Origin of the sequence: Curtobacterium sp. MCPF17_003 (genome assembly GCF_003224385.1) — a bacterium.
Taxonomy (GTDB): domain Bacteria; phylum Actinomycetota; class Actinomycetes; order Actinomycetales; family Microbacteriaceae; genus Curtobacterium; species Curtobacterium flaccumfaciens.
Genome location: NZ_QKLC01000007.1, coordinates 1 through 57,671 on the forward strand (window position 1 = coordinate 1; position 57,671 = coordinate 57,671).

General features: G+C 71.5%; 48 protein-coding genes and 1 tRNA gene (1 of these 49 running past the window's edge). 20 read left to right on the forward strand and 29 right to left on the reverse strand.

Annotated features, from left to right (window positions below; translation table 11 throughout):
- On the forward strand, positions 1 to 322 hold a 322-nt coding region (locus DEJ30_RS08670; RefSeq protein ID WP_220032944.1), incomplete at its 5' end, for a hypothetical protein.
- Between the two features lie 47 nt (positions 323 to 369).
- Here the strand turns inward: DEJ30_RS08670 and DEJ30_RS08675 are convergent.
- The 5 genes from DEJ30_RS08675 to DEJ30_RS18515 all read right to left on the reverse strand — a co-directional run bounded on the left by DEJ30_RS08675 (position 370) and on the right by DEJ30_RS18515 (position 6,573).
- Positions 370 to 1,602 carry a CDP-glycerol glycerophosphotransferase family protein gene (locus tag DEJ30_RS08675; protein ID WP_110860503.1) on the reverse strand — a complete coding sequence of 411 codons (1,233 nt, stop codon included), beginning with the start codon at positions 1,600 to 1,602 and terminating at the stop codon, positions 370 to 372.
- Positions 1,603 to 1,644: 42 nt separating this feature from the next.
- Positions 1,645 to 2,520: a glycosyltransferase family 2 protein gene (locus DEJ30_RS08680; RefSeq protein ID WP_110860780.1), complete on the reverse strand. Its 876-nt coding sequence runs from the start codon at positions 2,518 to 2,520 to the stop codon at positions 1,645 to 1,647.
- 44 nt (positions 2,521 to 2,564) lie between these two features.
- Entirely contained in the window at positions 2,565 to 3,386 is an 822-nt protein-coding gene (locus DEJ30_RS08685) for a CDP-alcohol phosphatidyltransferase family protein (RefSeq protein WP_110860505.1), read from the reverse strand.
- A gap of 4 nt (positions 3,387 to 3,390) precedes the next feature.
- Complete coding sequence (locus tag DEJ30_RS08690; protein WP_110860507.1) at positions 3,391 to 4,434, reverse strand: glycosyltransferase family 2 protein; 1,044 nt, start codon at positions 4,432 to 4,434, stop codon at positions 3,391 to 3,393.
- Positions 4,435 to 4,617: 183 nt separating this feature from the next.
- Entirely contained in the window at positions 4,618 to 6,573 is a 1,956-nt protein-coding gene (locus tag DEJ30_RS18515) for a S1C family serine protease (RefSeq protein WP_258369880.1), read from the reverse strand.
- A 191-nt stretch (positions 6,574 to 6,764) separates the two neighbouring features.
- Between DEJ30_RS18515 and DEJ30_RS08700 the strand changes: the two genes are divergently transcribed.
- Positions 6,765 to 7,973 (forward strand): aminotransferase class I/II-fold pyridoxal phosphate-dependent enzyme, encoded by a 1,209-nt coding sequence (locus DEJ30_RS08700; protein ID WP_110860509.1) that lies wholly within the window; start codon positions 6,765 to 6,767, stop codon positions 7,971 to 7,973.
- A gap of 32 nt (positions 7,974 to 8,005) precedes the next feature.
- Here the strand turns inward: DEJ30_RS08700 and DEJ30_RS08705 are convergent, their stop codons facing one another.
- The 4 genes from DEJ30_RS08705 to DEJ30_RS08720 all read right to left on the reverse strand — a co-directional run bounded on the left by DEJ30_RS08705 (position 8,006) and on the right by DEJ30_RS08720 (position 13,435).
- On the reverse strand, positions 8,006 to 8,845 hold the full coding sequence (locus DEJ30_RS08705; RefSeq protein ID WP_110860511.1) for a carbon-nitrogen hydrolase family protein: 840 nt from the start codon (positions 8,843 to 8,845) through the stop codon (positions 8,006 to 8,008).
- Positions 8,846 to 9,032: 187 nt separating this feature from the next.
- A tRNA-Met gene (locus DEJ30_RS08710) sits at positions 9,033 to 9,109 on the reverse strand.
- Positions 9,110 to 9,172: 63 nt separating this feature from the next.
- Positions 9,173 to 12,160 carry a UPF0182 family protein gene (locus DEJ30_RS08715; RefSeq protein WP_181420063.1) on the reverse strand — a complete coding sequence of 996 codons (2,988 nt, stop codon included), beginning with the start codon at positions 12,158 to 12,160 and terminating at the stop codon, positions 9,173 to 9,175.
- Positions 12,161 to 12,325: 165 nt separating this feature from the next.
- A complete protein-coding gene (locus DEJ30_RS08720) occupies positions 12,326 to 13,435 on the reverse strand; it encodes a PDZ domain-containing protein (protein ID WP_110860513.1) in 1,110 nt (369 codons plus the stop codon).
- A 152-nt stretch (positions 13,436 to 13,587) separates the two neighbouring features.
- Between DEJ30_RS08720 and DEJ30_RS08725 the strand changes: the two genes are divergently transcribed.
- Both DEJ30_RS08725 and DEJ30_RS08730 read left to right on the forward strand, forming a co-directional pair.
- Complete coding sequence (locus DEJ30_RS08725; RefSeq protein WP_110860515.1) at positions 13,588 to 15,006, forward strand: zinc-dependent metalloprotease; 1,419 nt, start codon at positions 13,588 to 13,590, stop codon at positions 15,004 to 15,006.
- A gap of 60 nt (positions 15,007 to 15,066) precedes the next feature.
- Positions 15,067 to 15,924 carry a TOMM precursor leader peptide-binding protein gene (locus DEJ30_RS08730; RefSeq protein WP_110860517.1) on the forward strand — a complete coding sequence of 286 codons (858 nt, stop codon included), beginning with the start codon at positions 15,067 to 15,069 and terminating at the stop codon, positions 15,922 to 15,924.
- Here DEJ30_RS08730 and DEJ30_RS08735 read toward each other — a convergent pair.
- Entirely contained in the window at positions 15,815 to 17,581 is a 1,767-nt protein-coding gene (locus DEJ30_RS08735) for an ATP-dependent helicase (protein WP_181420064.1), read from the reverse strand. The two genes, DEJ30_RS08730 and DEJ30_RS08735, sit on opposite strands and share 110 nt — an antisense overlap.
- Entirely contained in the window at positions 17,578 to 18,513 is a 936-nt protein-coding gene (gene nudC, locus DEJ30_RS08740; protein ID WP_110860519.1) for an NAD(+) diphosphatase, read from the reverse strand. The genes DEJ30_RS08735 and nudC overlap by 4 nt, the downstream gene beginning before the upstream one ends.
- 116 nt (positions 18,514 to 18,629) lie before the next feature.
- Here nudC and DEJ30_RS08745 point away from each other — a divergent pair, with 116 nt between their 5' ends.
- A complete protein-coding gene (locus DEJ30_RS08745) occupies positions 18,630 to 19,628 on the forward strand; it encodes a phosphotransferase (RefSeq protein ID WP_110860521.1) in 999 nt (332 codons plus the stop codon).
- A gap of 317 nt (positions 19,629 to 19,945) precedes the next feature.
- Here the strand turns inward: DEJ30_RS08745 and DEJ30_RS08750 are convergent, their stop codons facing one another.
- Both DEJ30_RS08750 and DEJ30_RS08755 read right to left on the reverse strand, forming a co-directional pair.
- The gene (locus tag DEJ30_RS08750) at positions 19,946 to 23,248 is read right to left on the reverse strand and encodes an ATP-dependent DNA helicase (protein WP_258369881.1); all 3,303 of its coding nucleotides are present in this window, start codon (positions 23,246 to 23,248) and stop codon (positions 19,946 to 19,948) included.
- Entirely contained in the window at positions 23,245 to 26,400 is a 3,156-nt protein-coding gene (locus tag DEJ30_RS08755) for a UrvD/REP family ATP-dependent DNA helicase (RefSeq protein WP_181420065.1), read from the reverse strand. Before DEJ30_RS08755 ends, DEJ30_RS08750 begins: the two co-directional genes overlap by 4 nt.
- A gap of 127 nt (positions 26,401 to 26,527) precedes the next feature.
- Between DEJ30_RS08755 and DEJ30_RS08760 the strand changes: the two genes are divergently transcribed.
- On the forward strand, positions 26,528 to 26,752 hold the full coding sequence (locus tag DEJ30_RS08760) for a DUF3107 domain-containing protein (RefSeq protein WP_110860791.1): 225 nt from the start codon (positions 26,528 to 26,530) through the stop codon (positions 26,750 to 26,752).
- A gap of 4 nt (positions 26,753 to 26,756) precedes the next feature.
- Positions 26,757 to 27,053, forward strand: coding sequence for a hypothetical protein (locus DEJ30_RS08765; RefSeq protein WP_110860525.1), 297 nt, complete (start codon positions 26,757 to 26,759; stop codon positions 27,051 to 27,053).
- A gap of 37 nt (positions 27,054 to 27,090) precedes the next feature.
- Here DEJ30_RS08765 and DEJ30_RS08770 read toward each other — a convergent pair whose 3' ends face one another.
- Complete coding sequence (locus tag DEJ30_RS08770) at positions 27,091 to 27,807, reverse strand: ferritin-like domain-containing protein (protein WP_258369882.1); 717 nt, start codon at positions 27,805 to 27,807, stop codon at positions 27,091 to 27,093.
- 135 nt (positions 27,808 to 27,942) lie between these two features.
- Between DEJ30_RS08770 and DEJ30_RS08775 the strand changes: the two genes are divergently transcribed.
- A complete protein-coding gene (locus DEJ30_RS08775; RefSeq protein WP_110860527.1) occupies positions 27,943 to 29,451 on the forward strand; it encodes a DEAD/DEAH box helicase in 1,509 nt (502 codons plus the stop codon).
- 144 nt (positions 29,452 to 29,595) lie between these two features.
- Here the strand turns inward: DEJ30_RS08775 and DEJ30_RS08780 are convergent, their stop codons facing one another.
- Positions 29,596 to 30,468, reverse strand: a complete 873-nt coding sequence (locus DEJ30_RS08780) for a PHP domain-containing protein (protein ID WP_110860529.1) — start codon at positions 30,466 to 30,468, stop codon at positions 29,596 to 29,598.
- 70 nt (positions 30,469 to 30,538) lie between these two features.
- Between DEJ30_RS08780 and DEJ30_RS08785 the strand changes: the two genes are divergently transcribed.
- Both DEJ30_RS08785 and DEJ30_RS08790 read left to right on the forward strand, forming a co-directional pair.
- Positions 30,539 to 32,023 (forward strand): aminopeptidase P family protein, encoded by a 1,485-nt coding sequence (locus DEJ30_RS08785; protein WP_110860531.1) that lies wholly within the window; start codon positions 30,539 to 30,541, stop codon positions 32,021 to 32,023.
- 15 nt (positions 32,024 to 32,038) lie between these two features.
- Entirely contained in the window at positions 32,039 to 32,509 is a 471-nt protein-coding gene (locus tag DEJ30_RS08790) for a GNAT family N-acetyltransferase (RefSeq protein WP_181420080.1), read from the forward strand.
- Positions 32,510 to 33,049: 540 nt separating this feature from the next.
- Here DEJ30_RS08790 and DEJ30_RS08800 read toward each other — a convergent pair.
- Positions 33,050 to 33,943 carry a general stress protein gene (locus DEJ30_RS08800; protein WP_110860535.1) on the reverse strand — a complete coding sequence of 298 codons (894 nt, stop codon included), beginning with the start codon at positions 33,941 to 33,943 and terminating at the stop codon, positions 33,050 to 33,052.
- A 129-nt stretch (positions 33,944 to 34,072) separates the two neighbouring features.
- Here DEJ30_RS08800 and DEJ30_RS08805 point away from each other — a divergent pair, with 129 nt between their 5' ends.
- The 5 genes from DEJ30_RS08805 (at position 34,073) to DEJ30_RS18610 (ending at position 39,415) form a co-directional block, all read left to right on the forward strand.
- On the forward strand, positions 34,073 to 35,392 hold the full coding sequence (locus DEJ30_RS08805; protein WP_027464574.1) for a magnesium transporter MgtE N-terminal domain-containing protein: 1,320 nt from the start codon (positions 34,073 to 34,075) through the stop codon (positions 35,390 to 35,392).
- A 52-nt stretch (positions 35,393 to 35,444) separates the two neighbouring features.
- Positions 35,445 to 35,942, forward strand: a complete 498-nt coding sequence (locus DEJ30_RS08810) for a DUF1003 domain-containing protein (protein WP_042539423.1) — start codon at positions 35,445 to 35,447, stop codon at positions 35,940 to 35,942.
- Positions 35,935 to 37,095, forward strand: coding sequence for a P-loop NTPase (locus DEJ30_RS08815; RefSeq protein WP_110860537.1), 1,161 nt, complete (start codon positions 35,935 to 35,937; stop codon positions 37,093 to 37,095). Before DEJ30_RS08810 ends, DEJ30_RS08815 begins: the two co-directional genes overlap by 8 nt.
- Before the next feature lie 10 nt (positions 37,096 to 37,105).
- Positions 37,106 to 37,954 carry a bifunctional 2-polyprenyl-6-hydroxyphenol methylase/3-demethylubiquinol 3-O-methyltransferase UbiG gene (locus DEJ30_RS08820; protein WP_110860539.1) on the forward strand — a complete coding sequence of 283 codons (849 nt, stop codon included), beginning with the start codon at positions 37,106 to 37,108 and terminating at the stop codon, positions 37,952 to 37,954.
- A gap of 162 nt (positions 37,955 to 38,116) precedes the next feature.
- Complete coding sequence (locus DEJ30_RS18610; protein WP_220032945.1) at positions 38,117 to 39,415, forward strand: carbohydrate-binding protein; 1,299 nt, start codon at positions 38,117 to 38,119, stop codon at positions 39,413 to 39,415.
- A gap of 110 nt (positions 39,416 to 39,525) precedes the next feature.
- Here DEJ30_RS18610 and DEJ30_RS08830 read toward each other — a convergent pair whose 3' ends face one another.
- Positions 39,526 to 39,894 carry a twin-arginine translocase TatA/TatE family subunit gene (locus DEJ30_RS08830; RefSeq protein WP_027464570.1) on the reverse strand — a complete coding sequence of 123 codons (369 nt, stop codon included), beginning with the start codon at positions 39,892 to 39,894 and terminating at the stop codon, positions 39,526 to 39,528.
- Positions 39,895 to 39,958: 64 nt separating this feature from the next.
- On the opposite strand from DEJ30_RS08830, the gene DEJ30_RS08835 reads away from it, so the two are divergent.
- Positions 39,959 to 40,591, forward strand: coding sequence for an O-methyltransferase (locus tag DEJ30_RS08835; RefSeq protein WP_027464569.1), 633 nt, complete (start codon positions 39,959 to 39,961; stop codon positions 40,589 to 40,591).
- A 27-nt stretch (positions 40,592 to 40,618) separates the two neighbouring features.
- Here DEJ30_RS08835 and DEJ30_RS08840 read toward each other — a convergent pair whose 3' ends face one another.
- The 4 genes from DEJ30_RS08840 to dapE form a co-directional block, all read right to left on the reverse strand.
- The gene (locus tag DEJ30_RS08840) at positions 40,619 to 41,338 is read right to left on the reverse strand and encodes an AAA family ATPase (protein ID WP_258369883.1); all 720 of its coding nucleotides are present in this window, start codon (positions 41,336 to 41,338) and stop codon (positions 40,619 to 40,621) included.
- 122 nt (positions 41,339 to 41,460) lie between these two features.
- Positions 41,461 to 41,631 carry a DUF3117 domain-containing protein gene (locus DEJ30_RS08845; RefSeq protein WP_017887054.1) on the reverse strand — a complete coding sequence of 57 codons (171 nt, stop codon included), beginning with the start codon at positions 41,629 to 41,631 and terminating at the stop codon, positions 41,461 to 41,463.
- A gap of 147 nt (positions 41,632 to 41,778) precedes the next feature.
- Positions 41,779 to 43,023 carry a hypothetical protein gene (locus tag DEJ30_RS08850; protein WP_110860541.1) on the reverse strand — a complete coding sequence of 415 codons (1,245 nt, stop codon included), beginning with the start codon at positions 43,021 to 43,023 and terminating at the stop codon, positions 41,779 to 41,781.
- On the reverse strand, positions 43,008 to 44,090 hold the full coding sequence (gene dapE, locus DEJ30_RS08855) for a succinyl-diaminopimelate desuccinylase (protein ID WP_110860543.1): 1,083 nt from the start codon (positions 44,088 to 44,090) through the stop codon (positions 43,008 to 43,010). Before dapE ends, DEJ30_RS08850 begins: the two co-directional genes overlap by 16 nt.
- A gap of 152 nt (positions 44,091 to 44,242) precedes the next feature.
- On the opposite strand from dapE, the gene dapD reads away from it, so the two are divergent.
- Positions 44,243 to 45,208 carry a 2,3,4,5-tetrahydropyridine-2,6-dicarboxylate N-succinyltransferase gene (dapD, locus tag DEJ30_RS08860; RefSeq protein WP_110860545.1) on the forward strand — a complete coding sequence of 322 codons (966 nt, stop codon included), beginning with the start codon at positions 44,243 to 44,245 and terminating at the stop codon, positions 45,206 to 45,208.
- A gap of 715 nt (positions 45,209 to 45,923) precedes the next feature.
- On the opposite strand, the gene DEJ30_RS08865 is transcribed toward dapD, so the two are convergent.
- The 7 genes from DEJ30_RS08865 to typA all read right to left on the reverse strand — a co-directional run bounded on the left by DEJ30_RS08865 (position 45,924) and on the right by typA (position 53,956).
- Positions 45,924 to 47,222 (reverse strand): citrate synthase, encoded by a 1,299-nt coding sequence (locus DEJ30_RS08865; protein ID WP_110860547.1) that lies wholly within the window; start codon positions 47,220 to 47,222, stop codon positions 45,924 to 45,926.
- A gap of 164 nt (positions 47,223 to 47,386) precedes the next feature.
- Positions 47,387 to 48,505, reverse strand: coding sequence for a succinyldiaminopimelate transaminase (gene dapC / locus DEJ30_RS08870; protein ID WP_181420066.1), 1,119 nt, complete (start codon positions 48,503 to 48,505; stop codon positions 47,387 to 47,389).
- An 11-nt stretch (positions 48,506 to 48,516) separates the two neighbouring features.
- On the reverse strand, positions 48,517 to 48,834 hold the full coding sequence (gene fdxA / locus DEJ30_RS08875; protein WP_017887060.1) for a ferredoxin: 318 nt from the start codon (positions 48,832 to 48,834) through the stop codon (positions 48,517 to 48,519).
- A gap of 35 nt (positions 48,835 to 48,869) precedes the next feature.
- Positions 48,870 to 50,054: a PIG-L family deacetylase gene (locus DEJ30_RS08880; RefSeq protein ID WP_110860549.1), complete on the reverse strand. Its 1,185-nt coding sequence runs from the start codon at positions 50,052 to 50,054 to the stop codon at positions 48,870 to 48,872.
- Between the two features lie 19 nt (positions 50,055 to 50,073).
- The gene (locus DEJ30_RS08885) at positions 50,074 to 50,622 is read right to left on the reverse strand and encodes a hypothetical protein (protein ID WP_110860551.1); all 549 of its coding nucleotides are present in this window, start codon (positions 50,620 to 50,622) and stop codon (positions 50,074 to 50,076) included.
- 117 nt (positions 50,623 to 50,739) lie between these two features.
- Entirely contained in the window at positions 50,740 to 51,933 is a 1,194-nt protein-coding gene (locus tag DEJ30_RS08890; protein ID WP_220032946.1) for an amidohydrolase, read from the reverse strand.
- A 100-nt stretch (positions 51,934 to 52,033) separates the two neighbouring features.
- Positions 52,034 to 53,956: a translational GTPase TypA gene (typA, locus tag DEJ30_RS08895; protein WP_110860555.1), complete on the reverse strand. Its 1,923-nt coding sequence runs from the start codon at positions 53,954 to 53,956 to the stop codon at positions 52,034 to 52,036.
- 121 nt (positions 53,957 to 54,077) lie between these two features.
- Between typA and DEJ30_RS08900 the strand changes: the two genes are divergently transcribed.
- The 3 genes from DEJ30_RS08900 to DEJ30_RS08910 all read left to right on the forward strand — a co-directional run bounded on the left by DEJ30_RS08900 (position 54,078) and on the right by DEJ30_RS08910 (position 56,171).
- Positions 54,078 to 54,827 (forward strand): CPBP family intramembrane glutamic endopeptidase, encoded by a 750-nt coding sequence (locus tag DEJ30_RS08900; RefSeq protein ID WP_110860558.1) that lies wholly within the window; start codon positions 54,078 to 54,080, stop codon positions 54,825 to 54,827.
- 119 nt (positions 54,828 to 54,946) lie between these two features.
- Positions 54,947 to 55,426 (forward strand): peroxiredoxin, encoded by a 480-nt coding sequence (locus DEJ30_RS08905; protein WP_110860560.1) that lies wholly within the window; start codon positions 54,947 to 54,949, stop codon positions 55,424 to 55,426.
- A gap of 193 nt (positions 55,427 to 55,619) precedes the next feature.
- Positions 55,620 to 56,171 carry a PH domain-containing protein gene (locus DEJ30_RS08910; RefSeq protein ID WP_181420067.1) on the forward strand — a complete coding sequence of 184 codons (552 nt, stop codon included), beginning with the start codon at positions 55,620 to 55,622 and terminating at the stop codon, positions 56,169 to 56,171.
- 139 nt (positions 56,172 to 56,310) lie between these two features.
- Here DEJ30_RS08910 and DEJ30_RS08915 read toward each other — a convergent pair whose 3' ends face one another.
- Positions 56,311 to 57,671, reverse strand: the 3' portion of a protein-coding gene (locus tag DEJ30_RS08915) for an ABC transporter family substrate-binding protein (protein ID WP_110860564.1). 358 nt of this gene lie beyond the right edge of the window; the window shows 1,361 of its 1,719 coding nt (coding positions 359–1,719); the start codon falls outside the window, past its right edge; it ends in the stop codon at positions 56,311 to 56,313.

Genomic DNA, 57,671 nt, shown 5'->3' on the forward strand with positions numbered 1-57,671 from the left:
AGATGTGTATAAGAGACAGATGCACCACCCACCAACCGCGTACGCCGTCCCGTTCGCCGTCGACCGATCGCACGCACCGCGTCGGTACGACCTCGTCAACACCGGCCCCGAGCCGGTCGACGGGCTCTCCCTCACCCACCTGGGCAACGGCTACTGCCCGCCGCTCGCGGTGCGCCGCCTCGACCCGGGTCGATCGTTGTCCCTGGCGGTCTTCGGCGCCGACCCCGAGGACACGGGGGTCGTCATCGTCCGGTGGCGTCGACCCGACCGGTCCGAGTACCTCTGGCGGATGTCACTCGTCGGGCCGGGGATGCAGCCGTGACGCCGCACCGGCCTCCGGCACGGAGCACCCGGGGTGACGATCGACCGTCAGCGCCCGTCGCGTTCGGCGGCGACGGTCCGCCACCGCTCCAGCAGCCACTCCACGGCCGCGTGGAACCGCTCCGTGGCGGCGCCCGGCGTCGTGTCGCCGAAGTACCGGGCGACCCAGTGCTGCAGGCGCGCGAGCTCCTCGGCGTCGCTCGCGGCCGCGTCGACACGGGCCAGCACCGACGGGGCGTCGGCCGCGGTCAGCCAGTTCGCGGCGCTCAGGTAGCCCCGCTCGTCGACGTCGGCCTCGGGCGACACCGGCCGCGTGACGATGAGCGGCTTGCCCACCGCCAGCCGGTCGTAGATCATCGCGCTGATGTCGGTGATCGCCACGTCCGCGTCCGCCAGCTGCCAGCCGAGGTCACCGCCGTCGTCGTACAGGTGGTGCGCGGCCGGGTCGGCGGCGTTGGCCGTGCTGATCGCCGCGACGATCCGCTCGTGCGCCGCGCGGTAGGCGGGGTCGAGCACACCGCTGCGCGGGTGAGGGCGGTACACCAGACGGTGGCGGGGCGATGCGAGCACCTGCTCGGCGATGACCGTGCCGTGCGACGCGATCGACCCGTACGCCGCGGCACCGCGGTCGCCCTCCCACGTCGGGGCGTAGAGCACGACGGTCCGGTCGTCGTCGGGGTACGGGGCCGCTCCGGCGAAGTGGTCGGCCTGCGGGCGTCCGATCGCGATGGTCCGGACGTCCAGGTCGTAGTCCCACAGCGCCTCGGCCAGACGGTCACGTGCGGCGTCCCCCGCGATCAGGGCGTAGTCGTACGCCTTGAACTGGTTCGTCGTCATGTACATCTTGTCGCTCTCGCCGTGGTTGACGAAGACGTGCCACATCCGCCCGTACCGCATCATCTGGAAGTTGCGGGCGTTCTGGTTGACGTACAGCACCACCTTCGGCGCCTGTGTGTCGACGAAGTGTTCGAGGTCGACCACCTGCCGGGCGTAGACCGCGGGCACGGGCGACTCGTCGAGCAGGGTCAGCATGGTGCCCGGGCTCCGCGAGATGATCGCCACCGGGTGCGTCTTCGCGAGTTCGGCCAGCGGCGCGTACCACTGGCGCACCTGGTACATGTTGACCGGACCGTCGGCGAAGTACACGGCGATCTCGACCGAACCGGGCGCCGGCTTCGGCGCGGACGGCAGTCGCTGTGCGAGCTGCCGTCGGCTCCGGCGGGACGTCAGGAGTCGGTCGACGAGCCGCAGCGCGGTTCGCAGGTCGCTGATGATCGACATGGTCCTTCTCCGGGTCTGCTCTGGTGGGACGAGGCGTGCGGGTCAGACGACCGGCGGCCGCCCTGCGATGGTCATCCGTGCGACTGTGAGCCAGCCCATCGGGCGGACCGGACCGCAGTCGGTCGTCCATCCTTCACGGATCCCACCGAACCAGGTGGCCAGTCGGCGGGGGTGACGCCACCAACGCGCGATCTGGATCGCGGCCCACGACCCCACGTACACCGGGCGCAGCACCGGGGGCAGGTTGCGCCGAGCCAGCCACACCCGGTTCCGGGCGTTCAACCGGTAGTACTCGGTGTGCCGCGCCGGGTCGATCGCGGGGTGGTGCGCGACGAGGTCGCCGGCGTACCAGGTCCGACGGCCGGCGTCCCACACGCGCCAGGCGAGCTCGATGCCCTCGTGGGCGTAGAAGTACTCGGCCCCCCAGCCGCCGACGGCCCGGTAGACGTCCATCGGCAGCACGACGGCGCCTTCCCAGACCGAGAAGACCGGCGACGAGTGGTCCGGCTCGCCCTTCCGGATCCGCGGCACCCATCGGCGGGGGTTCGCGGCACCCGTGGGGTCGACGACCCGGGGCTGCACGAGGCCGAGCGACGGATCGTGCTCGAACATCGCGATCGCGTCGCGCAGGAACGTCGGCGACGGCACCGACGCATCATCGTCGAGGAAGAACACGTAGTCGCCGTCGACGACCTCGGCCCCGGCGTTCCGACCGGCCGGGATCCCGATGTTCTCGGGCAGGGCCAGGGCTCGCACGCCGTCCGGCAGGCCCGTGGGTTCCCAGCCGTTGCCGACGCAGGCGACGTCGAGCTCGACGTCCTGCTGGGCGAGCACGCTGTCCAGACCGCGGCGCAGGTCGTCCGGCCGGGTGCCCTGCGACAGGCTCACCACGGCGACGCGTGGTCGTCCGTGGTGCACCACCGCGTGACGGCGCAGGGTTCCGGGCACGGTCGTGTCGTCGGTCACGCCTTGACTCGCTTCGAGGCGATGATCGCCAGGAAGTGCCCGATCGTCGCGAGCACGGCGAGCGGCAACAGCGCACCGACCAGGATCCGGCTGGCGAGCGGGTCGCCGATCACCAGGGCGAGCAGGGCGAAGACGAACGCGAGCATGCTCAGCTCGACCGAGTGGTACAGGCGGTGGAACGGCAGGAACCGTGCCACGCGGCGGAGCGAGGCGAGCTTCCGACCGGACGGGGCGGTGGAGGCATCCCGCCGGTCGACCAGCTTGTCGAGCCCGGCGTTCGCGCGGGCCACGTGCACCATGTCGTTCAGGGCCTTGTTCAGCACGATGACCAGGCCGAGCGCGCACCCGATCGTGGTCCACATCCAGTCGGCGCCGTGGATCGGCCAGGTGGCTGCGCGGACGCCGAGCGCGACCGGGATCAGCCCCTCGGTCGTGTAGTGCCCCACCTTGTCCAGGAACACCCCGGCGGGCGACTTGGTGCCGCGCCACCGGGCGACCTCGCCGTCGGAGCAGTCGACGAGCATCTGCAGCTGGCCGAGGACCAGCGCCAGCGCGGCGCCCCAGATGCCGGGGATGAGCAGGGCGGCGGCGACGCTCCAGCCGACCAGGATCATCAGGCCGGTGACCTGGTTCGCGCTGACGCGGGTCTTCAGGAGCACCCACGTCAGGTACGGCGAGACGTCGCGCAGGTACAGCGAGGCCGTCCAGTGCTCGGCGTTGGCGCGCGCACGGACCTCGTCCGGCTGGGCGACGGCCCGGAGTTCGGCGATCGAGGTCGGCCGTGCGGATCCGCGGCCGGTCGTGGGGTGGTCGGTCATTCGGTCACCGTCCCGTGTGGGTGGTCAGCTCGGACGTGCGGGTCAGGAACCCGATGATGAACCCGAGCCCCCAGCCCACGTGGATGCAGGGCAGCACGACGAGCAGCCAGAGGAGCGTCGGCAGCCCGGAGCGGCGCGCCACTGCGATCGACCCCAGGACGACGAAGAGCAGGTAGACGACGGGCACCACGAACCCGAGCAGCGCCCAGGCGAGCGGGGTGCCGAGCGCGGCGCCGACGATGCCGACGAGTCCGGCGACGATGCCCAGCGCCATCGCCGCGACCATCGCTGGCGGCACGAAGTAGCGCAGGCCGTTGTTCGCCGGGAACCGACGCGCGAGCTCACCGCGCCAGAGCCCGGTGGCGACGAACTGCCGCACCAGGCGCTTCAGGCTCGGTCGCGGGCGGTAGGTGACGACGAGTTCCGGCGTGAACCAGACGGTCCCACCGGTCTGGCGCAGCCGCCGGTTGAGTTCCCAGTCCTGGCCGCGCTTGATGCCCTCGTCGAAGAGTCCGACGTCGAACAGCCGCTCGCGTCGGAACACGCCGAGGTAGGCGGTCTCGGCCGGGCCGGCGGTGCCGCCCACGTGGTGCGGCGTGCCGCCGAGGCCGACACGGCTGCCGTAGGCCAGGGCAACGGCACGCTCGAAGGGGGTCCGGCCCTCGGCGCGCATGATGCCGCCGACGTTGTCCGCCCCGGATTCCAGGAGCGTGCGCACCGCGATGCGCGTGTAGTCGGTGGGCAGGACCGAGTGCGCGTCGACGCGGATGACGACGGGGTGCACGGACGCACGGATCGCGACGTTCAGCCCGGCGGGCGTCGAGCCGACGGGGTTGTCGATCGCGCGGATCCGGGGGTCGGCAGCGCTCATCTCGGCGACGAGTTCGTTCGTGCCGTCGATCGACGGCCCGAGCGCGAGGATGACCTCGAACGGGCCCGTGTAGTCCTGGTCGAGCAGACTGCCGACGGCGGCCCGGACCTCGGTGACCTCGTTCAGCACGGGCATCACGTACGAGACGCCCGGCAGGGGCTGTCCGTCTGACTGCATGCGTACCTCGGGGTGCTGGCTGGCGGCACGGGACGCACCGGGGCGGTGCCGCCCCGCAGAGCGACCATGAGCCTATCAAGAGGCCGAACCGCCCACCTGCGACGGCGCGGGACGCGCCCCCGGGACGGACTGGAGGCCCGGCGCACGTCGTGCCCCGGGCCTCCTGTCCGTCCTGTGGTGGCGTCAGCCCTTGCTGTCGTACGTTCCGAGCTTCACGTCGGCCTGACGGGTCTGGCCGTCGCGCAGGTAGCTGATCGTCGTGGACGCGCCGCCCGCGAAGTAGCGCACCTGCGCGGTGAGGTCGGTGGCGTCGGAGACCGTCGCCGAACCGATCTTCGTGACGACGTCACCCTTCTGCAGACCGGCCTTCGCCGCGGCTCCGCCGGACGAGACCGACTTGATGAGCGCGCCCATCTGGGTGGCGTTGGCGTCCTCGGAGGCATCGCCGACGGTCGCGCCGAGCAGCCCGTGCGTGGCCGACCCCTTCTCCTTGATCTCGTTCGCGACCCGCTTCACCAGGTTCGACGGGATCGAGAAGCCGACGCCGATGCTGCCGGCGGCCGACTCGGACGACGAGGAGCTGCCGGCGGACGCGATCGCCACGTTGATGCCGATGAGCTTGCCGTCGGAGTCGAGCAGCGCACCGCCGGAGTTGCCGGGGTTGATCGATGCGTCGGTCTGGATGACCGGGAGCGACACGGTGGTGTTCGCGGACGAGCTGCTGCCGTTGTCCCCGTTGCCCCAGAAGTCGAAGGGACCCGAGCCGCCGTTGCCGCCCTCGTTCGAGTCGCCACCCTCGCTGGGGGCGCTCGAGGTGACCTGGATGCTGCGGTTCAGGGTCGAGACGATGCCGTCGGTGACGGTGTTCGACAGGCCCAGCGGCGCACCGATCGCTACCGCGGTGTCCCCGACGTTGAGCTTGGACGAGTCCGCGAACTCCATCGGCTTGAGGTCGGTCGCATCGATCTTGATGACCGCGAGGTCGACCGTCGGGTCGGTGCCGATGAGCTTGCCCGCGTAGATCTTGCCGTTCGAGGTCGTCACCGTGATCCGGCCGTTCGAGCTGTCGCCGTCGAGGGTGACCACGTGGGTGTTCGTGACGATGTAGCCGTCCTTGCTCATCACGACACCGGAACCGGTGCCGGCCTCGTTGCTCGCCGACACGTTGATGGTGACGACGGACGGGGTCGCCTGTGCCGCGACCGCGGTGACGACGGTGGCGGAGTCGTAGTCGTTGACGGTCAGGTTGCCGCCCTGCGACGAACCTGAGGACACCACGCTGCCACCGTCGTTCGCCGCCGACGATGCGAGCCATCCAGCACCGCCACCCACGAGCCCGGCCACGACGAGACCGGCGATGATCGGCAGGAGCAGCCTGTTGCGGCCCGAGCGCTCCTTGGTCGTCGTGGTCGCCGCGGCACCCGAGGCGTCGTCGCTGAAGTAGTGCCCGTTGCGCTGGTTCGCGCCGTCGACGTCGCCGAAGGCGCTCGTGGCGGACTGCGGGGCCTGCGCGGATGCGTTCGCGTACTCGGAGGACGAGCTCGGAGCGGACGAGGACGTCGGCTGGGCGTACTCGCCGTAGCGGGGGCGTTCGGCGCCCGGCTGGCCGTACTGGGACTGCTGGCCGTACGGGTTCTGGGACTGCTGGCCGTACGGGTTCTGGGCCTGCGGCGCCTGCTGGCCGTACTGCGACTGCTGGCCGTACGGGTTCTGGCTCGGCTGGGACTGCTGGCCGTACGGGTTCTGGCTCGGCTGGGACTGCTGGCCGTACGGGTTGTGGCTCTGCTGGGACTGCTGGCCGGACGGGTTCTGCGCCTGCGGCGCCTGCTGGCCGTACGGCGACGTCTGCTGGCCGTAGCCGCCCTGCTGCACGCCCGAGGACTCGCCGGAGACGGCGGGGTACGGCGCGGTGTAGCGGTCGGTCGGGTGGTCCGTCGACGACGGGATCACATCCGTGTGGTCCGGGGTCGTCTCGTCGTTCTGGTTCGGGCGAGGGGTCTCGTCCGGCTGGTCGGAGTCGTTCGGCATCGACGTGTTCCCTCTCGTGGCCGCTGCTGCGGCGTCCTCACTGGCGGCAGGCGGAGCCGCATCGTCCGGACGGCGGTCGTCGCCCTGCCCGTCGGGCGTGGTGTCGGTCATGCTGGACGTGCTCCTTTCAAGCTCGTGCAGTCTGTCGCAAGCACCTGAGCGGTCCTTCTGGCGAGGCTGCGAGCCACCCCTGGCGATCTTATGCGTGCGCTGTACACGGCGACCCGGCCCGCCGCGGGACGGACAGCTAGGTTGGGGTCCGTTCAGCGCGACACCTCGTCGCCCGCACGGGAGGGAACCACATGCGCCAGGCAGGACCGTGGCTGCGAGCCGCCGACGGAGCGATGCTGCTCGGAGCCGACGGGGTCCCCGCACCGACGGTGTTCGCCGAGATGAGCGCCCTCGCCGCCAGCACCGGCGCGGTCAACCTGGGGCAGGGGTTCCCCGACGAGGACGGGCCGGCCGAGGTGCTCGAGGCCGCCGTGCAGGCGATCCGCGACGGCGTGAACCAGTACCCGCCGGGCCGCGGCACCCCCGACCTGCGGGCGGCGATCGCCGAGCACCAGCAACGGTGGTACGGGCTCGACGTCGACCCCGACCGCGAGGTCCTCGTCACCGCCGGCGCCACCGAGGGGTTGGCCGCGACGATCCTCGCGCTGGTCGAACCCGGCGACGAGGTGATCACCTTCGAGCCGTTCTACGACGCCTACGGGGCGCTCATCCGGCTGGCCGGCGGCGTGCACGTCACGGTCCCGCTCACCGCGCCCGACTTCCTGCCCGACGAGCGAACGCTCCGTGCCGCCTTCACCGACCGAACCCGCGCCGTGCTCGTGAACACCCCGCACAACCCGACGGGCCGGGTCCTGCCCACCGAGGTCCTGCAGGCGATCGTCGACCTGGCCACCGAGCGCGACGCGGTGATCATCACGGACGAGGTCTACGAGCACCTGACGTTCGACGTCCCGCACACGCCCATCGCGACCCTGCCGGGTGCCGCGGAGCGGACGGTGTCGGTGTCGAGCGCCGGCAAGACCTTCAACACTACCGGGTGGAAGGTCGGCTGGCTCACCGCTCCCCCGGCGCTCGTCGACGCGATCACGACGGTCAAGCAGTACCTGACGTTCGTGAACGGCGCGCCCTTCCAACCGGCCGTCGCCGTGGGACTCCGCCTGCCCGACGCGGTGTTCACCGGCATCGCCGCCGACCTGCGCGCGAAGCACGAGCTGCTCGCGAACGGACTGACGGCAGCGGGCTTCGACGTGATGCGACCCGACGGCGGGTACTTCGTGCTCGCCGACGCCGCGCCGCTCGGGTACGACGACGCCCGCGCGTTCTGCCTCGAACTCCCGGCGCTGGCCGGAGTTGCCGGCGTGCCCGTCTCGGCGTTCGTCCGACCGGACCGTGTCGCCGGCTACCGGTCCCTGGTGCGCTTCGCGTTCTGCAAGCGCCGGAGTGTCCTGGAGGACGCCGCCGCGCGCCTGGCGACCCTCGGAGCGCGTCCCCGCGCCTGAGACGCGACCGCATCGGGGACGCGACGGACGCGTCAGCGCTGCCCCGGGCCTCCAGGCGGGGTGCGCAGTGCGACGTCGTACCGCCGCAACGACAACGACGGGTTCACCCGACGGACGGCGTCCGTGACGGTGGTGTCGATCGTGGCTGTGAGCGTGCCCGGCGAGGCACCCGCCGAGGCGACCGCGACGCCGGACGGGTCGAGGACGACCGAGCCGCCGATCCCGACGGGCGGCGTCTGGCCGACCCCGACGACCCAGACGGTGTTCTCGATCGCGCGGGCGGTGAGGAGCGTGCGCCAGTGGTGCTCCTTGCCGGGCCCGCGCACCCACTCCGCGGGGAGGACGACGACGTCGGCCGCGCCGGTCTCAGGAGCGGCGAGGCGCCGGGTGACCTCGGGGAAGCGCAGGTCGTAGCAGGTCTCGAGCCCGATGCGGACTCCGCCGAGCTCGAAGACCGGCAGCTGCTCCGGGTCGCCGGACTCGATGCGGTCCGACTCCCGCGAGCCGAAGGCGTCGTAGAGGTGGACCTTCCGGTACGTCGCCGCCACGTCGCCCGACGGGAGCACTGCGACCAGGGTGTTCCGGAAGCGCTCCGGCGTGTCCGCCGACTCGGCGACCCCGACGACCAGGGCGATGCCGGACACGCGGGCGACGTCGCGGAGGCCCGAGACGAACGGACCGTCCAGGGGCTGCGCCGCGGCGACGAACCGATCGTCGATGTCGGCGGTGAAGTACGAGGTGTACTCCGGCGTGACGAGGAGGTCCGCGCCCCGGGCCGCCGCGTCGACGGCGGCGGTGCGCACGGTGTCGAGGTTGGCGACGGGGTCGTCCACGGGGGCGAACTGCGCCGCCGCGATCGTGAGGGTGGCCATGCGGTGAGCGTACCCGGGGGTCCGCGGCGGGCGGGCCTGCGTTCGGTCGTCCTGCGGACGGTCGTCCTGCGACCGGCCGTCCTGCGACCGGACGTCCTGCGACCGGACGTCCTGCGACCGGACGTCCTGCGACCGGGGACACGAAGAAGGCCCCGGTCCTGATGGACCGGGGCCTTCATGTGACGCTTGGTTGCGGGGGCAGGATTTGAACCTACGACCTCTGGGTTATGAGCCCAGCGAGCTACCGAACTGCTCCACCCCGCGGCACGTTTAGAAGCCTACACGGGGCCGTGGCGGGACACAAATCGAGTGCCCCACCACGGTGTGTCAGTTGCCGTTCTCGGCTGCCGTGGCGGCCTCGATCGCGTCCTGGAGGCGCTGGTCGGCTTCCGCCGCAGCGACCAGGTCGTTGTCGGCGTAGGCCTCCTGGCGGTCCTGCAGGGCTGCCTTGGCGTCGGCCAGGGCCGCCTGCAGGGCGTCGTTGTCGGCCGAGCCGGAACCCGTCGAGCCGGTCGAGCCGGAGCCCGTGTCGGAGTCGGAACCCGTGTCCGAGCCAGACCCGCTGTCGGGAGCGGAACCGGAACCGCTGTCGCTGTCGCCGCTGCCGTCGCCGCTCGCGCCGGAATCGCCGGCCGCTGCACCGGAGTCGCCGCCGAACAGCGAGTTCAGGGCCTCGTCGAGGGTGTCCTCGAACGCGATCTTGTCCCCGAAGGCCACGAGGACCTTCTGCAGCAGCGGGTACGAACCACTCGAGGTCGACTGGACGTAGACGGGCTGCACGTAGAGGAACCCGCCGCCGACCGGGAGCGTGAGCAGGTTGCCCTGCTTCACGGTCGAGTTGCCCCGCTTCAGGATGTTCAGCTCCTGCGACACGGTCGAGTCACCGTTGAAGAGGCTCTGCACCTGTCCGGGGCCCGGGATGTTGTCGGTCTTCGGCATCGTCAACAGCGTGAGTTTGCCGTAGCCCGACGCCTTCTCGCCCTTGCCGGCACCACCCGCGTCGGAGTTCACCGCAAGGTAGCCGGTCAGCACGTTGCGGTTGTTCGCCCCGGCCGACTGCTGCGGGATGTAGGTCGTGTACAGCGAGTACGCGGTCCCCTGGCCCGGCACCTTCATCGTCAGGTAGTAGGGGTCCTGCAGGTTCGCCCTGTTGGCCGTCGTCGTCGTCTGCGCACCGAGCGCGTTCGTCGACGTCGCCGCGGTGTCGGCGTCGCTGTCCGACGTCGCCGTGCTCGTCGGTTCCTGCGGGGTGTTCCACGCGTCGTCACCCGAGTAGAACGAGTTGGCGTTGGTCACGTGGTACGTGCCGAGGATCGAGCGCTGCACCTTGAACAGGTCGGTGGGGTACCGCACGTGGTCGAGGAGCTCGGCGCTCATGCTCGAAACCGGCTTCATCGACGTCGGGAAGATCTTCTGCCACGTCTTCAGGACCGGGTCCTTCGTGTCCCACGTGTACAGCGTCACCTTGCCCGTGTACGCATCGACCGTGGCCTTCACCGAGTTCCGGATGTAGTTCACCTGGTCGGTACGGTACGTCGAGGACTCGGCGCCGGCGATGCTGTCCGACAGGCTCTGGCTCTGCGAGTACGGGTACGCGTCGCTCGTGGTGTAGCCGTCCACCACCCACTGGATGCGGTGGTCGACGATCGCCGGGTACGCGTCGCTGTCGACGGTCAGGTACGGCGCGGCCTTCTGCACGCGGGTGATCGGGTCGCGGTCGTAGAGGATCTGCGAGTCCTTGTTCACCGCGTTCGAGAGCAGGATCTGCTCCGACTGGAACTTCGCGGCGTAGACGAGCCGGTTGAAGAAGTTGCCGAGGCTCGGACCGCCGTCGCCGGCGTACGTGGTGGTCGCGTTGCCACCGTTGTCGTCGTCGGAGCCGGACGGGTAGTCGAGCTCGACGTCCTTCGTGCCCTTCGGGGCACCCACGATCGAGTAGGGCGGCGAGGTCTCACCGAAGTACACGCGCTGCTGGAAGTCGCCCAGGGCACCGTTCGACGGGATCCCGGACTCGAGGAACACCGGCTTGCCGTCGCTCGCGCGCTGGTTGCCGTAGGCCGCGGTGACGCCGTAGCCGTGGGTGTAGACGAACGCCCGGTTGTACTGCGTGTTCGCGGCCGAGCTGAGCCCGGCGAGGTCGATGTCGCGGACCGCGATCACGGTGTCCTCGGTCTCGCCCTTGACGTCGTAGCGGTCGACGTCCAGCTCCTTCGGGAACTGGTAGTACTGCCGGTACTGCTGCAGCTGGCTGAACGTGTCGGAGACGATCTTCGGGTCGATGAGACGGATGTTGGCCGTGGTCTGCGCGTCCTTCGCGAGCGCACCCGAGCTCGTCTCGGTCGTGGCGTCGTAGTTCTGCTCCTCGACGCCGGCGACACCGTAGGCGTCACGCGTGGCCTTGATGTTCCGCTCGATGTAGGCGGACTCGAAGGTGCGCTCCGAGGGCTTCACCTGCAGTCGCTGGACGACCCACGGGTAGATGCCGCCGACGACGATCGCGGCGACGAGCAGCAGGCCCGTGCCGACGATCGAGATGCGCCAGCGGCCGATGACCGCCGTGACGATGAAGAGCAACGCGACGATCGCCGCGATGCCGGCCATGATCTCGCGGCCCGGGATCACCGCGTTGACGTCGGTGTACTGGGCACCGGTGATGAGCGAGTTCGACTTCGTCAGGGCCGCGTACTGGTCGAGCCAGAGGCTGACAGCCTGCAGCGCGATGTAGAGCGCCGCCGTGACCGCGAGCTGGATGCGCGCGGCGCGGGAGATCCGGACCTCACGACCACCGAAGCGGAGCGCGCCGTAGAGGTAGCTCGCCGCGAGTGCGGCGAGACCGGCGATGAGGACGACGGCCGACGAGTAGGCCACGATCGAGCGCCAGAACGGCAGCTCGAACACGTAGAACCCGATGTCCAGTCCGAACTGCGGGTCGGTCTTGCCGAACGGCGTGCGGTTGAAGTACTCGAGGACCATGCTCCAGCGCCCCGCCGTCGAGAGCCCGGCGAAGATGCCGAGGACCACGGGGATGCCGATCATCACGGCGCGCCGCAGGGGCTCGATGACCTGCTGGTAGCGGTCGAGCTGCGAGTTGAGCTTCGCGTAGACCGGCCGGAACCGGAACGCGAGCGCGATGCTCACGAAGACCGGGACCGCCATGCCGAGGAAGCCCGCCAGGAACATCAGGGTCCCGGCGATCCACCGGGTCGTGAGGACCTGCTGGAACCCGAGCTGCGCGAACCACGCGTAGTCGGTGTACAGGCTGGCGAAGATGAAGAAGGCGATCACCAGTGCGGCCAGCACGATGATCGTGACCACGATCGGGACCCGCGGCGAACGCCGCCCCGAGGTGGACGAGGTTGTCGTCACTTGATGTGCTCCAGACGTGTCGGACCGGCGGGCCCGGCTCGCGGCGGGCCGTCAGTGACACTGATCCTATGGGACCGGACCGGACGTGAAGCTGTACGGGGGCTCAGGACCGGGTCAGGAACCGCAGCGGGCGAGCTTCGCGGTACTCGTGCCGTCGGCGATCGTCTGCAGGTCGGTGACGGCCTGGTCGAGCGTGGAGACGCTGTAGACGTCGAGTCCGTCCGGCACGTGCCCGACGACCTCGTCGCAGTTGTCCGCGGGGGCGAGGAACACCGTGGCACCCGCGTCCGCGGCCCCGTAGAGCTTCTGCCGGATCCCGCCGATGGGGCCGACCTCGCCGTCTGCCGTGATCGTGCCGGTGCCGGCGACGTGCTTGCCGCCGTTGAGCTCGCCCGGCGTGATCTCGTCGATGATCCCGAGCGCGAACATCATGCCGGCCGACGGACCGCCGACGTCCTGCAGTCGGATCGACACCTTGAAGGGGAACTCGTAGCGCTCGGTGACCCCGACCCCGAGCAGCGCCGTGCCCTGCTCGCTGCGCGGTGTCACACGGACGTCCTTGGTCGTGCCGTCCCGTTCGACGGTGACGGTCGCGGGGCGCGAGGTGCCGTGCTGCGCGACGGCTTCGCGCAGGCTCACTGCATCGGCGTTGGTCGTGAGCGACTTGCCGTCGAACGCCGTGATGACGTCGCCCTTCTCGATCGCGCCGTCGGCCGCCGAGCCCTCCTGCACGGCGCTGACCTCGAGTTCCGTCGGCAGGTCGTTCCCCTGTTGGATGAGCGCGGCGGCGACGGCCGACTGCTGCGATGCCTGCATGTCGGCGGAGTCCCGCTCGTTCACCTGCTCCGTCGTGGTGCCGCTCGGGTAGATCGCCTCGACCGGGATGACCGCCTGCGACCTGGTGAAGATCGCGCGGATCACGCTGGTCCAGGACGGACGGTTCGTGGCGTCGCCCTGGATCCCGACCGTGAGCATGTCGAGGGCACCGGCCGTCGGGTACGTCTCGTGGCCGGACACCTGGATGAGCTTGACGTCCTTCGCGCCCTTGCCCGTCCCCTGCTTCTGCGTGCCGATGGTGTTGTAGACCGGCCCGGGGACCTCGATGAGGTACGGGCTGGGCAGCAGGCTCGCCAACAGGCCCAGGACGACCGCGCCGATCAGGAACGCCCACCCGACGGTCCGGGCACGCGAGCGACGACGGGGCGCGGGGGCGAAGAGGGTCACGCGGGGTCCTTCCGAGGTGGGCACCCGCGCCTGGCGGCAGGGTGGTCGCCCACGTCTTGCGACGGGGCTGTTCGCCCTGGGCGCAGCGCTTCGGGCGTTCCCACGGGGGCGTCCCAGGTGCGGCCCCGTGAGCAGCGATTAGCGTAGTCGGCATGCCTGATGAACCACAGCCGGGGCCGGACGACGACTTCCAGGAGATGCTGCGCAAGCTGCTCTCGGGCGAGGGGCAGATCGACCCGTCGCAGCTCGCCGGTGCCGCCGGTCTGCCGAACGACCCGGCCTCCGTGGCGAACCTGATGAGCCAGCTCCAGCGCGCCGCCCAGTCCGGCGGTGACGGCATCGACTTCTCGGCCACCGCCGAACGCGCCACCGCGATCGCTCGCGACGGCGGCCACCCCGTCGACCCGGCCACCTCGCAGGCGGCCGACCAGGCGTTCCAGGTCGCCGCACTGTGGCTCGACGAGGTCACGACGGTCGCCGAACTGACCGCGACCCCGAGCCTCTACACACGTGAGCAGTGGGCCCGGGCGACCGTCCCGGTGTGGACGCAGATCGCCGAGCCGGTGGCCTTCAGCATCGCCGATGCCCTGACCGAGGCGATCGACCAGCGTGCTCCCGAGCAGCTCAAGGCGATGCTCGGCGACGTCTCGAAGGCGATGCGCGGCATCGGCGGTGCGCTGTTCGCGATCCAGCTCGGCCAGGTCGTCGGGCAGCTGTCGAAGGAGGTCGTGTCCGGCGGTGACGTCGGCGTGCCGCTCCTCGACGAGCAGGTCGCAGCGCTCCTGCCCCAGAACGTCGCCGAGTTCGCCGAGGGCCTCGACGTCTCCGAGGACGAGGTCCGCATCTACCTCGCGGTCCGCGAACTCGCCCACGCCCGGCTCTTCCGGTCGGCACGGTGGCTCCGGCTGCACATCATCTCGTCGATCACGGACTACGCACGGGGCATCCACATCCCCTTCGACCGCGTCGAGGAACTCGCGGCCGACATCGACCCGACCAACCAGGAGCAGCTGCGCGACGCACTCGCGTCGGGTGCCCTCATCCCGCCGCGCACCGCCGAGCAGGACGCCGCACTCGCCCGGCTCGAGACGATGCTCGCGCTGGTCGAGGGCTGGGTGGACACGGTCACCGCTGCTGCCACCGTCCGTCTCCCCAAGGCCGGGGCGATCGCCGAGATGGTGCGCCGTCGCCGTGCCGCCGGTGGCCCCGCCGAGTCAGCCTTCGCCACACTCGTCGGCCTCGAGCTGCGGCCGCGTCGTCTGCGTGAGGCCGCGGCGATGTGGCAGCGGGTGACCGACGAGCTCGGTGCCGAGCAGCGCGACGCCCTCTGGTCGCACTTCGACCTCGTGCCGACCTCGGACGACGTCGACGCGCCCGATGCCCTCGTCGCACGGCTGCGGAACCCCTCCCAGACCGACGAGGACGACGCGTTCGACAAGGCGCTCGAGGACCTGCTGAACGACTCGACCGGTGCGCGCCCGCACGAGGACGAGTCCGGCCGCGTGGCCGACGACCCCGAGGGTGGAGCGGGCGACGAGCACGGGAACGACACGGGCGACCAGCCCCGCTGAGTTCTCCACAGATCTCCCTGGTGACCCCACGCGTGCCGCGCACTCCGGCACCGTGGTGTCATGGGCATCCGCATCGATCCGACGCTCGAGTTCGTCTGGCGTGACCCCGCCACCGTCCAGCTCGGGGTCGATCCCCCGCGCGCGGTCGTCGCGGTACCCACCACGGGGGAAGAACGGTTCCTCAACGGCCTCCGACGAGAGACCGGGCACGACGTGCTGTCCGGCCTCGCGGCCGCGTCGGGGTGTTCCCCGGAACGTGCTGCCGGGGTGCTCGGTGCCGCGTCGCCCGCGGTGGTCGAGGTCCTGCCCGAGCCGCTCGAACGCATCGAGGTGCACGGCGCCGGTGCCGTCGCCGACACCGTCGCGACGTTCCTGTCCGGCGAGGGCGTGACGGTCAGCCGCACCACCGCGCCCGCCGGAGGGCCGATCGTGCTGCCCGAGCCCGAACCACGCCTCGCCGTGGTGGTGGCCGACCACGTCGTCGACCCGGCGCTCCGCGCCGCGTGGACCCGCCGGGGCGTGCCGCACCTGGCGGTCGTCGTCGGGGACGGACGTGTCCGTCTCGGTCCGTTCGTCGTGCCGGGAGCCGGGCCGTGCCTCCAGTGCGCTGAGTACGCACGCGTCGACGACGACCCTGCGTGGCCGGCCATCGCTGCCCAGCTGTGGGGGCGGCATCCGTCACCGCTGTCGCCGTGGCGGGCGGCGGCGGTGGCCGCCGCCACGACGCGGATGCTGCTGGAACGGCTCCCGCTCCGGACGCAACGGGCCGAGCCCGACCAGCTCGTCTTCGAGCGCGACGACCTGTCGGTCAGCCGTTCGCCGGTCCGACCCCATCCGCGGTGCGCGTGCCGAGCGCTGCCAGGAACCGACTCGGAGCCCGGGCTCCCCCACGCGTGGAGCCCTGTTGCGACCACGTGATCGTGACGGATCGGCGGGCTCGGGTCAGCCCGACGTAGAACAGGCGTCGTTCCTCGTCCACCTCGGTGTCGGTCGACGCGTGCGAGATCGGCAGGAGACCCTCGGCAGCGCCGGCGATGACCACGTGCGGCCACTCCAGACCCTTCGACGAGTGCAGCGTCGCGAGCGTGACGGCGTCGACCTCGGGCTCGTGGTGCGTCGCCGCACGGTCCACCAGGTCCTGGGTGAACTGCTGCATCGTCGTGCCGGCCGGGGCGTCCTCGGCCAGGCCCATGATCGCCTGCAGCGCTTCCCACTGCTCGCGCACTGCACCGGTGCCCTCCGGCGGCGTCTCCGTCCAGCCGCTGACCTGCAGCACCAGCCGGACCCGTCGGGTCAGCTCGTCGTCGGTCTGCCGGATCGCCTCGCCGCGCATGTGGTGGACGGCGAGCTTGACCTCCGGGCGGTTGAAGAACCGGGTGCCTCCCTGCACGCGGTACGGGATCCCGTTCCGGCCGAGTGCGGACTCGAGCGCGGCGGACTGCGCCCCGACGCGGAAGAGCACGGCGCAATCCCCGTAAGACGCTCCGGCCCCGACGAGCTCGGCGATCCGACGGGCGATGGTCTGCGCCTCGTCGCCGTCGTGGACGCAGGCCAGCACGACCGGTTCCGGGCCCGGTTCCTGGCTCTGGGCCACCAGGTCGAGTGCCCCGGGCTGGCCGCGCATCAGCGTGTTGGCCGCGGACACGACCTCGCGGGTGGAGCGGTAGTTTCGCTCGAGGCGCAGGACCGACCCGCGCGGGAACTCCGACCCGAACCCGAGCAGGTAGTCGCTCGAGGCGCCGGCGAACGAGTAGATGGTCTGACTGGCGTCGCCGACGACGCACAGGTCGTCACGGCCACCCAGCCAGGCCCGCAGCAGGTCGTGCTGCACCGGCGAGACGTCCTGGTACTCGTCGACCACGAAGAACCGGTACTGCTGCCGCACGTACGACGCCACGCGGGGCTCGGACTCGACCATGCCGAGGGTCGCCAGCAGGACGTCCTCGAAGTCGAGTTGCCGCCGGTCGTCCTTCAGCCGCTCGTACGCCTTCATCAGGTCGATGACCCGGCGCGGTGTGGTGTCGCGCGGCATCACCCGGTCCGCGGCGGCGGCCTCGTACTCGTCGAGCGAGAGCATCTGCACCTTGCGCCACTCGACCTCGGCGGCCAGGTCGCGGAGCACCGGGGTGTCGACGTGCATGCCGACCGTGTCCGCAGCGTGGGCGATCATCCGCCCCTTGGACTCGACGATCTTGGGGGCGTGCCCGCCGACGGTGTCCGGCCAGAAGTAGCTGAGCTGCGCCATCGCGGCGGCGTGGAAGGTGCGCGCCTGGACCGTCCCGGCACCGAGCGCGCGCAGGCGCGACCGCAGTTCGCCGGCGGCACGGGTCGTGAAGGTCAGCGCGAGGACGTGGTTCGGGGCGTAGGTCCCGGTGGCGACCCCGTAGGCGATCCGGTGCGTGATCGCACGGGTCTTGCCCGTCCCGGCACCGGCCAGCACCGCGACCGGACCGAGCAGGGTACGGGCGACCGTCCGCTGCTCCGCGTCGAGCGCGGCGAGCAGTTCGTCGGGCGACGGTGGCCGGGGCTCGACTGCCCCTGTGCCCGTTGCGCCGCGCGGACCGGTGACGCTCACGGCAGGTCCAGCGGCCCGCCGTACCACTCCTCGATGATGGCGCGGGCGATCGAGGTGCGTCCCGGCAGCAGCAGGGTGTCGCCGGCGCGCTCACGGATCTCGTCGCGCGAGAACCACCGGACGTCCAGGATCTCCACGCCGTCGGGGCGGGCGGTCGTCGGGTCACCGCCGGCTGCACGGGCACGGAAGCCCACCATCAGCGACGCGGGGAACGGCCACGGCTGCGAGCCGAGGTACTCGGGCTCCTCGACGCGGACGCCGGACTCCTCCCAGACCTCGCGGCGGACGGCGTCCTCCAGCGACTCCCCCGGCTCGACGAACCCGGCCAGCAGCGAGTACCGGTCGGCGTCCCACGCGGCGTTGGAACCGAGCAGGATCCGGTCGTCGGCGTCGACGACCCCGACGATGATCGCCGCGTCGGTGCGCGGGAAGAGGTCGTGTCCCTCGGGGTCGCGGCGGACCCATCCGCCGCTCACGACGGCCGTGGGTGACCCGGTCCGCGGCGAGAAGCCGTGCACGGCGTGCCAGTTGGCCATCGCGACGGCTTCGACCGCCAGGCCCTGGTCGCGTGGCGAGAGCTCGGTGCCGAACATCCGGAGGCTCTGCCAGGCATCGTCGTCGGGTTCGATGGCGGTGGCCGTCACGCTGTCGATCAGGGCGGCGACGAAGCGGGTACCCGCCGGGGCGTCCGCGGCGTCCGACACTGCACGGCCGAGGTACAGGGTCACGGTCTCGACCGGGATCTCCGTCGCGGCCACGAAACGCAAGGTGCCGTCGGCGTTCCGGAGCATCTCAGCACCCCGCACCGGCAGGTACCGGGTGTGCTCGTCCTCGCGCAGGACGCGCTCGACGTCGTCGGTCGTGCGGAACTCGGCGTCGCGGTCGAGTTCGTTGCGGGAGAGCGGGAGCCGGGCGGCGAACTCGACGGTCACGGCGGGAGAGCTCCTCGGATCGGGTGCGGACGTGCAGGAGACGTGCGGTGGGCGTGCGGGCCGCCCAACAGCGTGGCGTGCAGCCGTGCACGCTTCACGCGCCTACCCTGAGGGGCATGGCGGGATCCCAGTTCACTCTAGCCGCGTTGGCGACGACGGCCGTTCCAGGTCTCCTCGTCACGGGCACGCGCACGCTCGGCTCGGCCGCGGCCGGCGACTACGAGTCGGCGCTCCTCCGCGACGCCGACGGCACCGAGATCGTCATCCGCCGCCCCCGGAACCAGCGCGCCGAGGCCCGGCAGTCAGCCGACCTCGTCGCCATCCGTGCGCTGAGCGCCGGCATCCGCACGCGGCTGCCGTTCGGCGTCGCCGAGTACCGCGGCCAGGCGCCGATCGGGTCGACGCGCGCCATCGTCACGACCCGACTGGCCGGGACCCACCCGACCCTCGCGTCGCTCGTCGAGCGCCCCGACCTCGCCACGAGTGTCGGCCGTGCCGTCGCCTCGATCCACCAGCTGCCGACGAGCTTCGTCTCCGACGCCGGTCTGCCCTCGCTCACGCCGTTCGAGGTGCTCCGGTCCGCAGTCTCGGTGATGGACCGCGCCGTGGCGACCAAGCTCGTCCCCGCCGCGCTCGTCGAACGCTGGGAGGGTGCCGCTCGCGACCAGCAGTTGTGGCAGTTCACACCGACCGTCGTGCACGGCTCGCTCGGCACCGGCGCCCTGCTCGTCGACGGCGATGCGGTGACCGGGGTCCTCGACTGGGGCGAACTGCGGCTCGGCGACCCGGCGAAGGACCTCGCCTGGGTGCTCGCCGGCCGCCGAGACGCCTTCGACACCGTCCTCAGCGCCTACGAGGCGAACGGCGGCGGACGCGACCGCCAGCTCGCACAGCGTGCACGCGTGCACCACGAACTCGAGACGGCGCACTGGCTGCTGCACGGCGTGCTGGCGAAGAGCACCGAGGTCGTCGACGACGCCGTCTCGATGATGCACCGCCTGGTCGACGCGGTGCACGCCCCGAGCGCGGAACCGCTGCAGTCCGTGTCACCCGAGACGATGGAGATCGGCGAGGTGGAGCAGCTGCTGTCCTCCACCGAACGCCGCCACGGCTGACGCCGCCGCGTTCCGCAGCGCCGCACGGCGGTCACAACTCCCCGCTCAGTTCCGCCGAGCGGTCACGACCTGTCGGTCGCAGCGCGGCCGCCCGACGGTCTGTGACCACTCGTAGTGCGTCCTGCGGGGTGTGGTGACCGGTCCCGGCCACTGACCAGGCAGCTGACGCGACCGTCTGGAGGCCCGGTGCCGGCCCGACGGACCGGCACCGCGCCTCCAGGGCGGAGCACGACACGGGCGCAGCGTGACACGGGCGTGGTGCGCGACGGGCGCAATGCGCGACGGGCGCGGCGCGCCTTCCGCACGACCGCGGGACGTCAGCTGCCGATGGCCTCGGACCACGCACGCTCGAGTCCGGCGCGGTCGAGCAGCTCGGTCGGACGGACCTCGAGGTCGTCGGCGACGAAGTAGAACACCGCGTCGACCTGGTCGAGCGGCCGCCCGGTGAACTCGGCGTAGGCGACGCGGTACAGCGCGAGCTGCAGGGTGCGGCGGGCCAGGTCGTCCGCCCCCGACGGCGCCTTGCCCGTCTTCCAGTCGACCACCTCGGCGCGCCCGTCGATCTCGTACACGGCGTCGAGCTTGCAGACCACGCTGTGCCCGAGGAACGGGATGTGGATCTCGCGCTCGACCTCGATCGGCGTCAGACCGGCCCACCTGGAGCGGGCGAACGTCGTCTGGAAGTCCGCCAGTCGACGGGCGTCGTCGTCGGTGACCACGGCGTCCGGCGACGCGTCGGCGAGGTCGTCGGCATCGAGGTCGAGCTCCCCGTCCCACACGTCGAGCGTCTCGAGCGCGCCACCGCTCCGCGCACGCTGTTCCACCCACTGGTGGAAGAGCGTGCCGAGCCGGGTGGCGCGGTACGGTCGCTCCGGCATCGGCCGGCGGAGCCGCTCGGCCACGGAGTCGGGTTCGGTCAGGTAGTCCTTGAAGCCCGACGCCGGCACCCGGTGCGGGACGGCGACCGCGTGCTTCGCGTTCCGGGTGGCGTGCCGCTCGGCGAGCAGCAGGTCGATGTCGGCGGCGAAGCGCCCCGCAGCGCCGGGGTTCGCGTTCCGCACCCGCTCCGCGGCGGCCAGGACCCGCGGCGCACGCTGTCCGAACGGCACGTGCGGCCAGGTCTGGGTCGCGCCGCTCTCGCCCATGGGGTTCTCGTCGTGCACCGTCGTCTCCGGGATCGCAGCACCGTCGATGACGCCGGCGTCCACCAGGTCGCGCAGGTAGCGGCTCGGCTCGGTGGGTCGGACCCCGCCGGCCCAGAACGAGCCGGACACCAGCAGGTCGTGCTTGGCACGGGTCAGGGCGACGTAGGTGAGACGGCGTTCCTCGTCCTCGTTGCGGGCCTTCACCTGTTCCTTGAAGGCGTCGATCGCCGTGGTGACGTCCTTCTGGGTCTCCTGCCCGCGCCATGCGAGTCGTGGCAGCTCGGCGGCGTCCCCGCGGAACTCGTACGGCAGCCGGCCGAACCCGAGCCAGCCGGACGAGCCCTCCTGCGGGCGTGCCGGCAGGCCGCCCTCGACCATCCGGGGCACCGCGACGGCGTCCCACTCCAGCCCCTTGGACCCGTGGATCGTCAGGATCTGCACGGTGCCGGCCTCGGGCTCCTCGGAACGCGGTCCCATGTCGTCACGCCGGGCTGCGGCGTCGATCCACCCGAGGAACGAACCGAGGTCAGCGCGGTCGTCGGTCGAGACGAAGCCGGCGAGTTCGTCGATGAAGGCGTCGAGGTAGGCGCCGCTCCCCTGTTCGTGCGCGGCGACCTCGATGTCGAGCCGCATCTCCTGCACGACGAGCGTCACGAAGTCGACCAGGTCGCTCCCCGCGCGTGACCGGAGCATCGCGAGTTGCCCGCCGAGCGCACGCATCCGGCTGCGACCCGCGGCGGTGATGCCCTCGAGCGCGCCGTGCTCGTCGGGCGCGGTCGCGACGAAGTCGAGCGCGTCGACGATCGACCCGTGCTCCCCGGCGGCCACGGAGGCCCGGAACGCCGCGGTCAGGTCGTCGTCGAGCCGCTGCTGGGTGTGGTCGCGCTGGAACAGCCACCGGGCGAGCTGGTGCAGGGCGACGATGTCCGCCGCCCCGACCCGCCACCGGGCACCCGCGAGCAGCCGGATCAGGTCGTTGCCGGCCGCCGGGTCGTGCAGCACCCGCAGGCACGCCACCAGGTCGACGATCTCCGGGCGCTGGAGCAGTCCGCCGGTGCCGAGCACGTGGTACGGCACCCCGCGGGCACCGAGCGCCGCCGTGAACGCCGCGAGGTCCTTCCGCGCGCGCAGCAGCAGCGCCATCGAGCGCGTCGGGTCCTGACGGCGGTGGTCCTGGAACCACGCCGCGACCTCGTCGGCCTCTTCCGGCAGGGTCTCGGGGAACACCACCCGCACGGTGCCGGCGTCGGCGCCCGGCCGCGGCGAGAGCCGTTCGACGTCGGCCTCGGACGCCGCGGACAGCGGCGACACGATCGCGTTCGCCCCCGCGAGCACGTCCACCGGGTTCCGCCAGCTGGTCGACAGCGCGAAGGTGACGGGTTCGGCCACGCCGGGTTCGTCGCCGCCGAAGTCGTGCGGGAACCGGGCGAGGTTCGCGGCACTCGCACCGCGGAACCCGTAGATCGACTGGTGCGGGTCGCCGACCGCCATCACCGAGTGCCCGCGGAACAGCCGGGCGAGGAACCGGGTCTGCACCACCGAGGTGTCCTGGTACTCGTCGAGGAGCACCACGCCGTACCGGCTCCGCAGGTCCGTGACGACGCGTGGGGCCGACTCGGCGGCGGCGAGCGCGAGGGCGATCTGGTCGGAGAACTCCACGAACCCGCGGTCCACCTTCTGCCGCCGGAACTCGGCGACCAGGTCGGCCAGGGGTTCGAGGGCGCCGATCGCGGCGACCGCGTCGGTGATCGACTTGTACGGCTTGCCGCGGTTGCCCGGGAGTTCGAGCAGCTCGGAGAACTCGATCGCGAACCGGCGGAGGTCCTCCGGCTCGACGAGGTGTTCGGAGGTGGCTCCGGCGAGCGCGACCACGGCGGCGGTCAGGGTGTCGACGTCGCGGTCGAGTCCGGCGAGCCGGTCGTCGCGGGCGGCCACCACGACCCGACGGGCGAGCTGCCAGGCCGAGGGTTCGGTCAGCACCTGGGACTCGCCGTCACGGCCGACGAGCAGGGCGTTCTCGCGGAAGACCGCGTTGGCGAAGGCGTTGTACGTCGAGACGGTGGGCGCTTCGAAGGCGTCCCCGGGGGCGATCAGCCCGACGTCCTCGAGCGCCCGGATGCGGTCGTTGATGCGGACGGAGAGTTCACCGGCGGCCTTGCGGGTGAAGGTCAGTCCGAGGACCTCGTCGGGTCGGACGAGTCCGTTGGCCAGCAGCCAGACGACGCGTGACGCCATCGTCTCGGTCTTCCCGCTGCCTGCACCGGCGACGACCAGCGCCGGCACGAGCGGCGACTCGATGACGGCGCGCTGCTGGGCGGTGGGACGGGGGCGGCCGAGGGCGTCGGCGATGGCGTCGGCGCCGTGCCGGATGACGGGCGGAGCAGCGGCAGCCGTGCCGGCCGCGTCAGCCGCAGCAGCCGTGCCGGCCGTGCCGGTCGTGTCCGCCGTGGCGGTCGTGTCCGCCGTGTCGCTCACCAGGTCACCTCCGCCACCACGTGGATCCGGCACTCGACCCCGGTCCGGGCCTTCTCGCAGTGGTCGTCCACGTTCGCCACGAACGTCCGGCCGGCCATGCCCCGCGCCACCCCGTGCAACCGCTCGCGGTAGGCCTCGCGCGCCTCGGCGTCGAACGCGTGCTGCGTCCGCTCGGAGAACGCCTGTCCACCGCGGGGGTTCTGGACGAACACCAGCCGGGCGTCGGTCATCGGGGACCCCGCCGGCACACCCTCGACCGCGCCGTCCTCGACCGCGAGTTGGTAGGCGCCGAGCTGCGGGTGTTCCGGCATGTCGTTCTTCTCGCTGGGCATCGAACGGCCGGTCTTCAGGTCGACGACGCTGACCCGGCCCTCGGGGTCGACCTCGATGCGGTCGATGCTCCCCCGGATCCGGGCTGGCCCGGTCACGAGCGCGAACGAGGTCTCGGCGCCGAGCAGTCGGCGCCCGGCGCCGGCGAAGGTGCGGAGGTAGTCGCTCAGCCCCTCGATCATGCGCCGGGTCCGGGCGCGTTCGCGGTCGGCGACCCAGGGCGACTCGAACGTCAGCTCGTCCCACCGCGCCTCGACCCGCTCCCACAGCGACTCGACGTCGATCTCGGTGGCGTGCTCCATCGCTTCGTGCACGATCGTGCCGATGCCCATCGCCGGGCTCGGTGCCCCGCCGCCGAAGGTCTGCGCGAACCAGTGCACCGGGCACTCCTCGAAGGTGCCGATGCGCGATGGCGACACCGACACGGCCGGAGCGACGGGCTCGCCGCCCTCGACCTCGGGCGCGGGCTCGGCGTCGAGGTCGACCAGGGGGTCGTCCGTGGTCGGTTCGGCGAGCCCGTACCACTCGTCCGGAGCCGCCCCGGGTACCTCGGCCTCGGCCAGGCGGGCCAGCGCGGACGCGGCCTCGTGGTCGCCCGAGCCCACCACCCGGCGGCGCAGCGACCCGGCGAGCCCACGCAGGGACAGCGGGTGGACGGTCGGCTGCCGGTCCGGCGGCACCGGGACGAGTCGGACGAAGGGTGAGGGCGACTCGTCGTCGTTCGCGACCGTGCCGATGACGACCTGGGTGGTGGCCCGCGACACGGCCCGGGCGAACAGCCGGAGTTCGTCGGCGACCACGGCGGCACGGTCGTCGATGGGCGAACGCTCGACCCCCGCAGCAGCGCGGACCAGGCCGTCCGGGTCGAGCAGACTGCCGCGCACCCGGGTGTTCGGCCAGACGCCGTCCTGCAGACCGAGCACCACGACCACGTCGCACTCGAGTCCGATCGTCGCCGAGGGCGTCAGCACCCGCACCCGGCCGGCGGTCCGGTCGGGGCCGATCGAGTCCTCAGGCAGGTCGGCGCCGAGCAGGTCGTCGACGAAGACCCGCGCGGGGGCGTCCGGCGTGCGCTCGACGAAGCGCTTGGCCGCGGTGAACAGGCCGACGACGGCGTCCAGGTGCCGGTCGGCTTCCCCGGCGCCGACCCCACCGGCGGCGGACTGGGCACCCCACGACTTCGCGAGACCGCTGCGTTCCCAGAGGCCCCAGAGGATCTCCTCGATGCTCGATCCCGCCTGGGCGTCGGCACGCGCCTGCACCAGGCTCCGGGCCAGCCGGGTCGCCCGTCGCGCGAACCCGGCGTCCACCGTCGCCAGGCGCTCCGGTGCGCCCAGGGCATCGACCAGCAGTTCGTCGGCGGTGCGGCTACCGTCACCCGCGAGTTCCTCGCGCCGCAGTGCGAGCCGGAGCCGGCGCATCGCCAGGGTGTCGAGGCCGCCGAGGGGCCCGGTGGCGAACGCGGTGGCCAGGGCGGCGTCGAGCGGCAGGACGTCGAGCGCCACCGCGGCCGCGTCGAGCAGCGCCCGCGCCGCGGAGTCGTCGCGCGGACGGACGGGCGCGGCACCGGCGGTCGCCGGGACCTCGGCCACGGAGAGTGCCCGGACGAGTTCGGGGATGGCAGCACCGCTGCGCGTGACCACGGCCATCCGGTGCCACGGCACACCGTCGAGCAGGCGGTGTTCGCGCAGTCGACGGGCGATCGCCACGACGAGTGCGGACCGGCTGGCGGCCTCGAGGTGCACGACGGCGTCGGACCGCGCATCCTGGTCGCCCGCCGACGCGCTGCGCTGCCGACCGGCCGCCGCGGTGCCGATGCGACCCGTGACGCCGGTGACCAGGGCGCGGATCGGGGCGGGGTGCCGGTGCACCGCGCCGAGGAACAGCTCGTCGACGCGGTCCACCCCGAGTCGCACGGCCAGTCGACCGAGCACGTCCGGTTCGGCGCCGCGGAACGCCGAGGCGGCGATGTCCGGGTCGCCGAAGGCCACGACCTGCACGCCGGAGCGCGCGAGCGCCCCGAGCAGGGCGATCTCGCCCTCCACCAGCTCCTGCGTGTCGTCGACCACGACCAGGCGAAGGGAGGCGATGCCGGCGGGGAGCTCGTGCCGCAGCACAGCGGCGGTGGCGTACGCCACGAGTTCACCGGAGTCGAGCCCGGTCGGCCGGAACGCGGTGACCGATGCCCGGTAGTCGTCCACGAAGTCGCCGACGGCCCGCCACTCGGGCCGTCCGAGCTCGTCGCCGAGTTCCCGCATGTCGTCGGGCTCGACGCCGGCGGCCACCGCACGCATCATGACGTCGCGCAGGGCGGTGCGGAACCCCGCTCGCTCACGGACGACGGCGGTGATCGGGTCGGGCCAGGCCGGTCCGGCTCCGTCGAGTTCGTGCCCGGCGAGCAGGTCGGCGATGATCCGGTCCTGCTCCCCGCCGGTCAGCAGCGTCGGGGGTTCCTGCCCCTGCACCGACGCCGCGTGGGTGACGATCTGGAACGCCAGTGAGTTCACGGTGCGTGCGAGAGCACCCGGCACGACCCGGTCGACCGCCCGTGCGAGCCGGTCACGCAGGGCGGTCGCGGCCGTCCGCGCCGAGGTCAGGGCGAGGACCGTCGCGTGGCCGTCGGGGGTGATCGCGTCGGGTCGGGCCAGCCGGTCGGCGACGAGCCGTGCGAGCGTGGTCGTCTTGCCGCTGCCCGGTGCACCGATCACCGCAGCGTGACGGCCGTCCGGCAGCGCGAGTACCGCGGCCTGCGAGGGGTCGTCGACCAGAGCGCGCGCGAACCCGGTGTCCTCGGGAGCGGGCATCAGCGTGGTCTGCGGCACGCTCGTACGGTACCCAGGACCGCCGACAGCACCGCTGCGGACGCGCGGTGCACCGGTCGTCACGCCGTCGAGTGCGCCCGCGGCGAACGCCCGGTACCGCACGGGACCGCTCGGATACGCTGTGCTCGTGGACATCAAGATCGGCATCATCAACAGCCCCCGCGAGATCGCCTTCGAGACCGCCCAGACCGCGGACGAGGTCGAGAAGGCCGTGTCCGAGGCGCTCACCGCGCAGTCGACGCACCTGTCGTTGCAGGACGACAAGGGCCGTCGCTTCATCGTCCCCGTCTCGGCCCTGGCGTACGTCGAGGTCGGCGCGGAAGAGGCACGGCGCATCGGCTTCGTCGCCTGACGACGTGGAACTGCTCTTCGCCGTCCTCGGCGGCGTCATCATCGGCGCGGTCGCGCACGTGATCGTGCCGTGGCGGTCGAACCGTGGCGTGCTCGTCGGCCCCGCGGTCGGCGGCATCGCTGCAGCCGTCCTCTGGGAAGCGCTGACCTGGACCGGGTGGCGGTACGACGGCACCTGGATCTGGGTCGTGGCCCTCGTGGGGTCCGGCGTGGTCGCCATCACCGTCGAGTGGCTCCTCGGCACCCAGCGAGACAAGCACGACGCCGAGTACTACGAGCAGCTCAAGACGCGCGGCGCCTGACCCTCGAGCAATCCTGACGCTCGAGCAGCCTGACCGCTCAGGCCGTCAGACCGAGCGCGTCCATCCGTCGGGTGTGCGCGGCGATGAGTTCGGTCCAGACGGGCTCGAGCCGCTCCTGGTCCTCGCGTGCGTGTGACGCCAGCGCCGACCGGGCGACCAGCAGGGTGTCGCCCACCAGGCGCCGTCCCCACATCGCCAGGCGTGAACCGATCTGCGGGTCGTCCTCGATGTGGGCAGTCAGTTCTTCGACGACCGCCGCTTCCTCGCGGGCGTCGAACACCGAACGGAGCCGCTGCCGCACGTCCATCGGCAGCGAACGGAGCAGGTTGCCGAACAGGTCGTTCAAGATCCCGGCCGTCACGTAGCCGGTCAGCATCGACTCGTACCAGTCCGCACCGCTCGTCCGTTCGAGGAACAGGTCGATCGCCTCACGGTGCGGGGCCATCAGCGCCGCCGGGTCTGCGCCGCTGCGCTCGATCTCGGCCACGATGGTGCGGTGCCGTTCGAGCGCCGTGGTCGCGAGCACCCCGGTGACCAGACGGCCGGAGAGCGTCGGTGCCGAGGCACCGGCTCGTCCCATCGTCTCGTAGACGGAGAGCTGCAGGTACGCGGCCTGCCCCAGGTAGACGTCGAGCTCCGGGGTGACGTCGTCGAGCGCGAGCCGCTTGACCTGTGCGGCTCCGCGCGGGTTCCGCGACGCGAGCCATGCGGCAGCGAGCTGCGCCGCGCGCTTCCGGTTCCACCACGAGACCACCCGACCAGCATAGAGGGCACGTCCCGTGGCACCCGCCGGTCGCCCGCCCCGACGCCCCGACGCACCCCGGAGCGCCCCGGACCACGCGCCCGTCGGTAGACTGGCCGGGACTTCCACCAGAACTAAGGTGATTCTTTGACTTTCTCAGACCTCAACATCGACCAGGACATCGTCGATGCACTGGCAGGCAAGGGCATCATCGAGCCCTTCCCGATCCAGGAACAGACCATCCCGCTCGGCCTGACCGGCCAGGACATCATCGGCCAGGCCAAGACAGGTACCGGCAAGACGCTCGGCTTCGGCCTGCCGCTGATCCAGCGGCTCGGTGCCGACCCGGCGCACGGCGTGAAGGCGCTCGTCGTCGTCCCGACCCGTGAACTCGCGGTCCAGGTCACCGAGGACCTCGAGCTCGCGGCCTCGAACCGCCCGACCACGGTCGTCTCGATCTACGGCGGCAAGGCCTACGAAGGCCAGGTGGAGCAGCTCAAGGCCGGCGCCCAGATCGTCGTCGGCACGCCCGGGCGACTCATCGACCTGCAGCGGCAGCGTCTGCTCGACCTCTCCCACGTGCAAGAGGTCGTGCTCGACGAGGCCGACCGCATGCTCGACCTCGGGTTCCTGTCGGACATCGAGCGCATCTTCCAGGCCGTCCCCGAGGTGCGGCACACGATGCTGTTCTCGGCGACGATGCCCGCGCCGATCGTCGCCCTCGCCCGCCGGTTCATGAGCCGTCCGGTGCACATCCGGGCGACCGACCCAAACGAGGGCCTCATGCAGGCCAACATCAAGCACCTCATCTACCGCGCGCACTCCCTGGACAAGGACGAGGTCATCGCCCGCATCCTCCAGGCCGAGGGCCGCGGCAAGACCGTGATCTTCACCCGCACCAAGCGCGCCGCGGCGAAGCTCGTCGAGGAGCTGAAGGACCGCGGGTTCAACGCCGCAGCGGTGCACGGCGACCTCAACCAGGAGCAGCGCGAGCGCGCGATGGCGGCGTTCAAGGCCGGCAAGCGTGACGTGCTCATCGCCACCGACGTCGCCGCACGCGGCATCGACGTGGACGACGTCACGCACGTGATCAACCACACGATCCCGGACGACCCGGACACGTACCTGCACCGTGCCGGCCGCACGGGCCGCGCTGGCAAGACCGGCATCGCGGTCACGTTCGTCGACTGGGACGACCTGCACAAGTGGACGCTGATCGACAAGGCCCTCGAGTTCGGCATCCCCGAGCCCGTCGAGACCTACTCGTCGTCGCCCCACCTGTTCGAGGAACTCGACATCCCCAAGGGCACCAAGGGCCGTCTGCCCGGCTCGTCGTCGCACGCCGCCTCTGCCGGCGCCCCCGTCGAGAAGCGCACCGGCGACCGCCCGGCCTCGGGTTCGCGTGACGCGTCGCGTTCGCGGTCGCGCAGCCGCACCCGGTCAGGAGGCTCGGAGCAGTCCGCCCCGCAGGCTCCGGCCACCGAGTCGGTCGCCCCCACCGCCGCGGCGGGCACCGAGGACGGCTCGGCCGCCGAGGGTGGCTCCACCACCGACGGCGCCGCGAAGCGTCGCCGCCGTCGCCGCCGTCGCGGAGCCGGGACCGGCGATGCCTCGGCGACCGCCTCGGCACCGCAGGGCACGTCGGACGGCGAGTAGCGCCTCCACACCGAAGGGCCCGTCGCTGACGCGACGGGCCCTTCGTCGTCCCCACCCGCGGACCGGCGTCACGCGCGCAGCGACGGTTCACGTGGACGCCGACGCGTGGACCGTCGGCCGGGCCGAAGACGCGGCGGGCTGCCGTCAGGCCAGACGCGAACCGGGGCCGACGATCGGAGCGCTGCCGGTGGCCTCGGACACGATCACGTCGAACGAGACGCGTGCGGTGCGGTGCTCCCCCAGCCGGTTCGGCTTGCCGGTGCCGTGGTAGTCGCTCGAACCGGTGACGAACAGGCCGTAGCGCGTCGCCCAGTCGAGCAGGGTGCGCTTGCCGTGTGCCAGGTTCTCGCGGTGGTCGACCTCGAGTCCGCCGAGCCCGGCGTCGACGAGGTCGCGGAGCATCGGCTCGTCGATGACGATCCCGCGCGAGGACGCCGCCGGGTGCGCGATGACGGGCACACCGCCGGCCTGCCGGATGAGTTCGACGCCGCGCAGGGGCGACGGTGCCTCGTGGGGTTCGTAGTAGCCGGACGCCGGGTGCAGGATGCCGCGGAACGCCGCGGACCGGTCGGACTCGAGCCCGCGGGCGACCAGGGCGTCTGCGATGTGCGGACGGCCGATCGTGGCACCGGGGCTGGACTGGGCCAGGACGTCCGCCCAGGTGATCGGGTGGTCCTCGGCGATGCGGTCGACCATGCGGTGGGCCCGGGAGAGCCGGCCGTCACGGATCCGGGTCGTCTCCTCGACCAGTCCGGGGTGCTCGGGGTCCACCAGGTAGCCGAGCACGTGCACGCTGCGGTAGCCGATCCGGGTGCTCAGTTCGAGGCCCGGCAGCAGGGTCAGGGGCAGCTCGTGCGCCGCGGCCGCGGCATCCGCCCACCCCGCGGTCGTGTCGTGGTCCGTCAGCGCGACGGCGTCGAGTCCGGCGGCCGCGGCCGCTCGGACGAGCTCCGCGGGACGCTCGGTGCCGTCGGAGACACTGGAGTGCGCGTGCAGGTCGATGAACGGGTCTGGCACGTGGCCAATGCTATCCACAGGTGAGCAGCCGCACAGGCCGGGTGTCCCCGGGCGGTGCGATGATGGACGCATGGCCGACACGACTCCCCGCGCGACGAGCAACCGATCCACGACCCCCGGGTCCTCGACCTTCAAGGACTTCATCGGGTCGCAGTGGGCCGACCGTGGCGAGGAGCAGCCCGAACCCCGCGAGCAGGCCGCGTTCGCCGCCGAGCGTCGCGCGCGCATCTCCCAGCTGCACCCGGGCCGCACGATCGTGGTGCCGGCCGGGCAGGCCAAGGCCCGCTCGAACGACTGCGACTACCCGTTCCGCCCGCACTCCACCTTCGCGCACCTGACGGGCTGGGGCACCGACACCGTCGTCGGCTCCGTGCTCGTGATGACGCCGAACGGCTCCGGGCACGACGCCACGCTGTACTTCCGCGCCACCGCCGGCCGCGACTCGGAAGAGTTCTACGCCAACCCCGAGATCGGCGAGTTCTGGGTCGGTCCGCGCCCCTCGCTCGACGCCGTCGCCGCCGACCTCGGGCTGGCCACGGCCGACCTCGGCGCGTTCACGGCCGTCGCCGATGCAATCGACGCGTCGGCGCTGCTCGTGCGCGAAGCCGACGACGACCTGACCCGTTCCCTCGACGCCCGCATCGGTGCGGCGATCGGTGGCGCGGACGAGACCGAGGGGTCGCCGGCCACCGACGACCTGCTCTCCCGCGACCTGTCCGAGCTGCGACTGGTCAAGGACGCGTACGAGGTCCGCGAGCTCCGCAAGGCCGTCGACGCCACGAAGCACGGGTTCGACGACGTCATCGCCGACTTCGAGGCCGTGCTCGCGCACCCGCGCGGGGAGCGCATCGTCGAGGGCACGTTCAACCGCCGGGCGCGCGCCGACGGGAACACCGTGGGCTACGACACCATCGCCGCCTCGGGCCACCACGCCTGCATCCTGCACTGGACCCGCAACGACGGCGCCGTGCAGCCGGGCGACCTCATCCTCATCGACGCCGGGGTCGAGGTCGACTCGTTCTACACCGCCGACATCACCCGCACGCTCCCGGTGAGCGGCACGTTCTCGCCCGTGCAGCGCATGGTCTACGAAGCAGTGCTCGAAGCCGCCGATGCCGCGTTCGCGATCGTCAAGCCGGGCATCACGTTCCGGCAGGTGCACGCCACCGCGATGGAGGTCATCGCGCGAAAGACCGCCGAGTGGGGCTTCCTGCCGGTCTCGGCCGCCGAGTCGCTCGAGCCGGACAACCAGTTCCACCGCCGTTACATGGTGCACGGCACGAGCCACCACCTCGGGCTCGACGTGCACGACTGCGCCAAGGCCCGCCGCGAGATGTACCTCGACGGCACCGTGCAGGCCGGCATGGTCTTCACGATCGAGCCCGGGCTGTACTTCCAGCAGGACGACCTGACCGTGCCGGAGGAGTTCCGTGGCATCGGTGTCCGCATCGAAGACGACATCCTGGTGACCGAGGACGGAGCCGAGAACCTGTCCGTCGGCATCCCCCGGACCCCCTCGGAAGTGGAGGGGTGGATCGCCCGCTCGGGCCGCTAGCCTGATCGGGTGACCATGCCCGAGGCCTCCCCGAACACCTTCTCGATCGAGGTCGAGCACTTCGACTCGCCCGACGCCCAGCGACTCCGCGCTGCTCAGCGCCTGGAGATCGACCGGGCGCACGGCGGCGACACCGAACCGGGTGAGAAGCCGACCGCCGAGTCGATCGCGGTGTTCTTCGTCGCGCGGGACGAATCCGGTACTCCCCTGGGATGCGGCGGCCTGCGCATCGTCGACGACGGCATCGCCGAGATCAAGCGGATGTACGTCCGACCGGAATCCCGCGGGACCGGCGTCGCGGCTGCGTTGCTGCGACGGCTGGAAGAGGCCGCACTCGACCTCGGGTCTCCGGCGCTCGTCCTCGAGACGGGCACGGAGCAGCAGCGCGCCGTCGGCTTCTACCAGCGCGAGGGGTTCCGGCGGATCGCGAACTTCGGACCCTACGTCGGGGCGCCCCTGTCGGTCTGCTACTCGAAGGTCCTCTAGCCGTACCGAACCTGCCCGGCGAGTCCGTGCCGTGCGGCGCCGTGCGGTGAAGTGCCGTGCGATTCCGTGCCGTGCCGTGCCGTGCGATTCCGTGCCGTGCCGTGCCGTGCGATTCCGTGCCGTGCCGTGCGGTGCGATTCCGTGCCGTGCCGTGCGGTGCCGTGCGATGCCGTGCTCGCGGTGCCGTGCGACGCGGTGCTCGGGGTGCCGCGCGCAAGCTCGCACCGCGCCCGGTCACGACGCGCCGTCTGCCCGAGGCCGAGTGGTCACGAGCCGTCGTCTGGGCCGACGCCGAACGACGATCTCCGACCGGTCGACGCCGTGCGCGCGGGGTGTTGCGACCGCCCAGACCGCCCGGACCGCCCGGATCTCTCGGACCGCGCCGCTGAGGTCACACGACGTGCCGCCCGCGGTGCTCGACGGCGACAGTTCGAGCGACCTCGGCGGACGTGAACGGCGTGTCGAACGACCTGGCGCCCGACCGGGTCCCCGACCACGGACCAAACCCGTCCAAGCCCGATCGCGCCAGCCGAAGCGCGGCTAGCGGCGGTCGCTGTCCCCGTCCCCGTCGCCGTCGCGCTGGGCGTCCGGCGAGGACGAGGGCTCCGGCGGCGTGGCACCGGCGACCCGCTCGCCGTAGCGCGGCGGCTCCTCGGGCCGGCGCTCCGGCACCGGCGGGGCCGCGGGGGCGGCAACCGTCTCGGGGGTCTCCCCGTACCGGGGTCCGTCGTTCGTGCCGTAGCGCGGCGGGTCCGAAGGCGCACCGGCCTGCGCGCCGGGGGCCGACGTGCCGGGGTTCTGCGGGCCTCCCGGCTGCTGGTGCGGCGTGGCGTGTCCGCCGTACGGTGACTGCTGCTGCGGCGGGACCCCGCCGGGGCCCGGACGCCACGGCTGCTGCTGCTGCTGCTGCTGCTGCTGGGGAGCGTCGTTCCAGTGCGTGGACGGGGTCGCCCCGTGCTCGCCGAGGATCCGCTGCGCCTGCCCGGTCAGCTGCGGGTTGACGACGATCTGGTAGTTCGTGGCGAGCACCTGGTGCACGCTCGTGAAGTCGCGCTGCCGCTTCGTGATCGCGAACGAGACGATGCCGTAGAGCATGCCGAACGCGGCACCGATGATCGCGGCGGCCAGGATCAGGCCGCCGGCGCTTGGCGAGAACAGCGTGAGCACGATGCCGAAGAAGATGCCGAGCCACAGCCCGGACAGCGCGCCGGCGATGGCGGCACGGCCGTAGGTCATCTTGCCGGTGACCCGTTCGACCGTCTTCAGGTCGTTGCCGACGATCGAGAGCTGGTTGACGGGGAAGTCGGCCTCGGCCAACTTCGCCACCACGCGCTGCGCGTCAGGGTAGCTGTCGTACGTTCCCAGGACGTCGCCCTTGGGCAGCGTCGGGAACGCCTGGGCGGTCCTGCCGGCGAAGGGGCTCTGATTGCTCACACAGCCATCATTCACCGCACACCTTGCAATCGCACGTGCACTCTCAGGGAAGCCGCCGACCGGTCGGCGCCGACGGCGCCGTTGACCGCGCGAGCGAACCCCCACACCCGAGCGACTACGCTGGGTCGGGTGAGCGCCACGAAGGTCTTCGTCGCCCGCCTCGCCGGGTGCTCCGTCTTCGACCCCGCGGGCGACCGCGTCGGCAGGGTCCGGGACGTCCTGGTCGTCTACCGCCGGGCCGATCCCCCGCACGTCGTCGGGCTCATCGTCGAGGTGCCCGGCAAGCGCCGCATCTTCGTGAGCATCGGCCGCATCACCTCCATCGGTGCCGGGCAGGTCATCACGACCGGTCTGGTCAACATGCGCCGCTTCGAGCAGCGCGGCGGCGAGGTCCGCGTCATCGCCGAGATGCTCGGCCGCAAGGTGCTCATCAAGAACCAGCGGATCCGCGCCACCATCGAGGACGTCGCGATCGAGGACCGCGGGCAGGGCGACTGGGAGGTCGCGCAGCTCTTCCTCCGCAAGCCGAAGACCACGCCGTCGCCGTTCGGCAAGGGCCCCACGACGTTCGCGACGTGGAACGAGGTCACCGAGGACGAGCTCCCCGGCGAGGCCCAGTCCGCCGAGCACGTGATCGCCGCCTACTCCGACCTGCTGCCGGCCGACCTGGCGTCGACGCTGCTCGACCTGCCCGCCGAGCGCCGGTTCGAGGTCGCCGAGGAACTTCCCGACGACCGCCTCGCCGACGTGCTCGAGGAGATGCCCGACCAGGAGCGCATCGAGATCCTCACCCGCCTGGTCGACGCCCGTGCCGCCGACGTCCTCGACCAGATGCAGCCGGACGACGCGGCCGACGTCCTCGCCCAGTTCTCCGACGAGCGGAGCGAAGCCCTCCTGCAGCTCATGGAGCCGGAGGAGGCACAGGACGTCCGCATGCTCCTGGAGTACGAGCCGGACACCGCCGGTGGTCTGATGACCACCGAACCGGTGATCGTCTCGGCCGACGCCACCGTGGCCGAGGGCCTCGCGCTGGTCCGCCGCCACGAGCTCGCGCCGGTGCTCGGCGCCGCCGTCTGCGTCACCCTGCCGCCGTACGAGCCGCCGACCGGTCGGTTCCTCGGGCTCGTGCACTTCCAGCGGATGCTCCGCTACCCGCCGAACGAGCGGCTCGGCACGCTCATCGACCAGCAGACCGAACCGGTCCGGGTCGACGCAAGCGCCGCCGAGGTCACCCGCATCATGGCGACCTACAACCTGCTGTCCGTCCCCGTGGTCGACGACGCCCACCGTCTCGTCGGGGTGGTGACGATCGACGATGTCCTCGACCACGTCCTGCCGGACGACTGGCGAAGTCAGGGCGAGGGGGAACCCTCACCGCTTCCACGCCAACGCCCGCGCAGGACACCCGTGACGACGGGAAGGAGGACCACCCGTGGCCCGAACGGATGACAACCGTCGCGACCGTGACCGGCAAGAGGTCCGGCTCGACTCCCCGAAGGGCATGCGCACGCGTGTGCTCCCCAGCCGCCGCCGTGGTCGCGGGGACACCTTCGGTCGCGCGACCGAGGGCATCGCCCGCGGCATGGGCACGCCCTGGTTCCTCATCGGGCTCACGCTGTTCTGCGTGGTCTGGATGGGCTACAACACCCTGGCGCCGAAGCCGTGGCAGTTCGACTCGGCGGCCATCGGCTTCACGGCTCTGACGCTCGTGCTCTCGCTGCAGGCCTCGTACGCCGCCCCGCTGATCCTGCTCGCGCAGAACCGGCAGGACGACCGCGACCGCGTGCAGTTCGAGCAGGACCGCCAGCGCGCCGAACGCAACCTGGCCGACACCGAGTACCTGGCCCGCGAGGTCGTGGCCCTGCGCCTGGCGATGCGGGACATGGCGTCGAAGGACTTCATCCGCGCCGAGCTCCGCTCCCTGCTCGAGGAACTCGACCGCCGCGACGCCGACGAGGCCGGCTACGCGGACGAACACGACAGCTCCACCCGTGGCTGACGCCGTCCCCACCGACGAACAGCTCGGCACGGCGGTCCTCGCCGCGCTCGGCCGCGTCATCGACCCCGAGATCCGCCGCCCCGTCACGGAGCTCGACATGATCCGCGGTGTCGACGTGCAGCCAGGAGGCACGGTGCGCGTCGACCTGCAGCTCACGATCGTGGGCTGCCCCGCCGCCGACACCATCGAGCGCGACGTCCGCGTCGCCGCCGGGTCCGTCCCGGGGGTCGCGGCAGTCGACGTCGACGTGTCCGTGATGGCCCCGGCCACACGCGCCGCGCTGACCGAGCGGCTGCGAGCCGGTCGGCCGAAGGGCGTCCAGTTCACCGCGGACTCGCTCACCCGCGTCATCGCCGTCACGAGCGGCAAGGGCGGCGTCGGCAAGTCCACCGTCACCGTGAACCTCGCCGTCGCGCTCGCCCTCCGGGGCTTGCGGGTCGGGGTCGTCGACGTCGACGTGCACGGCTTCAGCGTCCCCGGCCTGATGGGCCTGACCGACGAGCACGGGGTCGCACCCCGCCCGACGCGGGTGGACAGCATGATCCTGCCGCCGGTGGCGCACGACGTGAAGGTCGTCTCGATCGGCATGTTCGTCGACGACGTCTCGACCGCGGTGTCGTGGCGCGGACCGATGCTGCACCGCACCGTGAACCAGTTCCTGACCGATGTGTGGTTCGGTGACCTCGACGTCCTGCTGCTCGACCTGCCTCCGGGCACCGGCGACGTCGCGATCTCGGTGGGGCAGCTGCTGCCGCACGCCGAGGTCCTGGTCGTGACGACCCCGCAGGCCGCCGCCGCCGACGTCGCCGAGCGCAGCGGGATCGTCGCTCGGCAGACCGGGCAGCGGGTCATCGGCGTGATCGAGAACATGGCCGGGCTCGTGCAGCCCGACGGCTCGGTCCTGCACCTGTTCGGCGAGGGCGGTGGCGCCGAGACCGCCGCACGACTCTCCCGCGGGCAGGACACCCCTGTTCGGGTGCTCGGCAGCGTACCGCTGTCCGTGCCGCTGCGCGAGGGCGGCGACGCGGGGGTGCCGGTGGTGCTCGGCGCCCCGGAGGACCCGTCAGCCGTTGCCCTGACGGCGATCGCCCACCGGATCACCACGATGGGACGCGGGCTCGCCGGCCGGAAGCTCGGGTTGTCGCTGTCCTAGGCTCGGGGTCATGAGCACGGATCACGTCGATGTCGACTGGGACCACGCACGCGCCACCAACCGCGCGAACTGGGACGACCGGGTGCCGATCCACGAGGGTGCCTACGCGATCGATGCCCTGTCCGACCCCGGCCACCGCTCCGACGTCGTCCGCGAAGACCTGCCGGCCCTGACGCCCTGGGTACCGAACGGCTCACTCGCGGGCCTCGACGACTGTCACCTGCAGTGCCACATCGGCACCGACACGGTTTCGCTCGCCCGCGAGGGCGCCCGATTGACCGGCGTCGACTTCTCCCCCGCGGCCCTCGCCTCGGCCGCCGGACTCGCATCACGGCTCGGCCTCGACGTCACCTGGGTCGAGACCGACGTCCTCGATGCCCGGGCCGCCGTCACCGGTGACTTCGACGTCGTGTACACGAGCATCGGCACCATCTGCTGGCTCCCCGACCTCGACCGCTGGGCTGCGCAGGTCGCTGGCCTGCTGCGCCCCGGCGGCGTGTTCTTCATCCGCGACGGCCACCCGGCGATGTACGCCCTCGACGAGGACGCCGACGAGCTCGTCACCCGGTACCGGTACTTCCCCGACGGCACGGCCCAGCAGTGGGACGACGCCGGTACCTACGCCGGCGACGGCGCGGTGGCGAACACCCGCACCTTCGAGTGGCCGCACCCGCTGTCCGAGATCGTGAACGCCCTGCTCGGCGCCGGACTGCGGCTCCGACGGCTCGACGAGGGCCGGACCCTGCCGTGGCGGTTCAGCCCCCGCATGGTCGAGACCGGCACCGGCTCGTGGGCCTGGCCGGAGCACGACCGTGACCGCATCCCGACCACGTACACGATCATCGCGACGCGAGACTGATCTCGACCCCTGGTCCGTTCGACGCATCCTGTGCGTTCGTTCATGGACAGGTCGTTCTACCACGGCGCATTATGCAAGGGCATTACACAATGCCCTTGCGGAATGTCTCGTGAGGGCTCCACCCGCCGGACGACGACGTCCGACCGAGGACAGGAGAACCGTGTGAACCAGAACACCCGCGTGCGATCGGGCCTCGTGGCCGCCATCGCCGCCGTCATCGTCGCAGGGGGCTCGCTCGCTGCGGCACCCGCCCTCGCCGCGACGACCTGCGCGACCGCCTGGAGCGCCGGCACCGCCTACAACGGCGGAGCAACCGTGAGCGAGAACGGCTCGAACTACACCGCGAACTGGTGGACACAGGGCGACGAGCCCGCGACCCACTCCGGGGCGACCGGCAGCGGTCAGCCGTGGACGTCGGCCGGCGCCTGCACCGGCGGCAGCACCGGCGGCGGGACCACGACCCCGGGCGGTGGCGGGACCACCACGCCCGGCAACGGCAGCACCGGCACCGCGAGCGGCCTGGTGTTCAGCCCGTACAAGGACATCACCGTGAACCTCGACTGGAACACGAACGTCATGAACACCGCGGTCACCGGCACACGGATCCCGGTCGTCGGGTCGAGCAACAGCCTGGTGTCGACGCGGGAACCGGGCCTCAAGGCCATCACGCTCGCCTTCGCGACCGGCACCTGCGGCAGCGAGAACTGGGGCGGAGTCGCTGCCGACGCGTTCGCCAGCGCCAACATCGCGAAGCTCGACGCGGCCGGGGTGAACTACATCGTCAGCACCGGTGGCGCCGCAGGCTCGTTCAAGTGCTCCGGCGCCGCGCTGCAGTCCTTCATCGCCCGCTACGCCTCCCCGCACATGATCGGCGTCGACTTCGACATCGAGAGCGGGCAGTCCGCGGCAGACGTGCAGAACCTGGTGAGCGCTGCGGCCCTGGCGCAGTCGAAGTACCCGGGCCTGCGCTTCTCCTTCACGCTCGCAACCCTGGCCGCGTCCGACGGTTCGTTCGGCGGGCTGAACAGCACCGGCGACGCCACCGTCAAGGCGATCAAGGCGTCGACCCTGTCGAACTACACGATCAACCTCATGACGATGGACTTCGGACGCGCGACCACGGCCAACTGCGTCATCGTCGGGTCGACGTGTCAGATGGGGCAGTCCACGATCCAGGCGGTCACGAACCTGCAGCACACCTACGGGATCGCCTCGTCGAAGATCGAGGTCACCCCGATGATCGGCGTCAACGACACCACCGACGAGGTCTTCACCCTCGCGGACGCCGACACCGTCGCCGCGTACGCCAAGTCACACGGGCTCGCCGGGGTGCACACCTGGTCGCTCGACCGGGACACCCCCTGCCCGACGGCGCAGAGCACCGCATCGCCGACCTGCAACTCCGTGGCCGGGTCTGCGCCGCTCGCCTGGACGGACCGCTTCCTGGCGGTCCTGAGGTAGGGAAGAACCGGGCGTACCTGGTCGGATCGGGCGTACTCCGTCGTTCCTTCCGACCAGGTACGCCCGATTCCACTCGCCATCGGGATCGCGACGCGACCCCGTGACGGGCGTCAGGTCGCCTCGGCGTCGAAGGGTGCCGGTTCACCCGCGGCCAGCGGCACGACGGGAGCCGTCGCGCGCACCTTCGAGGCCGTCACCTGCGCGGTCTGGACGGCTGCGGCACTGGTGCCGGAGTCGAGCAGGGCGTCGCGGATGATGCGGCGCGGGTCGTACTGGCGCGGGTCGAGCTTCTGCCACTCGATGTCGTCGAACTCGGGGCCCATCTCGTCGCGCATCCGCTCCTTCGCGGTGTCGGCGAACCGACGGACGGCCTTGACGAACTCGGCCAGCTTCTGGGCGTACATCGGCAGGCGCTGCGGCCCGAGCAAGAGGACGCCGATGACCCCGATGATCAGGATCTTGTCGAGCGGGATGTCCACGCGAGCGAGCCTAACGCGTGCTGCTGCGTTGCACCTCTAGAGTTGTCTCCCGAACGGAGTGTGCGTGTCAGAGAAAGAGTCGAACTGGAAGTTCGCCGAGGACATCGTCTCGGAGACCGAGGCGATCGCCCGTGCTCGTGAGCACTCCCTGGAACTCGGGGTCGAAGCGATCTCGCCCGCGATCGGTGCGCAGATCGCCGTCATCGCCGCAGCCTCGCGAGCCACGAGCATCATCGAGATCGGCACCGGCCTCGGGGTCTCCGGCCTGTACCTGCTCGCCGGCGCCCCGAACGCGACCCTGACCACGATCGACGTCGAGGTGGACCACCAGCAGTTCGCCCGCGACGCGTACATCAGCGCCGGCACCGCTCCCGCACGGATCCGGCTCATCCCCGGTCGGGCGAACCAGGTGCTCCCCCGCATGAACGAGGCCTCGTACGACGTCGTCCTGGTCGACGCCGACCCCGAGCACGTGATCGAGTACGTCGAGCACGGGCTGCGGCTCGCCCGTCTGGGTGGCACCGTCCTGGTGCCGCACGCCCTCTGGCGCGGACGCGTGGCCGACCCGGTGAAGCGCGACCGCGCCACCACGGACTTCCGGCTGCTCCTGACCGAGGTGTCGACCTCGGGTGCGGTGCGCAGCGCGCTGTCGCCCGCCGGTGACGGACTGCTGCAGTTGACGAAGGTCACCAACTAGCGCTCGACCCGCCGGCGTACGCGCAGGTCAGTCCAGGTGCCGCAGGTACCGCTCGGGCGACTCGAGGAACGCACGCTCGTTCCGCACCAGGTCGAGGTCGCGCCATTCTGTGCGCCGCAGGCCCCACTCGCCGACCTCGTGGATCTCGGCCCCGGGGAACGCGGCGAGCACGGGTGAGTGGGTCGAGAGCACGACCTGGCCGACACCCGTCTCGACGATGGACTGCAGGAGCCCGATCAGCGCCAGGCACCCCGAGAACGACAGGGCGGACTCCGGCTCGTCGAGGATCCAGAGCCCGGGCCACTGCGACCGGTGGATCACGAAGTCGAGGAACGACTCACCGTGGCTCCGCTCATGGAACAGCGGCTCGGCTCCCCCGGGGTGCTGTTCGAGGTAGGTGAAGACCCCGTGCATGGTCTCCGCGCGCAGGAAGAAGCCGGACCGCACCGCGCCGGGCTCCCGGTGCAGGGCGATGTGCTCCCAGAGCTGCGATTCGCTCGGGCGGGTGCTGTGCCCGGACTTCGTCGAGCCACCCTCTGGCCCCATGCCGAAGGCGAGCGCCATCGCCTCGACCAGGGTGGACTTGCCGGCACCGTTCTCACCGACCAGCACCGTCACCGGAGCGAGGTCGAGCCCGTCGTCGAGCAGCTGCCGCACGGGCGCGAGCGTGGCCGGCCAGACGTCGCGCCGCATCGGGTCGGGCGCGTACTCCTCGACACGGCGGATCGGCAGTCTCGTCCTCGGCACGGCCCCATCCTGCCGAAGCCCACCGACAGGGCCGCGGATGCCCCGTCGCGGGGTCGGCAGCGGACAGACGGAAGGCCCGGAGCGTACACGCTCCGGGCCTTCCGTTCTGGTGCTTCGACGTACTAGGCCGAGACGACCTCAGCGAGTGCGTCGTGGAGTTCCTTGGCCTCGGCATCGTTGACCGAGACGACCAGGCGGCCTCCACCTTCGAGCGGAACCCGCACGATGATGAGTCGACCCTCCTTAACAGCCTCCATCGGCCCGTCACCGGTCCTCGGCTTCATGGCTGCCATCAGATGTCCCCTTTCGTGCAGTAAATGCAGCCCCATTATCCCGTACGGAGGGGGCAACTGCGAAACCGCCCAGGTTGGGGGTGTCGGATGTGCCGTCCGGATGCTCCGCAGAACGCGGATCCAGGGGCCTCCGGCGCCCCGCATCGATCACGGCGGGGTCCAGTCGTAGCCGTCGATCCACCACGTGGAGTACAGCCAGACCCACTGCAGCCCGACGAACGCGACGACGACGGCCACGCGGTACACCCGCGACCGTGGCAGCGCGACGATACCGAGCAACGGCGCGATCGGCACGAGGATGCGCCACGTGCTCGACTGCGGGAAGAACACCGCGAGCAGGTACACGAGGTACGCCACGCCCCAGAGTCGGAGCTCGATGCCGATCGAGCGTGCGGCGGGCATGCACACGAACGCGGCGAACCCGGCGAGCACGACGACGAGCAGCACCGTTCCGGCCGGCTGCCCGAACCACCACCCGAACCCCTGCACCCACGGCGCGAACGGCACGAGTTCCTTCCACCCGATGTACGACGACCGCCAGGCGAGCTCGGTGTCGGTGTAGGCCTTCGGCACCCCGGTGACGGCCCACGCGATCGCCGGCCAGGCCAGACCGACCAGACCCGACACCGTGGCGACCACCGCGGGCGGTACGAGCCGGCGGAGGCTCAGCGGTTCCGAGGAGCGCACCCACGCCGGGCGGATCGCCCACGCGGCCACGAAGAGCACCACCAGGAACGCGAAGGCGAGCCCCGTCGGTCGCGTCATGCCGAGCAGCAGCACGACGGGCAGCATCGCCCACCACCGCCGGTCCACCATGAGCAGCAGCGCGACGAGCAGCAGGAACAGCCCCATCGCCTCCGCGTAGGCCACCTGGAACATCGCCGACACCGGTGCGACGCAGAACAGCACCGTGGCGAACGTCGCCCGTGCGGGGTCGAGGAACCGGCCCATGAGCCGGCGGAACACCAGCGCGGCCCCGAGTCCAGCGAGCAACGACACCGAGACCGCCACGAACTCGAACGACGCTCCGGTGAGCGTCATGAGCGCCCGCACCAGGAACGGGTACGCGGGCATGAACGCCCACGCGTTCTCGGTCACGTGCCCGGCGGCATCGACCGGCAGCGTCGACGGGTACCCGCCCGTGGCGATCACGCGGTACCAGGCGCCGTCCCAGATCGCCGCGAACGACAGGTAGCCCGGGCTCTGCACGGTGAACGAGTTCGCCGCTTGCACACCCGCGAACGCGAGCATCATGGCACCGGTGACGAGCCGCGCCAGCACGTAGACGACCGTGATGCGCACCCACCACGGGACGACCCGGTACCGGGCCCGCCAGCGGCTCCGAGCAGGGGTCCTCCGGGTGGCCCCCGCCGTCGTCAGGCCGTCAGCCACCGACGCAGCCCGGCCTCGACCGCGGTGATCTGCGCGACCGGCACCTGCTCGTCGTCGTGGTGGGCGAAGACCGGCTCGCCGGGGCCGTAGTTGACCGCGGGGACCCCGAGCGCCGAGAAGCGTGCGACGTCGGTCCAGCCGTACTTCGGACGGGGCTCCGGTCCGCCGACGGCGGTGACGAAGTCCTGCGCGAGCGGGGCGTCGAGACCGGGGCGGGCACCGGCGGCGAGGTCGACGATCGTGACCTCGTACCCGTCGAACAGCTCGCGGATGTGGGCGACGGCCTCGTCGGCCGAGCGCGAGGGGGCGAACCGGTAGTTCACGTGCACCATCGCCTCGTCCGGGATGATGTTGCCCGCGATGCCGCCGCTGATGCCGACCGCGTTCAGGCCCTCGCGGTACTCGAGCCCGTCGACCGTGACGGTACGCGGCTCGTACTCGGCCAGGGTGGCCAGGATCGGGGCCGTCTTGTGGATGGCGTTGTCGCCGATCCAGCTCCGGGCGCTGTGCGAGCGCTTGCCGAACGTGCGGATCTCGGCGCGGAGGTTGCCGTTGCACCCGCCCTCGATCTGCGCCCCGGACGGCTCGCCCAGGATGGCGAAGTCGGCGGCGAGGAGTTCGGGTCGCGTCCGGGCCAGGCGGCCGAGACCGTTCAGGGCGTCGCTCACCTCTTCGTGGTCGTACCAGACCCACGTGACGTCGACCGAGGGGTCGACCAGGTCGTACGCGAGCTTGAGCTGCACCGCGCAGCCCGCCTTCATGTCGACGGTGCCGCGGCCCCAGAGGATCTCGGTGCCGTCCTCGGCGGTCCGGAACTCGGTCGGCAGGTTGTCGTTGAGCGGGACGGTGTCGATGTGACCGGCGATGACGACCCGGCGGTCGCGGCCCAGGTTCGTCCGCGCCACGATCGCGTCGCCGTCACGGATCACCTCGAGGTGCGGAAGCGGTGCGAGCACGGCCTCGATCGCGTCGGCGAGGGCCTGCTCGTTGCCGGACACCGACTCGATGTCGCAGATGGCACGGGTGATGTCGATGGACGAGGCGGTGAGGTCGAGGTGCTCCGGCATGCGGGCAGCCTACCGGCCACCCCTCGCACCGCCCCGGCAGTCCGGACGGTCGGCAACCCAACCGCCCCGGCAGTCCGGACGGTCGGCAACCCGACCGCCCCGGCAGTCCGGACGGACGGTGCCTGCCGACCGGCGCTCGGTACCCTGGAGCCGTGACCGACACGACTGCCACCGACCGCCCGACCCACGCCTGGGGCCACGGCCTCGCGACGATCGCCGCCGACGGCACGACGCTCGACACCTGGTATCCCGAGACGCACCTCGGCGCGCTTCCCTCCGACGCCGTGTTCCCTGCCGAGCTGCAGGCGCACGTCGGTGACGACCCCCGCCGCGAGGTCCGGATCGAGCCCGTCACCACCGAGATCACGATCGACGCCGGCCCGACGAGCACCCCGGACGCGTACCTCCGCCTGCACCTGCTGAGCCACCTGCACGTCCGCCCGAACGAGGTCTCCCTCGACGGTGTCTTCGGCCACCTGCCGATCGTCGCGTGGACGAACGCCGGCCCGGTGCACCCCGAGTCCCTGACGCGCCTGCGCCCGTCGCTGCAGCGCGCCGGCATCGCCGTGCACGCGATCGACAAGTTCCCGCGCCTGGTCGACTACGTCGTGCCGGACCGCGTGCGGATCGGCGACGCGAACCGCGTCCGCCTCGGCGCACACCTGGCGCCGGGCACGACCGTCATGCACGAGGGCTTCGTGAACTTCAACGCCGGCACCCTCGGCGACGCCATGATCGAGGGCCGCGTCTCGCAGGGCGTCGTCGTCGGCAACGGCACCGACATCGGCGGCGGCGCCTCGATCATGGGCACCCTGTCCGGCGGTGGCACGCACCGTGTCTCGCTCGGCGAACGCGCGCTGCTCGGCGCGAACGCGGGCCTCGGCATCTCGCTCGGCGACGACTCCGTCATCGAGGCCGGTCTCTACGTCACGGCAGGCACGAAGGTGGTGCTGGTCGGCGCGGCCCCGAACGCCGACGGCACCCCGAAGACCGTCAAGGCCGCCGAGCTCTCCGGAACCCCGAACATCCTGTTCCGCCGCAACAGCGTCAGCGGCGCCGTCGAGGCGCTGCAGCGCAAGGGCGAGGGCATCCAGCTGAACACCGCGCTGCACGCGTAGCGTCCCGCGGCCGACGCACCCGCCTGGAGGCCCGGTGCCGGTCCACGAGACCGCCACCGGGACTCCAGGCCGTTGCGCCCAGAGCCCCACCCCGCGAGCGGTCACGACACGCCGCCCGCGGGCGGCGTGGGCGCACGAACCGTCGTTTCGACACCCGCCGGACGACAGTTCGCGACCACTCGGCGAAGGCGAGCGGCGCGTCCCACCTCCCCGCGCCCGACCCGACCGCCTGGAGGCCCGGCGCCGGTCCACGAGACCGCCACCGGGCCTCCAGGCCGTTGCGTCCAGAGCCCCACCCCGCCCCGCGAGCGGTCACGACACGCCGCCCGCGGGCGCCGAGAGCGCACGAACCGTCGGTTCGACACCCGCCGGACGACAGTTGTCGACCACTCGGCGAAGGCGAGCGGCGCGCCCCGCCTCCCCGCGCCCGACCCGACCGCCTGGAGGCCCGGTGCCGGTCCACGAGACCGCCACCGGGCCTCCAGGCCGTTGCGTCCAGTGCCCCACCCCGCCCCGCGAGCGGTCACGACACGCCGCCCGCGGGCGGCGTGGGCGCACGAACCGTCGGTTCGACACCCGCCGGACGACAGTTCGCGACCACTCGGCGGAGGCGAGTGGCGCGTCCCGCCTCCCTGCAAGCGGGCGGAATACCAACCGGCGCACACGCACGAGCGCCCCGCGCCACGGAACCGTGGGGCGGGGCGCTCGGAGTCGGTCAGCGCGTGGGGACGTCGCGCTCGGGCGCGCCCACGTAGAGCTGCTGGGGGCGACCGATCTTGTTCAGCGGGTCGTTGTTCAGCTCGCGCCACTGGGCGATCCAGCCCGGCAGACGACCGATGGCGAACAGGACGGTGAACATCCGCGGCGGGAAGCCCATCGCCTTGTAGATGATGCCGGTGTAGAAGTCGACGTTCGGGTAGAGCTTGCGGCTGACGAAGTACTCGTCCTCGAGCGCGATCTGCTCGAGCTCCATCGCGATGTCGAGCAGGTCGTCCTGCACGCCGAGGGACTCGAGGACCTCGTGCGCGGACTCCTTGACGAGCTTGGCGCGCGGGTCGTAGTTCTTGTAGACGCGGTGTCCGAAGCCCATGAGCTTGACGCCCTGCTCCTTGTTCTTCACCCGCTCGACGAAGCGCGTGACGGGCTCGCCCGAGTCCTTGATCTGCTGGAGCATCTCGAGCACGGCCTCGTTCGCACCGCCGTGCAGCGGGCCGTACAGGGCGTTGATGCCGGCCGAGATCGAGGCGAACATGTTCGCCTTCGTCGAGCCGACCATGCGCACCGTCGAGGTCGAGGCGTTCTGCTCGTGGTCCTCGTGCAGGATGAGGAGCCGCTCGAGCGCCTTCGAGAGCACCGGGTTGGGCTTGTAGGTCTCGGCCATGGTGCCGAAGTTCAGCCGCAGGAAGTTGTCGACGAAGGACAGCGAGTTGTCCGGGTACAGGAACGCCTGCCCGATGGCCTTCTTGTGGGCGTAGGCCGCGATGACCGGGAGCTTGGCGAGGAGCCGGACGGTCTGCAGCTCGACCTTCTCGGGGTCGTCGACGTCCATGTCGTCCTCGTAGTACGTGGACAGGGCGCTCACGGCGCTCGAGAGCACGGACATCGGGTGCGCCGAGTGTGGCAGGGCGTCGAACAGGCGGCGGAGGTCTTCGTGCAGCAGGGTGTGCCGACGGATGCGGGCGTCGAACTGCTCGAGCTCGGTGGGGGTCGGCAGCTCGCCGTAGATCAGGAGCCACGCGACCTCGAGGAAGGTGCAGTTGCCGGCGATCTGGTCGATCGGGTACCCGCGGTAGCGCAGGATGCCCTGGTCGCCGTCGATGTAGGTGATCGCGCTCTTCGTCGCACCGGTGTTCACGAACCCGTAGTCGAGCGTGTTCATCCCGGTCTGCTTCTTGAAGGTCGAGATGTCGATCGCGGACGCGCCGTCGACGCTCTGCAGGATCGGGAACTCCGCCGTGCCACCCGGGAACGTCAGCGTCGCGGTCGCGCCCTGCTGTTCGGCGGCGGGACTCACGGGGACGGGCGTGGTGGGCGGTGTGGCCGTCTTCTGAGCGTCATTGGCAGTGTCAGTCACGAGGACAGCCTAATCGCGGCACCTGTCGGTCGTGCACACATCCCAGGTGACGATTTGGTGGTTCCCACGGATTGCGGGTCCCACCCGGAGTACTCGTGTCCGTGCTACGCGGTGCCGAGGCGACGGCTGCTCGCCAGTCGCTGCGACGCTGCGGCGATGCGTTCGTCGGTCGCGGTCAGGGCCACGCGGACGTGTTCGCCCCCTGCTGCGCCGTAGAACGTGCCCGGTGCGACGAGTATCCCGCGGTCGGCGAGCCAGGCCACGGTGTCGAGTGCGGGTTCGCCACGGGTGGCCCAGAGGTAGAGCCCGGCCTCGCTGTGGTCGATCCGGAACCCGGCGTCCTCGAGTGCTCCCCGGAGCATGTTCCGGCGCGCCCGGTAGCGGGCCTTCTGCTGCTGGACGTGGCTCTCGTCCTGCAGCGCGACGACCATGGCCTGCTGCACGGGCAGCGGCGGCATGAGCCCGGCGTGCTTCCGGACGGCCAGGACGTCGGCCAGGATCGCGGCGTCACCGGCGACGAAGGCCGCACGGTAGCCGGCGAGGTTCGACTGCTTCGACAGCGAGTACACGCTCAGCACGCCGTCGAGCGAATCACCGACCACCCGGGGGTCCAGGATCGTGGGCGTCGGGGTGGTGGCGTACTCCGGGTCCCACCCGAGCTCGGCGTAGCACTCGTCGCCGACGATGACGGCCCCGAGCTCGCGGGCGCGCACCACGGCGGCACGGAGTTCGTCGAGGGTCAGCACGCGGCCGTCCGGGTTGCCCGGGGAGTTCAGCCACACGAGCTTCGTGGTGGACGGCCACGCCGCGGGGTCGTCCGAGGCGAGGGCATCGGCCCGGACCAGTGCGGCGCCGAGCTCGTACGTCGGGTACGCCGCGGCCGGGAACACCACGGTGTCACCGGGGCCGATGCCGAGCCAGAGCGCCAGGCCCGCGATGAACTCCTTCGAGCCGATCGTCGGCAGCGCGTTCGCCTCGGTCAGGGCGACACCGTGCCGACGGCCGTACCAGTCGGCGATGGCCTGCCGCAGCGCCGGGGTGCCGGCGACCTGCGGGTAGGCGTGCGCGTCGGTCGCGGTGGCCAGGGCGGTGCGGACGACCTCGGGCGTGGGGTCGACGGGCGATCCGACGCTGAGGTCGACGATGCCGCCCTCGTACGCCGCGGCGCGCTGCTTGAACGGGACGAGCTGGTCCCAGGGGAAGTCGGGGAGGTCGAGCGCCACGAGGGGTCCGGTCAGCCGCGGACGGGCTCGGCCGCGACGACGGGGTGGTCCTTGTGGATCACGCCGACCTTCGCGGCGCCACCGGGCGACCCGACCTCGTCGAAGAACTCGACGTTGGCCTTGTAGTAGTCGGCCCACTGGTCGGGCAGGTCGTCTTCGTAGTAGATGGCCTCGACGGGGCAGACCGGCTCACACGCACCGCAGTCGACGCACTCGTCGGGGTGGATGTAGAGCGAGCGGTCACCCTCGTAGATGCAGTCGACCGGGCATTCGTCGATGCAGGCTCGGTCCTTGACGTCGACACAGGGCTGGGCGATCACGTAGGTCACGGTTCGGGTGCTCCCTTCGACGAGCGGGTTCGAGTCTACTCGCGGCCCGGGGCCGTCCGGGACCGCAGCCCCGACAGGTCCGGCCACGCGAGGACCAGGGCGGCGATGACCGCGGGGGCGAAGGTCCACACGTACCCGGCCGCGTTGGCGAGGACGAGCGGCGAGCTCTCCCCGCCGACCGACACGAGCACCTGCGTCGCGACGAGGATCCCGATGCCGATCGCGGCCGTCATCGCCCGCGAGCGGTAGACGAGCCGCACGCCCACGGTCAGACCGAGCACGATGAGGGTGGTGACGACGAGTCCGACCGGGAACGCGCCGATCGTCTGCTGGTGCGTGACCGTCCCGAGGCCGCCGGCGAGCATCCCGAGCAGCAGCGAGACGACGACCGCCGCGGCCTTGCCCTGACCGGACATCTCGGCGTAGCTCTGCGGCGCCGCCGGCTGCGGGGCCGCGTCGTGCCGGAACGCCTCGACCGCCGGGGCGTGCTGCCGGACGCCGTGCGGCATCACCCACGACAGGTCCGCGGGGTCGGCGGGGTCCACGGGGTCGACGGCGACCTGGGAGCGGTACTGCTCGACCGCCGCACGCACCTTGGCCCGGACCGGCAGGACGTCGACCGTGACGTCGGCCTGACCGCCGGCGGGGTCGACGATCATCGAGAACGGGACTTCCTCGGCTCGGGCCGCGTACCGCGCCGCGTGGTGCACGCGCACGTGGTCGGGGTGCCCGTAGCCGCCGTCGTCGGCGTAGCTGATCACGGCGTCGGCACCGGTGGAGCGGATCGCGGCGCGGACGTCGTCCACGACCTCGCCCAGGTCGGCCGCGGTCAGCGAGTCGGCCGGGGCGTCGTCCGCGGCGGTGGCCCGCCCGTCCGGTCCCCACTGCATGCCGGAGTCGACGTAGCGACGCTCCGGCAGATCGGTCGGCCGGGCACCGCGCCCGCCGAGCCACAGGTGCTGCGGGCCGCCGAGGGCGGCGAGGGCTGCGGCGATCTCGGTCTCCCGGTGCCGTGCCACCCGCGCGGGGTCGCCCGCCAGCGGGGCCAACTGCTCCGTGAGCATCTCGCCGCGCTCGCCCCGGGTCGCGGTGAGCACGGTCACTCCGGCGCCGCGCTCGAGCAGGGTCGCGATGGTCCCGCCCGACGAGAGCGTCTCGTCGTCGGGGTGGGCGTGCACGATCAGGACGCGCTCGGGGCGCGTGGCGGGGGCCTTCGACATCGTCCCCCAGGGTACGGGACTAGCGGGGCGTGACGATGTAGGTCGCCGTGACGCCGCCGCTGTCCTTGCTCTCCGAGAAGGTCAGGACGACGCGGTGGGCGTCGCTCCGGAACATGCCGAACGCGCTCGACGAGTCCACACGCTTCGCCGACTCGGTGTACCCGGCCTCGGTGAGCTGCTGCACGGCGGCTTGGAAGTCGTCGACCGAGGCCGCCCGGACCTGCGCCACCCACCCCGAGCCGTTCGGTCCGGCTCCCCCGCCGAGCACGGTGCCGTCGACGAGCGGGACGTCGGCCGACGGGAACCCGTCCGGCACCTTGCCGTCGGAGGTCACGTCCGCGCCCTTGAGCGCCGTGTTGAGCGCGCCGTCGATGCCACCCGCGACCGAGGACATGCCGTCCTGGATCGCCTTGCCGTCGATGCCCGCGACCCCGTCGGCCACGTTCGACGCGACGGAGGACCCGAGGTCGGTGGCCTGCTGCACGGCCTGGGTCGAGCAGCCGGTGAGCCCGGCCAGGGCGATGCCGGCAGCGACCGCGGCGATCAGCGGGGTACGGAGGGAGCGCATGGCGCGACCGTAACGGACGAGCCGGGAGGCCCGGCGCGAGTTGGCTGTGAACGTGCCGTCCCCGCGGCGGTCACGTGCGCGGCGGGGCCGCCCCGGGCCTCCTTCCCGACGAACGGGTCAGTCGACGTACGCGCGCGTCGCCGCGACCAGGGCGTCGACGCCGACCGGGATCGCGGTCTCGGCCTGCGGCGCGTAGAACGGCGAGTGGTTGCTCGGGATCTCCTCGCCGCGGCGGAAGCGCTCCGGGTCGGTGATGCCCGTGAACCAGTACACGAGCGGCGCTCCGGCGGCGGTGGCGAGCTGGCCGACGTCCTCCGACGCCATGGCGAGCCCGATCTCCAGGTCGCGGGCTCCCGGCACCTCGGCGCGGATGGCCTCGAGCACGGTGGCAGCGGCCTCGGCGTCGTTCACGGTGACCTCGGCGCCCGGTGCACGCACGATCGTCGGCTCGGACAGGCCGCCGGCCGTGCTCTCGGCACGGACGATGCGCTCGATCGAGGCGATGATGCGCTGGCGGGTCTCCTCGTTGCGGGCCCGGGTCGAGATCTCGATGACGGCCTCGTCGGGGATGATGTTCGCCCGCGTGCCGGCGTGGAAGCTGCCGACGGTGACGACTCCCGCGTCGCTCGGCGAGACCTCGCGGGCGACGACGGTCTGCAGCCGCACGACGGCCGAGGCCGCGGTGACGACCGGGTCGAGCGAGGCCTGCGGGGCCGAACCGTGCGCCCCACGACCGTTGAAGGTCACCGTCAGCCGGTCGCTCGACGCCATCACGGGGCCGGTGCCGACGGCGACGATGCCGACCGGTGCGGGCGCGGAGTGCTGCCCGAGCACGACGTCCGGCTTCGGGAACCGTTCGACCAGGCCGTCCTCGACCATCGCGCGGGCGCCGGAGATGACTTCTTCCGCGGGCTGGAAGACGGCGACGACCGTGCCGCGCCAGTCCCCCGTGGTCGCGACCAGGCGCTCCAGCGTGCCGAGCAACCACGTGACGTGGATGTCGTGGCCGCAGGCGTGCATGGTCGGGACCTCGCGGCCCTCGTCGTCCGTGCCGACGTGCTCGCTGGCGTAGGCCAGGCCGGTCCGCTCCTGCACGGGCAGGCCGTCCATGTCGGCGCGGAGCCAGACCACGGGGCCCTCGCCGTTCGACACGACACCGACGACGCCGGTGCCGCCGACGCCCGTCGTCACCTCGATCCCACCGATCTCGGCGAGCTTCGCAGTGATGACACCGGCGGTGCGGTGCTCCTGGAAGCCGAGCTCCGGGTGGGCGTGCAGGTCCTGGTAGATCGAGAGCAGGTCGAGAGTCACGGTGCCCACGGTACAACCGCGAACGGCCCGGCCACCTGCTGCAGGTGACCGGGCCGTCGGACGGAGGACGGGCCTCCGCGGGTGTTGCGCGTGCTGGTGCCTACGCGTCCTGACGCTTCAGACGGGCGTAGGAGCGCTGGCGGGCCTGCGCGTCGAGCTCGACCTTGCGGATGCGGACGGCGTCGGGGGTGACCTCGACGCACTCGTCCTCGCGCGCGAACTCCAGGCACTCCTCGAGGGAGAGCTGGCGCGACGGCGTCATCGACTCGAAGGAGTCGGCGTTCGCCGAACGCATGTTCGTGAGCTTCTTCTCCTTCGTGATGTTGACGTCCATGTCGTCGGCGCGCGAGTTCTCGCCGATGACCATGCCCTCGTAGACCTCTTCGGTCGGGTTGACGAAGAACGTCATCCGCTCCTGGAGGTTCGTGATGGCGAACGGCGTGACGACACCCGAACGGTCGGACACGATCGAGCCGTTGATGCGGGTCTGGATCGAGCCGGCCCACTCGTCGTAGCCGTGCGAGATCGCGTTGGCGATGCCGGTACCGCGGGTCTCGGTCAGGAACGACGTGCGGAAGCCGATCAGGCCACGCGACGGGACGATGAACTCCATGCGCACCCAGCCGGTGCCGTGGTTCGTCATGTTCTCCATGCGGCCCTTGCGAGCGGCCATGAGCTGCGTGATCGCGCCGAGGTACTCCTCCGGCGTGTCGATCGTCATGTGCTCGTACGGCTCCAGCAGCTTGCCGTTGTCGTCACGCTTCGTGACCACCTGGGGCTTGCCGACGGTGAGCTCGAAGCCCTCACGACGCATCTGCTCGACGAGGATGGCCAGTGCGAGCTCGCCGCGACCCTGGACCTCCCACGCGTCCGGACGACCGATGTCGAGGACCTTGAGCGAGACGTTGCCGATGAGCTCGCGGTCGAGGCGCTCCTTGACCATGCGGGCGGTCAGCTTGTGGCCCTTGACCTTGCCGACGAGCGGGCTGGTGTTCGTGCCGATCGTCATCGAGATCGCCGGGTCGTCGACCGTGATGGTCGGCAGCGGACGGACGTCCTCGGGGTCGGACAGGGTCTCACCGATGGTGATCGTGTCGAAACCGGCGACCGCGACGATGTCACCGGGGCCGGCCGACTCGGCCGGGTAGCGCTCGAGCGCCTTGGTGATGAGGAGCTCGGTGATGCGGGCGTTGACGACGGTGCCGTCGTGCTTGACCCACGCGACCGTCTGACCCTTCTTCATCGTGCCGTGGAAGATGCGCAGCAGCGCGAGGCGACCGAGGAACGGCGACGCGTCGAGGTTGGTGACGTGGGCCTGCAGCGGGTGCTGGTCGTCGTACTTCGGCGCCGGCACGTGCTGCAGGATGGCTTCGAACAGGGGCTCGAGATCGTCGTTGTCGGGCAGCTCGCCGTCGTTCGGCTTGTTGCGCGACGCGGCACCGTTGCGGCCCGAGGCGTAGACCACGGGGACGTCGAGGATCGCGTCGAGGTCGAGGTCGTCGACCTCGTCCGACAGGTCCGAGGCCAGGCCGAGGAGCAGGTCCTGCGACTCGGAGACGACCTCGTCGATGCGGGAGTCGGGGCGGTCCGTCTTGTTGACGAGCAGGATCACCGGGAGCTTCGCTGCGAGGGCCTTGCGGAGCACGAAGCGGGTCTGGGGCAGCGGGCCCTCGGACGCGTCGACGAGCAGGACGACACCGTCGACCATGGACAGGCCGCGCTCGACCTCGCCACCGAAGTCGGCGTGGCCGGGGGTGTCGATCACGTTGATGGTGATGGGACCGCCCGCGCCGAACTCACTGGCGTGCTTGCCGTTGTAGAGCACCGACGTGTTCTTCGCGAGGATCGTGATGCCCTTCTCGCGCTCGAGGTCGTTCGAGTCCATCATCCGGTCTTCGCCCTCGAAGTGGGCGTCGAACGAGTTGGTCTGCGTGAGCATCGCGTCGACGAGGGTGGTCTTGCCGTGGTCGACGTGTGCCACGATGGCGACGTTGCGCAGGTCGGACCGGGTGGCGAGCGCCATACAGGACATCCTTCAATTTCTGGGAGAGTGTCGGGCCAGTGTTTTCACAGCACCGCACCCGTGGGCAGAACGCCCGACACGCCAGTCTACCGGTAGTTCGCAAGCGACAGGAGTACAGCGCATGAGCCGTCGGCGAACGTGGGTCGAGATCACCATCGTCCTGCTGCTCTCGCTCGGTGCCAGCGCCCTCTACTCGATCCTGCAGATCATCGACGACCTGTCGCAGACGACCCCGCTCGGCGAGCAGTCGACGGCCCTGAACACCTCGTCGACGACGGTGCAGTACGTCGACCTCGCCCGGCAGCTCCTCGGCATCGCGGTGGACCTGGCCCCGGTCGCGCTCGTCTGCTACCTGCTGTGGAGCACGTCGCGGCCGCACCTCGGCCGGCTCGGGATCGACCGGTTCCGGGCGAAGCCGGACCTGGGTGGCCCGGCGCTCATCGCCCTGTGCATCGGGATCCCGGGGCTGGCGCTGTACTTCACGGGGCGGGCGCTCGGCATCACGGTCGCGGTCGACCCCGCCGCGCTCAACTCCTACTGGTGGACGGTCCCGGTCCTGCTGCTGTCCGCGATCCGCTCGGGCCTGCAGGAAGAGGTGATCGTGATCGGGTACCTCTACGCCCGACTCGGCGACCTGGGCTGGGGCCGCTGGCAGATGATCCTGTCGACCGCCCTGCTGCGCGGCAGCTACCACCTGTACCAGGGGTTCGGGGCGTTCATCGGCAACGCGGTGATGGGCATCGTGTTCGGCTGGATCTACACGAGGTGGGGCCGGCTCCTGCCACTCGTCATCACGCACGCCCTGCTCGACGCGGTGGTCTTCGTCGGGTACCCCTGGGTGGCGCACGCGTTCCCGCAGATGTTCTCGTAGACCACGGCAGCGGCGCGTCGACGCGCCACTGGCCGTTCAGCGCGTCACGGAGCGCATCCACAGCCCCCGCACAGCGCGCCGAGGGGCAACCCCCGCCGGGCCGCCCTACCGTTGGACCCATGAGCATCCCCGCGATCGGCGAGTCCGCCCCGTCGTTCACCCTGCCGGGGATGGTCGTGCGCGGCGGCGTCCGCACCGACGACGAGTACGACCTGTCCGCCGAGATCGGCCGGACCGTGGTGCTGGCCTTCTACCCGGGCGACGCGACGGCGGTCTGCACGGCCCAGCTCTGCAGCTACCAGGCCGAACTCGACGAGTTCACCGACCTCGGCGCGACCGTGTGGGGCATCAGCCCGCAGGCACTCGACTCGCACGAGGGGTTCGCCCGCGGGTCCTCGCTCGCGTTCCCGCTGCTCAGCGACACCGCGGGTTCGGCGATCCGCGCATACGGGGTGCAGGCACCGGGCATCGGCCTGCGCCGATCGGTCTTCGTGATCGGCCCCGACGGCGTGGTCCGGTGGCGGCACATCGGCCTGGTCGGCCTGCGGTTCCCGAAGGCCGAGACCATCCGCGAACAGATCGAACTACTCGTTTCGTGACCGTCGGCGTGGGAGTCCACTGAGTGCGCCGAGATGGGGTATTGACACCCAAACTGGGGGCGACGACCATGGACGGCACGAGGGTCCGTCCAGGATCTGCCTCCCCGGGGAATCGGGTCGTCCGGAGATACGCGCCGGTGTGTCACACCCGCTCCCCGGGCGTCTCCGGGGAGGCATCTCGTACCCTCGTCCGGTGCCCATCACCATCGTCGCCCCCGGCCTGCGCGCCCTCGCCGTCGTCCTCTGGGTCGTGGCCGTCGTGCTCGTCCCGCTGGCCCTGCTCGGCGGCGGCGCCCCCTTGCTCGTGCCGATCCCGAGCATCGCCGTCGCGTTCGTCGCGTGGGCGGCGCTGTGGCGTCCCCGGATCGAGCTGACGCCCGAGCACCTGCGCATCGTGGACGTCCGGCGGACCAGCACCTACACCTGGTCACGCATCGGCGAGGTGCGCACGAAGTACGGCATCGAGGTGGTCACCAGCGAGGGCGTCCGTCGCGTCTGGATCGCGACCCGCCCGACGGCGCGTCTCGCCGCGCACACCGGTGACCAGCCGGGAGGCCCGGATCGCCTGGACGTCGACGCTGCGGCCGCGCGGATGCTGGCCCACGTGCCCGCCCCGGCCGAGCAGGACGGCCCGCCCCCGTCGACCGTGACGGCTGCGCCGATCACGCACCGCACCCACGGCTGGACGATCCTGGCGATGGTCGTGCTCGGGGTCGCGGCGTCGCTGGCAGCGGCACGGTTCTAGCGGTCGCGCAGCTCTGGTCGCCGTGCCGGTCGGACGGTAGGCCGACGCAGGACGACACCCCCGACGTCGTGCGACGTCGGGGGTGTCGTTCGTGAACGGTGTCGTTCGTGCGCGCTGTCGTTCGTGCGCGCGGTGCCGACTACTTCGTGTAGCCGACGTCCTGCCACTTGACCGAGGACTGCTGGAACTGCGCCGGACCGTAGTTCACCAGGTCCTTGCGCACGCCCCAGGCGTACGGCTCGGCGAACAGCGGGATGGTGCCGGCGACCGCGACGATCTTCTTGTCGATGGCCTGCGCGTCCTTGATGCGGGCATCCGGGTCGAGCTCGCCGTTCGCCTTGTCCCAGGCGGCACCGAGCGAGTCGTCCGTCACGCCGGTGTAGTTCTGGCCGGCGTCGGCGGGGTAGTAGATCGACTTCAGCGACGAGATCGGGAACGGCGTGCCCTGCCACGCGAAGTACGTGGCGTCGAAGTCACGGGTCGTCGTGGTGATGTACTTCGTGAAGAAGTCGTCGGTGGGCACGGTGTCGATGGTCACCTTGAAGCCGGCGAGCTTGGTCTGCTGCTGCACGAGCTGCGCGACGTTCGCCGAGTTCGGGTTGTCCGACGGGATCACGAAGCGGACGTCGAGCTCCTTGCCGCCCTTGGTCGCGTAGCCGTCCGAGCCGATCTTCCAACCGGCGTCCTCGAGCTTCGACTTCGCCTTGTCGGTGCTGTAGCCGTAGACGCTCGACACGTCGTCCTGGTAGCCCTGCTGACCGGGCAGGTACGTCAGGTTGTTGAGCACGTCACCCGGGCTCTTCACCGGGGACAGGATCGCCTGGGCGAGCACCTTGCGGTTGATCGCCTGCGCGAACGCCTGGCGCACGTCCTGGTCCTTGAAGACGTCCGACGTGCCGTTCAGCGTGATCTGCCGCTGCGTGGTGCCGAGCGACCGCTCGATCTTCGAGTCGGAGCGCGAGTTCGCCGTCTTGAGGTTGTCAGCGCTGCCGTTCAGGTTGAAGGCGTCGAGCTCCTTGTTGCCGTACGCCTGGGCGACACCGTCACGGGAGACCGTCTTGAAGACGATCGTGTCGAGCTTGCCCTCGTCGCCCCACCACTTCGGGTTCTTCTCGAAGGTCACGACGCCACCGTTGGCGTCGAAGGACTTCAGGATGTACGGGCCACCGGAGACGTAGGTCGTGCCGTCGGCGGCGTACGGTCCCTTGGCCCAGGCCTTGTTGAAGTGGTCCGGGGTGTCGACGGCCCAGTACGGGTAGATCGCTGTGAAGACCGACGCCCAGTCGGCGTTGGTCTTCGAGAACGTCATGATGACGTCACGCTCGTCGGAGCCCTGTCTGACCGAGTCCACGTCCTCCCACACGTTGGTGGCGAGGGGCGCGAAGGCCTCGTTCGTGCCGTTCAGCGCCTTCCAGTTCGCGATGACGTCCTTCGCGCTGATCGGGGTGCCGTCCGACCACACGGCCTTCGGGTTGATCTTGATCTCGACGGTCTGGGGCG

What these genes read in the sequence shown, in the direction of transcription:
- DEJ30_RS18515 (WP_258369880.1), bottom strand. Translation starts at nt 6,573, where the DNA reads ATGACCGACACCACGCCCGACGGGCAGGGCGACGACCGCCGTCCGGAC.
- DEJ30_RS08820 (WP_110860539.1), top strand. Translation starts at nt 37,106, where the DNA reads ATGAGCACGGATCACGTCGATGTCGACTGGGACCACGCACGCGCCACC.
- typA (WP_110860555.1), bottom strand. Translation starts at nt 53,956, where the DNA reads ATGGCGCTCGCCACCCGGTCCGACCTGCGCAACGTCGCCATCGTGGCA.
- DEJ30_RS08880 (WP_110860549.1), bottom strand. Translation starts at nt 50,054, where the DNA reads ATGTCGAAGGCCCCCGCCACGCGCCCCGAGCGCGTCCTGATCGTGCAC.
- DEJ30_RS08745 (WP_110860521.1), top strand. Translation starts at nt 18,630, where the DNA reads ATGGCGGGATCCCAGTTCACTCTAGCCGCGTTGGCGACGACGGCCGTT.
- DEJ30_RS08705 (WP_110860511.1), bottom strand. Translation starts at nt 8,845, where the DNA reads ATGGCCACCCTCACGATCGCGGCGGCGCAGTTCGCCCCCGTGGACGAC.
- DEJ30_RS08790 (WP_181420080.1), top strand. Translation starts at nt 32,039, where the DNA reads ATGCCCGAGGCCTCCCCGAACACCTTCTCGATCGAGGTCGAGCACTTC.
- DEJ30_RS08685 (WP_110860505.1), bottom strand. Translation starts at nt 3,386, where the DNA reads ATGACCGACCACCCCACGACCGGCCGCGGATCCGCACGGCCGACCTCG.
- DEJ30_RS08700 (WP_110860509.1), top strand. Translation starts at nt 6,765, where the DNA reads ATGCGCCAGGCAGGACCGTGGCTGCGAGCCGCCGACGGAGCGATGCTG.
- DEJ30_RS08810 (WP_042539423.1), top strand. Translation starts at nt 35,445, where the DNA reads ATGCGCACGCGTGTGCTCCCCAGCCGCCGCCGTGGTCGCGGGGACACC.
- dapE (WP_110860543.1), bottom strand. Translation starts at nt 44,090, where the DNA reads ATGCCGGAGCACCTCGACCTCACCGCCTCGTCCATCGACATCACCCGT.
- DEJ30_RS08785 (WP_110860531.1), top strand. Translation starts at nt 30,539, where the DNA reads ATGGCCGACACGACTCCCCGCGCGACGAGCAACCGATCCACGACCCCC.
- DEJ30_RS08690 (WP_110860507.1), bottom strand. Translation starts at nt 4,434, where the DNA reads ATGCAGTCAGACGGACAGCCCCTGCCGGGCGTCTCGTACGTGATGCCC.
- DEJ30_RS08730 (WP_110860517.1), top strand. Translation starts at nt 15,067, where the DNA reads ATGGGCATCCGCATCGATCCGACGCTCGAGTTCGTCTGGCGTGACCCC.
- DEJ30_RS08845 (WP_017887054.1), bottom strand. Translation starts at nt 41,631, where the DNA reads ATGGCAGCCATGAAGCCGAGGACCGGTGACGGGCCGATGGAGGCTGTT.
- DEJ30_RS08675 (WP_110860503.1), bottom strand. Translation starts at nt 1,602, where the DNA reads ATGTCGATCATCAGCGACCTGCGAACCGCGCTGCGGCTCGTCGACCGA.
- DEJ30_RS08725 (WP_110860515.1), top strand. Translation starts at nt 13,588, where the DNA reads ATGCCTGATGAACCACAGCCGGGGCCGGACGACGACTTCCAGGAGATG.
- DEJ30_RS08905 (WP_110860560.1), top strand. Translation starts at nt 54,947, where the DNA reads ATGAGCATCCCCGCGATCGGCGAGTCCGCCCCGTCGTTCACCCTGCCG.
- DEJ30_RS08885 (WP_110860551.1), bottom strand. Translation starts at nt 50,622, where the DNA reads ATGCGCTCCCTCCGTACCCCGCTGATCGCCGCGGTCGCTGCCGGCATC.
- DEJ30_RS08900 (WP_110860558.1), top strand. Translation starts at nt 54,078, where the DNA reads ATGAGCCGTCGGCGAACGTGGGTCGAGATCACCATCGTCCTGCTGCTC.